At 38.6% G+C, this 57,671-nt stretch carries 42 protein-coding genes and 1 tRNA gene (2 of these 43 cut by a window edge); 22 read left to right on the forward strand and 21 right to left on the reverse strand.

Annotation, left to right across the window (positions count from 1 at the left end; translation table 11 throughout):
* A protein-coding gene (locus JMN32_RS21260) for a sensor histidine kinase (protein WP_202858400.1) crosses the window boundary here: on the reverse strand, positions 1–778 show its 5' end (the start). Its footprint begins 866 nt before the window's first position; the window shows 778 of its 1,644 coding nt (coding positions 1–778); its start codon is at positions 776–778; its stop codon lies off the left edge, out of view.
* 626 nt (positions 779–1,404) lie between these two features.
* On the opposite strand from JMN32_RS21260, the gene JMN32_RS21265 reads away from it, so the two are divergent.
* The 4 genes from JMN32_RS21265 to JMN32_RS21280 all read left to right on the forward strand — a co-directional run bounded on the left by JMN32_RS21265 (position 1,405) and on the right by JMN32_RS21280 (position 4,148).
* On the forward strand, positions 1,405–1,686 hold the full coding sequence (locus tag JMN32_RS21265; protein WP_202858401.1) for a hypothetical protein: 282 nt from the start codon (positions 1,405–1,407) through the stop codon (positions 1,684–1,686).
* A 251-nt stretch (positions 1,687–1,937) separates the two neighbouring features.
* The gene (locus JMN32_RS21270; protein ID WP_202858402.1) at positions 1,938–2,876 is read left to right on the forward strand and encodes a DnaJ C-terminal domain-containing protein; all 939 of its coding nucleotides are present in this window, start codon (positions 1,938–1,940) and stop codon (positions 2,874–2,876) included.
* A gap of 18 nt (positions 2,877–2,894) precedes the next feature.
* The gene (locus JMN32_RS21275; RefSeq protein WP_202858403.1) at positions 2,895–3,269 is read left to right on the forward strand and encodes a hypothetical protein; all 375 of its coding nucleotides are present in this window, start codon (positions 2,895–2,897) and stop codon (positions 3,267–3,269) included.
* Positions 3,270–3,317: 48 nt separating this feature from the next.
* Positions 3,318–4,148 (forward strand): universal stress protein, encoded by an 831-nt coding sequence (locus tag JMN32_RS21280; protein WP_202858404.1) that lies wholly within the window; start codon positions 3,318–3,320, stop codon positions 4,146–4,148.
* Between the two features lie 141 nt (positions 4,149–4,289).
* On the opposite strand, the gene JMN32_RS21285 is transcribed toward JMN32_RS21280, so the two are convergent.
* The 4 genes from JMN32_RS21285 to JMN32_RS21300 form a co-directional block, all read right to left on the reverse strand.
* Positions 4,290–4,697 (reverse strand): OmpA family protein, encoded by a 408-nt coding sequence (locus JMN32_RS21285; RefSeq protein ID WP_202858405.1) that lies wholly within the window; start codon positions 4,695–4,697, stop codon positions 4,290–4,292.
* A gap of 154 nt (positions 4,698–4,851) precedes the next feature.
* Positions 4,852–7,059 carry a S9 family peptidase gene (locus JMN32_RS21290; RefSeq protein WP_202858406.1) on the reverse strand — a complete coding sequence of 736 codons (2,208 nt, stop codon included), beginning with the start codon at positions 7,057–7,059 and terminating at the stop codon, positions 4,852–4,854.
* Between the two features lie 123 nt (positions 7,060–7,182).
* The gene (locus JMN32_RS21295) at positions 7,183–9,249 is read right to left on the reverse strand and encodes a carboxy terminal-processing peptidase (RefSeq protein ID WP_202858407.1); all 2,067 of its coding nucleotides are present in this window, start codon (positions 9,247–9,249) and stop codon (positions 7,183–7,185) included.
* Between the two features lie 150 nt (positions 9,250–9,399).
* Entirely contained in the window at positions 9,400–10,299 is a 900-nt protein-coding gene (locus JMN32_RS21300; RefSeq protein WP_238354577.1) for a hypothetical protein, read from the reverse strand.
* A gap of 410 nt (positions 10,300–10,709) precedes the next feature.
* Between JMN32_RS21300 and JMN32_RS21305 the strand changes: the two genes are divergently transcribed.
* The 3 genes from JMN32_RS21305 (at position 10,710) to JMN32_RS21315 (ending at position 12,118) form a co-directional block, all read left to right on the forward strand.
* Positions 10,710–10,955, forward strand: coding sequence for a hypothetical protein (locus tag JMN32_RS21305; RefSeq protein ID WP_202858408.1), 246 nt, complete (start codon positions 10,710–10,712; stop codon positions 10,953–10,955).
* A gap of 12 nt (positions 10,956–10,967) precedes the next feature.
* Positions 10,968–11,201 carry a hypothetical protein gene (locus JMN32_RS21310; RefSeq protein ID WP_202858409.1) on the forward strand — a complete coding sequence of 78 codons (234 nt, stop codon included), beginning with the start codon at positions 10,968–10,970 and terminating at the stop codon, positions 11,199–11,201.
* A 128-nt stretch (positions 11,202–11,329) separates the two neighbouring features.
* Positions 11,330–12,118, forward strand: coding sequence for a phosphatidylserine decarboxylase (locus JMN32_RS21315; protein ID WP_202858410.1), 789 nt, complete (start codon positions 11,330–11,332; stop codon positions 12,116–12,118).
* A 10-nt stretch (positions 12,119–12,128) separates the two neighbouring features.
* Here the strand turns inward: JMN32_RS21315 and JMN32_RS21320 are convergent, their stop codons facing one another.
* The 5 genes from JMN32_RS21320 to JMN32_RS21340 all read right to left on the reverse strand — a co-directional run bounded on the left by JMN32_RS21320 (position 12,129) and on the right by JMN32_RS21340 (position 19,761).
* Positions 12,129–13,274, reverse strand: coding sequence for a PAS domain-containing sensor histidine kinase (locus JMN32_RS21320; protein ID WP_202858411.1), 1,146 nt, complete (start codon positions 13,272–13,274; stop codon positions 12,129–12,131).
* A gap of 54 nt (positions 13,275–13,328) precedes the next feature.
* Complete coding sequence (locus JMN32_RS21325; RefSeq protein ID WP_202858412.1) at positions 13,329–13,796, reverse strand: pyrophosphohydrolase domain-containing protein; 468 nt, start codon at positions 13,794–13,796, stop codon at positions 13,329–13,331.
* Positions 13,797–13,977: 181 nt separating this feature from the next.
* Entirely contained in the window at positions 13,978–15,351 is a 1,374-nt protein-coding gene (locus JMN32_RS21330) for a TolC family protein (RefSeq protein WP_202858413.1), read from the reverse strand.
* 27 nt (positions 15,352–15,378) lie between these two features.
* On the reverse strand, positions 15,379–18,576 hold the full coding sequence (locus tag JMN32_RS21335; protein WP_202858414.1) for an efflux RND transporter permease subunit: 3,198 nt from the start codon (positions 18,574–18,576) through the stop codon (positions 15,379–15,381).
* Between the two features lie 6 nt (positions 18,577–18,582).
* A complete protein-coding gene (locus JMN32_RS21340; RefSeq protein ID WP_202858415.1) occupies positions 18,583–19,761 on the reverse strand; it encodes an efflux RND transporter periplasmic adaptor subunit in 1,179 nt (392 codons plus the stop codon).
* 313 nt (positions 19,762–20,074) lie between these two features.
* Here JMN32_RS21340 and tyrS point away from each other — a divergent pair, with 313 nt between their 5' ends.
* Positions 20,075–21,358 (forward strand): tyrosine--tRNA ligase, encoded by a 1,284-nt coding sequence (gene tyrS / locus JMN32_RS21345; protein WP_202858416.1) that lies wholly within the window; start codon positions 20,075–20,077, stop codon positions 21,356–21,358.
* Between the two features lie 81 nt (positions 21,359–21,439).
* Here tyrS and JMN32_RS21350 read toward each other — a convergent pair whose 3' ends face one another.
* The 3 genes from JMN32_RS21350 to JMN32_RS21360 all read right to left on the reverse strand — a co-directional run bounded on the left by JMN32_RS21350 (position 21,440) and on the right by JMN32_RS21360 (position 23,489).
* Positions 21,440–22,027: a porin family protein gene (locus JMN32_RS21350; RefSeq protein WP_202858417.1), complete on the reverse strand. Its 588-nt coding sequence runs from the start codon at positions 22,025–22,027 to the stop codon at positions 21,440–21,442.
* Positions 22,028–22,126: 99 nt separating this feature from the next.
* Positions 22,127–22,705 (reverse strand): porin family protein, encoded by a 579-nt coding sequence (locus JMN32_RS21355; protein WP_202858418.1) that lies wholly within the window; start codon positions 22,703–22,705, stop codon positions 22,127–22,129.
* 178 nt (positions 22,706–22,883) lie between these two features.
* Positions 22,884–23,489 carry a porin family protein gene (locus tag JMN32_RS21360; protein WP_202858419.1) on the reverse strand — a complete coding sequence of 202 codons (606 nt, stop codon included), beginning with the start codon at positions 23,487–23,489 and terminating at the stop codon, positions 22,884–22,886.
* A gap of 211 nt (positions 23,490–23,700) precedes the next feature.
* On the opposite strand from JMN32_RS21360, the gene JMN32_RS21365 reads away from it, so the two are divergent.
* A complete protein-coding gene (locus JMN32_RS21365; RefSeq protein ID WP_202858420.1) occupies positions 23,701–24,294 on the forward strand; it encodes an outer membrane beta-barrel protein in 594 nt (197 codons plus the stop codon).
* 91 nt (positions 24,295–24,385) lie between these two features.
* On the opposite strand, the gene JMN32_RS21370 is transcribed toward JMN32_RS21365, so the two are convergent.
* The 5 genes from JMN32_RS21370 to JMN32_RS21390 form a co-directional block, all read right to left on the reverse strand.
* Positions 24,386–24,976, reverse strand: coding sequence for an outer membrane beta-barrel protein (locus tag JMN32_RS21370; protein WP_202858421.1), 591 nt, complete (start codon positions 24,974–24,976; stop codon positions 24,386–24,388).
* A gap of 82 nt (positions 24,977–25,058) precedes the next feature.
* Positions 25,059–27,050, reverse strand: coding sequence for a urocanate hydratase (locus tag JMN32_RS21375; protein WP_202858422.1), 1,992 nt, complete (start codon positions 27,048–27,050; stop codon positions 25,059–25,061).
* Positions 27,047–27,814, reverse strand: coding sequence for a patatin-like phospholipase family protein (locus tag JMN32_RS21380; protein ID WP_202858423.1), 768 nt, complete (start codon positions 27,812–27,814; stop codon positions 27,047–27,049). The genes JMN32_RS21375 and JMN32_RS21380 overlap by 4 nt, the downstream gene beginning before the upstream one ends.
* Positions 27,814–28,656, reverse strand: a complete 843-nt coding sequence (locus JMN32_RS21385; protein WP_202858424.1) for an MBL fold metallo-hydrolase — start codon at positions 28,654–28,656, stop codon at positions 27,814–27,816. The genes JMN32_RS21380 and JMN32_RS21385 overlap by 1 nt, the downstream gene beginning before the upstream one ends.
* Positions 28,657–28,974: 318 nt before the next feature.
* Positions 28,975–29,922: an acetyl-CoA carboxylase carboxyltransferase subunit alpha gene (locus JMN32_RS21390; RefSeq protein ID WP_202858425.1), complete on the reverse strand. Its 948-nt coding sequence runs from the start codon at positions 29,920–29,922 to the stop codon at positions 28,975–28,977.
* Between the two features lie 178 nt (positions 29,923–30,100).
* On the opposite strand from JMN32_RS21390, the gene JMN32_RS21395 reads away from it, so the two are divergent.
* A tRNA-Asp gene (locus tag JMN32_RS21395) sits at positions 30,101–30,174 on the forward strand.
* A gap of 63 nt (positions 30,175–30,237) precedes the next feature.
* Here JMN32_RS21395 and JMN32_RS21400 read toward each other — a convergent pair.
* The 3 genes from JMN32_RS21400 to JMN32_RS21410 all read right to left on the reverse strand — a co-directional run bounded on the left by JMN32_RS21400 (position 30,238) and on the right by JMN32_RS21410 (position 35,479).
* A complete protein-coding gene (locus JMN32_RS21400) occupies positions 30,238–31,920 on the reverse strand; it encodes a DUF3892 domain-containing protein (RefSeq protein WP_202858426.1) in 1,683 nt (560 codons plus the stop codon).
* Between the two features lie 177 nt (positions 31,921–32,097).
* Positions 32,098–32,472 carry a response regulator gene (locus JMN32_RS21405; RefSeq protein ID WP_202858427.1) on the reverse strand — a complete coding sequence of 125 codons (375 nt, stop codon included), beginning with the start codon at positions 32,470–32,472 and terminating at the stop codon, positions 32,098–32,100.
* Between the two features lie 4 nt (positions 32,473–32,476).
* The gene (locus JMN32_RS21410; protein ID WP_202858428.1) at positions 32,477–35,479 is read right to left on the reverse strand and encodes a PAS domain S-box protein; all 3,003 of its coding nucleotides are present in this window, start codon (positions 35,477–35,479) and stop codon (positions 32,477–32,479) included.
* A gap of 878 nt (positions 35,480–36,357) precedes the next feature.
* Between JMN32_RS21410 and JMN32_RS21415 the strand changes: the two genes are divergently transcribed.
* From JMN32_RS21415 to JMN32_RS21470, 12 genes are all read left to right on the forward strand, one after another.
* Positions 36,358–36,753, forward strand: a complete 396-nt coding sequence (locus JMN32_RS21415; protein ID WP_202858429.1) for a response regulator — start codon at positions 36,358–36,360, stop codon at positions 36,751–36,753.
* Positions 36,754–36,756: 3 nt separating this feature from the next.
* A complete protein-coding gene (locus JMN32_RS21420; protein WP_202858430.1) occupies positions 36,757–37,905 on the forward strand; it encodes a sugar transferase in 1,149 nt (382 codons plus the stop codon).
* Between the two features lie 37 nt (positions 37,906–37,942).
* Entirely contained in the window at positions 37,943–39,127 is a 1,185-nt protein-coding gene (locus JMN32_RS21425; RefSeq protein WP_238354578.1) for a glycosyltransferase, read from the forward strand.
* Positions 39,124–40,029 (forward strand): glycosyltransferase family 2 protein, encoded by a 906-nt coding sequence (locus JMN32_RS21430; protein WP_238354579.1) that lies wholly within the window; start codon positions 39,124–39,126, stop codon positions 40,027–40,029. Before JMN32_RS21425 ends, JMN32_RS21430 begins: the two co-directional genes overlap by 4 nt.
* A gap of 9 nt (positions 40,030–40,038) precedes the next feature.
* Positions 40,039–41,925: an asparagine synthase (glutamine-hydrolyzing) gene (gene asnB / locus JMN32_RS21435; protein WP_202858431.1), complete on the forward strand. Its 1,887-nt coding sequence runs from the start codon at positions 40,039–40,041 to the stop codon at positions 41,923–41,925.
* Entirely contained in the window at positions 41,880–43,607 is a 1,728-nt protein-coding gene (locus tag JMN32_RS21440; RefSeq protein WP_202858432.1) for a hypothetical protein, read from the forward strand. The genes asnB and JMN32_RS21440 overlap by 46 nt, the downstream gene beginning before the upstream one ends.
* Before the next feature lie 120 nt (positions 43,608–43,727).
* Positions 43,728–49,019, forward strand: coding sequence for a PKD domain-containing protein (locus JMN32_RS21445; RefSeq protein WP_202858433.1), 5,292 nt, complete (start codon positions 43,728–43,730; stop codon positions 49,017–49,019).
* 17 nt (positions 49,020–49,036) lie between these two features.
* Positions 49,037–50,464 (forward strand): PorP/SprF family type IX secretion system membrane protein, encoded by a 1,428-nt coding sequence (locus JMN32_RS21450; RefSeq protein WP_202858434.1) that lies wholly within the window; start codon positions 49,037–49,039, stop codon positions 50,462–50,464.
* Positions 50,465–50,756: 292 nt separating this feature from the next.
* Positions 50,757–55,142, forward strand: a complete 4,386-nt coding sequence (locus JMN32_RS21455; RefSeq protein WP_202858435.1) for a fibronectin type III domain-containing protein — start codon at positions 50,757–50,759, stop codon at positions 55,140–55,142.
* A 1-nt stretch (position 55,143) separates the two neighbouring features.
* Positions 55,144–56,571: a GMC oxidoreductase gene (locus tag JMN32_RS21460; protein ID WP_202858436.1), complete on the forward strand. Its 1,428-nt coding sequence runs from the start codon at positions 55,144–55,146 to the stop codon at positions 56,569–56,571.
* Positions 56,568–57,035 (forward strand): hypothetical protein, encoded by a 468-nt coding sequence (locus JMN32_RS21465; RefSeq protein ID WP_202858437.1) that lies wholly within the window; start codon positions 56,568–56,570, stop codon positions 57,033–57,035. Before JMN32_RS21460 ends, JMN32_RS21465 begins: the two co-directional genes overlap by 4 nt.
* Positions 57,032–57,671, forward strand: the 5' portion of a protein-coding gene (locus JMN32_RS21470; protein WP_202858438.1) for an acyltransferase family protein. 413 nt of this gene lie beyond the right edge of the window; only the first 640 of its 1,053 coding nucleotides appear in the window; the start codon lies at positions 57,032–57,034; its stop codon lies beyond the right edge, outside the window. The genes JMN32_RS21465 and JMN32_RS21470 overlap by 4 nt, the downstream gene beginning before the upstream one ends.

A 57,671-nucleotide genomic window follows, 5' to 3' on the forward strand; every position in this document is an offset into this window, starting at 1 on the left:
CTATCTTCAGGTCATCGGGGTGAACCGTCTTGCGCCAACTTTCATCATCATTAGATTCCAAACCCGTGTATTCCTTCCAACGCCCATTTACATAGGTTGACTCTCCTAAGGGATCGGCACCCCAGGCTATTATTGGTAATGACTCTAATAGTAACCTCCCTTCTTTCTTGACAGCCTCTTTCTCACTAATCTCTTTTTCCAGGCTCTGATTGACACGCTTAAGCGCCTCAGTTCTTTCCTCCACTATTTTCTCAAGTTCTTGGGGGCTTCTGTATTGTATAACCCTGGGGGCAACCTTGATCAAAGCAAAAACGGTACCTATAGAAATAACAGCAGTTAAGAACCTAACCATTGCACTGAGTTTATAGACAGGTTGCCAAAATATAACAGCGTCAATCAGATGTGTGAGGCCACAAGATAGAATAAGTGCCATAAATAATAGCATAATACCCGAAAACGGAAGTCCTGTGCCATTCTTTTTATACAAGAAAAAGCCAAGTATAATGGGTATGGCAAAGTAAGCCAGCCAGATACCTATATCGGATAAAATATAGGTCCAGCCATGAACCGCACTCCATGAACCACACTGCCATCGTGGAGGCCACTTACTTGTGTCAAAGATACTTGCAAAAAAACCAGAATACTGCTCATTAGAAACTGAAGCTGGTATGCAAGAAATAACTTCACCTGTTGAATTGCAGCGAGCAATGGGCTCAGTATGCCCCTTAAATGTTATCAGTACTGTAAAGAAGAGTATAGTAATTGCTTTTGTTTTCATCTATATGGGGAGCTAACTATAATACAAAAACTAATTTCAAAAAATAAGAGCCAAATTGCCTATCCGTTTAGTACACAATACACAAAAGGCAATGTCTTGAGAATCATAAATATTTATAACCTGATGTACATATTTATGAGAAAGCTGCCATTTCAAGTCACCATATTTTCCTTTCAGAGTAAATGGCATATGCAATGGAAATATATTTCAAGATTCCCGGCCTCTTCGCTAGTCTATAGCACAACCTCAGTTTGCCTCTACTGCCTCCAGATTTGAAACAATAAATGACAGATCGTAAACTAAACCAAACCAGTACATATACATAGTGCTTCTACCCGACATTACATTTAACTTTAGAGTTACATTTTAGGCATTATTGTTACATTAATAAAATTAGACAATAATTTACAGCTAATCATTTAGAAACATGTAATATCTTACACCGTACGTTTTAATTGAATTTTAATTATTGGTAGTTGCAACGGCTATCAAATAGCAACTTTTAAGGCACCTTAAGTCACTGACCTTAAGCAGGTAAAAAAAACGTAAAATTATTCTCCAAAACAGGCATTATTTCTCTAATATTTTATTAAATTATATAGAACTAATCAGCTAATAACATATACATGAAATTAAATGATGAATACCACAATATTTTAAGGTATACACGCAGGTTAAAAGTGAAGTCGTATGACCTTCGTTCCAAGCTCACGGCTTTAGTATTGTTTACTGAAGAATCAGAGAATTTGACGCAGGAGCAAAAGAATTGCATTCTTCAAATTTGCGAAACAATAGGAAAGAAAAATGATGAGCTCATTTATTCCGAAAAGCAACTGGAAGAGGTGCTCGACCAGCTGTTTCCGGACAGTACCAGGGCTCCATATATTCATTCCGCATTAGAAGGCTAGTGATAGCTTGTGTGTTTCATCAATATAAGCATACTAATAGCTAAGTGCCCTGGATTAAAATTCAGGGCATTTTTATTGATAGCCTCAGGATTAATATAAGGAAGAAGCGACATACCACTTAACCCAATATGGGGATGATATAAGTCATGTTTCGCATTGACCGTCGTTATTGTCCGAAACAAGTGTTAGTAACTAAATTTAACTCATTCACTGTTTGGTTTGTTATTATTAAACAGACATTAAGGCTCAATATGGAATACAAAGACTATTATAAGATATTAGAAGTTGATAAAACTGCATCTGCAAATGATGTAAAAAAGGCTTATAGAAAACTGGCTGTTAAATATCATCCGGATAAAAACCCTGATAACAAGGTTGCTGAGGAAAAATTTAAAGAAATAGGCGAAGCTTATGAAGTTCTGAAAGATCCGGAAAAAAGAAAGAAGTATGACCAGCTCGGTAGTAACTGGAGGCATTTCCAGCAGTCCGGTGGGCATGATAGTGACTTCGACTGGTCTAGGTATGCCTCAGGTCAGCAAGGCCAGGGCTACTCATATTACCAGGGTGACCCTAATGACATATTTGGAAACACAGACTTCTCAGACTTCTTCGAAACCATTTTTGGTGGTAGTAGCAGGGCCACCGGTGGAAAAAGAAGACATAGAACTCCGGCAGGACAAGATTTGCATGCCGACCTTCATATCAGTCTGGAAGATGCATTTCATGGTGGTCCAAAAACATTCAGTATTAATAGTGAAAAGATAAGGATAAAACTTAAACCTGGTGTAAATGACGGTCAAACACTAAGGCTCAAGGGAAAAGGTGCTTCAATTGTCCCTAATGGTCCCCGAGGAGATCTCTACCTGAAAATAATTATTAACCCTCATCCATTGTATCAAAGAAAGGGTAATGATCTCTACCACGACCTTGCCGTTGACATTTATACTGCTATACTTGGTGGAAAAGCAACTGTACGGACTCTACATGGAGCAGTGAACATAACCATACCTGCCGGAACTGCCAACGGTAAAGTTCTTCGAATAAAAAGTAAAGGTATGCCTACCGGAAAGACGTACGGGGATTTGTATTTGACCATCAATGTACAGATTCCTACTCAACTATCAGAGGAAGAACAAGACCTTTTCAAAAGGTTGCGTGACATGCAAAAGCAAGATACTTATGTAAGCTAAAACAAACCCGTTAAAATCATGGAAATATCAATCACATCATTAGAGAGAGTACCAACTGAAAGTGCTGTTTTGCTACGTTTTCTGGAAGCATTGAATGATCATGAATTAAGATACTATGCTCAGGACTGGATGAAGTCTATTGGTTATGAAAATGTAGATGAGCTTAATAGTGCTATTTCGCCACTGATTGATGCTATGAACAGCGTGCATATGAGCACCTCTGAAAATATTAAACCGGTGTACATATGTAATAAAGGGAATGTCTATAGAGACTGGAAACTGTCACGTCTTGGGCTGACTTACCTTGCTTTAAACTCACCACACAAAACAAAGAAAATCAGTCAGTTACAACTTAAAATCTTATCAAAATATTTTAATAGTGAAGTACACTGATGCACTCTAAAAAATAAATAGCTAAAACTGATTAACCCCTTAAAAGTTATGCTCAAAATATTAATGCCAATTGACTTTTCTGAAAGCTCATTGAATGCCATGTCTTATGCAGCTCAAATGACCAAGGCCTTTCATGCCAAACTTATATTAATGCATGTTGTGGAACCAGTCGGTGGTGATGCCACCATGTTTGTGGATGACCATATCATTACGGAAGAAACGTCGGAGGCCAAAAAGAAATTAGAGAATCTTACCAATGAGCTTGATGATATCAACACTCCTTATATTGAAACATTAGTTTGCGTTGGTTTCCCTGTAGACAAAATATTGGCCACGGCAAAAGAACAGCAGGTTTCGCTAATAGTTATGGGTACAACCGGTACAACCAACAAGTTTGAGGATATTTTAGGCAGCAACACCTATAAAGTAGTAAAGAACACTAAATGTGCAGTGGTAACGATCCCCCTGGAATCAAAAAAATTCAATATCAAAAAAATTGCTTTGGCAGTGGATCTTCACAAAAAGGAAAACATCCACCTTCTCACTATTTTGAGACACTTTTTAAGGCATTTCAAAGCGCAAATCTTTTTTCTACACGTTTCAAAAGGTGAACACCCATCGCTGGCAGATGATGCTCATTCTGACGCTGTATTATGGCTTGCTGAAAAATTCAGAGAGTTTGAGCATAGTTTTGTAAACGTATCGTCTGAAAATGTTGCCGAAAGCATTAATGAGTACGCTTATCAGAATGACATCGATATGCTGGCCTTAAGCCCTGAAAGTCACAATATTTTTGGGCAGTTGTTTAAAGGGAGCACCACCCGAAATCTAGTACTACATAGCCATGTACCTCTATTAACCCTACCAGCCGATTACTGACGAATTTTATACATACTACATATACAATTGCTTTTCAAGCATATGCCCTTTATTTGTGTTCCTTTATCAGATCACTTAGAGTTCTGGAAACTTGTTGATAAAGCTTTCAAAATAACATACCAGGTGACCTGGTTACCTAGGTCAAAACACAACAGGCCAAAGTATGACATCAACCCTCCGGTTCATGATACGGCCGTTATGTGATGTATTAGTATAAAGTGGATTAGAAAGACCAAAATCCCGAATTTTGATCATCTCCCGAGGCACGTCTATTTCCATTAATTTCTCAATAACAGCCATACTGCGCATTCTGGATAACCAAAGATTATATTCGCGCCCCCCAATATTATCGGTATGACTAAAGATGATCACTTCATAATTCTCCAACCGTTCCACTCTCTGAATGAACTCCTGCAACTTTTCTACCTGTAAATCATCAATATAGTATCTTCCACCATCAAAATAAATACTCATCTTTATGAGTGAGTCCTGAGGTAGTACCTCGAAACAGGAGAAGATCAGGATGAGAAGTACAAGAAGCCTTTTCATATTGATGCGGTTATCCTTACAACATAGTTAACGACATGAAAACCATCATGGTTTATCTATGGATGGATTTACTCCTTTTTCTTAAATAAAAAATCCATTCATCTTCCATCGATGGAAAATGAATGGACTTTATCTTAAGTCTCAGGCTTAATGCCTATTTTAAATACTGATTCAGGTAATTAACATATTGTGAGTATAGCAAGACGTAACTTACACCATCATAAGCCACGCCATGAGCACCAGGAGGATAGATTCTAAGATCGGCATCCTTTCCATAGTCAATAAGCGCTTTTACCAATTGCATCGTATTTTGCATATGAACATTTTCGTCCATCGCAGAGTGTGCTATAAACATCTTCCCTTGTAGGTTACCGGCAGCCGTGGTAGAGGCGCTTCTTTTATAGCCACCTTCATTATCCGCCAACAGGTCCATATAGCGCTCAGCGTAAATACTATCGTATAAACGCCAGTCGGTAACAGGTGCCCCTACTAGAGATACCTTAAACACATTAGGGTGATTTAGCATGGTGTAACTTGACATATACCCTCCATAGCTATGTCCTCTTATGGCCATCCTTTCCCCATCAACCCAAGGCTGGGAGGCCAGATATTTGGCTGTTTCAACAAAATCTTTGCTTTCGATCTCACCCAGGTTCCGATATACAACTTTCTCAAATGAACTACCATAACCTCCAGAACCTCGGTTATTAACACTAGCAATCACATACCCTTCCTGAGCCAGGTATTGCTCCCAGCCATTAGAAGCAAACTCATTGTATACAGACTGAGCTCCTGGGCCTCCATAGATATTCAATACCAGTGGGTATTGTTTATTTGGATCAAAATCTTTTGGTTTAATTACATAGCCATCAAGCTTTTGCCCATCAGACGTAGTAAAGCTGATGAGTTCTTTAGGCGCATAGAAGTTGTCAGAAGTAAATGCTTTAACCTCATCATTACTTTCAAACTTTTTGAGCATTTTCCCCTTGATAGATAATAATTCTACCTGTAATGGTGTATTTGAATTAGAGTAAGAATCAATGTAATACTTACCATTTGGAGCAACGTTGAGGTGATGACGTCCCAGAGCTGTAGTCAGTTTCTTTTTATTTTTACCATTAAAGTCAATAGCATATAGATGTCTCTCAAGTGGAGATGCCTCTGTACTGGTATAATATATTACGTCACCTCTGGAATCAACTGCCTCAAAACGGGTTACTTCCCATTCACCTTGTGTAACCTGATTAAGCACCTTGCCTTTGTAATCATATCGGTAAATATGGCTCCACCCATCTCTGTCTGATATCCAAAGGAACTCTTCTTTATCTTCAGGAAAGAAAAAAAGATGCATAATACCTGCGAAAAAATCAAATACATCTACCCATACCTCAGATTCTTCTTCCATAATCAACTTTCCCACACCAGTATCAGCATCATTAAAGAAGAGCTTAAGGTGGTTTTGTTTTCTATTCAGGTGTACTATAGCTAGCGTACCTGGCTTCGAAGTCCAGTAAAGCCTGGGAATGTATCCTCCATCAAGCTTCACATCCATCCATTGGTTACTCTTTTTAGCTATATTGATCACCCCTATCCGTACTGAAGGGTTAGTGTCTCCAACCTTTGGGTAGGGAACATTAACATACTCAGCATGCTGCCCTGAATAGTCAGTCATCTGAAAAATGGGTACTTCTCTTTCATCCGACTGCCAAAAGGCAATATACTTGCTATCAGGTGACCATATCCATGCCTGTGCAAGTCCAAATTCCTCCTCATAGGCCCAACCAAAGCGCCCGTTGTAGAAATAGTCTTCTGCATCAAAGGTAAGTTGTGACTCTTTTTGTGAGGCAAAGTCAAAAATATAGAGATTTCCTCCCCTCTCATACCCCACTTTGGTACCATCTGGAGATATCTCTGCAGTCTGTGCATCCTTGGCTACTAGTTTAAGTGATTTGTCCTCTAGGGAATAGAAATAAAAATCAGAAATACCCGATCTTCTCCAAACCGGTCTAAAATTAGTTTGAAACAGAATGTACTTTGAGTCCTTTGACCACTGAAATGAAGTATACTCAAAGTCTTTCTCCTGTCCTGGGAATTTTACCCCTTCCGCCTTGAAGACAAGCTCATCGCTCTGCGTTTTAGGGTTAAAAGATCTTATTTCAGGTACTTCCGCCTCACTGGCTATATATGAAAAACGATCTCCACCATCTATCCAGTTGACGCTGCGAGGTCCAGCGTCTCCAGACAGGGTTCTTCCTGCATATATAGCCTCCTTCAGATTTTTATACTCTTTCTTATCTTGTGCAGAGCTTAAGCCGTAACACATGAAAAAGATAAGTAGTATACATAACTTTCGGTTTATCATAACTATTATAAAGTTTAGAATTTAGAACCCTTAAAAGTAATACTTTTTCGGCCCCCTCAGAAACAAAAAAGGGAGAGTAGCAATTACCACTCTCCCTTTTTTGTTTAATTTTACTTACAATTTTTACCCTATGTCGGAAATCATTTGTGTCAAAATGATAACCCCTTCTTTTAGGTATTGATCTTCTATATTAATTTCATCAGAACTGCCTTCCCCTTCCTTCTGTATTTGAGCCCCTGACAAGCTTACACGTTTTGCTTCACGCTTTTCTGCTTCATCAATCTCTTTTCTTCTTTTCTCTTCATTTAACGAGATTTGCGTTTTAGAGAGATTGAGTTTGAGTTCTTTGGTATCCTCTACCAACGCTTTTAATTCAGCACTGGTTTCAAGTCTCTTGGCGTATTCATCATTCAGTTTAAGTACCAACTGTGGTGATACTTCCTGGGTCATATTAAAAGTTGTGCTGTTGATCTGATCCCAAGGTAGAGCACTTTTGCTTGCGCTTTCTCCAAACTCTTCAGCATCAAAGGCAGAAGGAAGGTTAACATCAGGACTTACCCCTAAGTGCTGTGTGCTGCTACCTGTAACCCTGTAAAATTTCTGAAGTGTTAATTTCAACTGACCTACCTTTTCGCCCTCCGGCACCTGCAAATATCTCCCCAAGTCTATTACACTTTGAACAGTCCCTTTTCCAAAAGTTGGTTCTCCTATCACCACCCCCCTATGGTAATCCTGAATAGCTGCAGCAAAAATCTCGGAAGCAGAAGCACTAAATCTATTGATCATAACTGCCATCGGTCCATTATATATAATCTCAGGATCTTCATCTTCACCAACTTCCACTTTATTGGTAGAAGTTCTCACCTGAACCACAGGACCATTTTTTATAAACAATCCGGTCAAGTCTATAGCTTCAGCCAGCGATCCCCCTCCATTGTTTCTAAGATCCATCATCAGGCCATCAATACCCTTCTTTTCCAACTCTTCAACCAACCTTTTAACATCTCGGGTTGTACTGGTGTAATTTGGATCTCCTTGTTGATAGGCATCAAAATCCATATAAAAGCTCGGAAGTGTAATCACCCCGATCTTATATTCCTTACCATTCTTCATCAGAGGAATCACATCGGCCTTCGCCTGCATATCCTCAAGCTTAATTTTATCGCGTACAAGTGTGATCACCTGAGAGGGACCATTTACGCCGGTTTCGGCTGGTAATATTTCTAATCTTACTGTAGTACCTTTAGGCCCTTTGATGAGCTGCACCACATCATCTATTCTCCAACCTATAACATCAACGATCTCTCCATCTTCACCCTGTGCAACACCTGTAATGCGATCATTCTCATGCAACAGATTACTTTTTTCGGCAGGCCCTCCGGGTAATATCTGTACTACTTTAGTAAAATCAGCCTCGGTTTGCAACCTGGCACCTATACCTTCCAAAGAAAGGCTCATGTTTTGTTTGAAGCGGTCAGAAGTTCTAGGTGAAAAATAATTAGTATGCGGATCAAACGCCTCAGCCACGGCATTCATAAACACCTCAAAGACATCTTCCGAACGGTGCTGTTGAGCTGCCTTACTAAATCGCTCATAACGCTTCTTAATAGTTTCCTTTATACCTTCCTTGTCTTTTCCATTAAGTTTCAATGATAAAGTCTGACTCTTCACCATTTTCCTCCATAGATCATCAAGCTCCTTTTCTGATGTAGCCCATTCTCCCTTTGAGCGATCAGTATTATAATACTCATCTACCGAATAATCAAAGTCCATATTGATCATACTGTCTAATACAAAAGTCATACGGTTATCAAAACGCTCCTTAAACACATTGTAGATTTCATAGGCGGGATTGACGTTGCCTCCTTCCAGATAATCATCAATCTTAGTTCTGTATTTCTCAAATTTTTCAATATCAGATTTTAGAAAATACGACTTGTTGTTATCCAGTGTCTCAATATAATCAGTGAGTATAATTGATGACAGGGAATCGTTGAGCTTTATTTTTTTGTAATGATAGGTATCGAGAATTTGAGTAATAAGTTTGGCTTCATTGCCATAGTACGACTTAGGCGTAATTTTAGTAGAATCACTTAATGTAGTATTAAAATCTAGGACTGAGTTGGAGCTGTAGGTGATAAAACTTAAAAGTACCAGAATTGGTGCTATGAGTATCGCGATCTTCTTCATGCTTCTCTTCTTCTTATTTCAGTATTAAATATTTTGATGTATAACGTATATACAACGAAAAGGGTGCCAGATGTAAAAAAAACTTAGTTAAAACACAGAACGAACCACTGCAGTTCAAAGTCTACAATCGTTCATTTAATTAAAAAATGACTATCCAGCTTTCTCAAAATCAAATTCTTCCAGAAAACTTTTAGCTTGCTCCACGGTCTGAAAGGTATATGCTTTCCTTTCACCAGACGAACCGTGAATCTCTACTTTAACTACACTCACCAGAGCATTTTTCTTGAATTGGGACTTCTCAGGCTTAAACCCTTCATAACTCTCCTCTTTAGCTATATGGAACTGAGTAGCTCTAACCGAACCACAATACTTACACTCATAATGCTTTATGAGTTCGCCTTCCTTAGTTTCTGTAGGAGGCTCTATGATCTCCTCACGCACAACTTTAAGTGTATAAAAACCACAGTTACCACACTGTAAAGCCTCAAGGTGACCAGGGTATTTTTCGATTTTAGTATAACCAGTATCTTCATCAATCCACACATCATAGTCTACAGAAAAAACATTTTCTTCGGCTTTCATCCCTTCATCCAGATGGACATCTTCCTCATCCTCACTTAAAAGCCTCATCTTATTACCAGTCTCAGCATTTATTCGCGGCGTATAACGCCACTTTCTTAGCTTCTTATTGAGTTTGGTTGGGTAATAGTATTGTAAGACCAATGAAGCTATGTAACCTACTAGCGTACCCCCTGCTACTGAGATAAACGACCTGACAAAAAACCAAACAGGATCAAAAGTTAAAGAACCTTTGCCATAAGTATTGATCATCATTGCTACAGCTACAGCTATACAAATGAAGCTTATCTTATAGACCTTGATTTCATTGTTGCGTATGTAATCATATTTTTCCTTGAACCCGCTTATCATAGATATGCGTAACTGGTGGTAAATAAAGATAATAATGGATAATACAAAAAAGAAGATAGCCCCAATTATCATCGTTAAATGCCACGTTTCAAGAAAGCCTCCTGCCGTAGATTCTTCCATAGTCACTTTTCTGTTTTATAGTTTTACAATTCTTAAATATAATTAAATAGTTGATAATCCCCCGTTATAAGCATAGTCTAATTGAGTGCGCCGGCAAGAATAATATGAAGACTTCCATATACTTAACCAGGAACAGCTAATACTTTACTAACTGACACTAAAAATGTTCAACATACATTTCTGAAAACTACATTCACCTGAATAGTAAATTTCTTAGCTATAGACCTTAAATAAAAAAATCACAAAAAATCATTTAACAAACTCAAAATCAACTATTTAAATAGAACAACCTTAAATCACACTCAAAATTATCTTGTGCATTATTACACAATAATAATTTATATAAATTTGCTTATATAGCTTATATTATGTATTATTACATTTCAAACGTGTGCAAAATAACACATTAAATGAGCGAATTTGAGAAAAGGAAATTAGACGAACAATTTTCAAGTTTTGCCAGACGAAACTTTGAAAAGCCCAAAAGATGCAAAAACCTTGAACAAATCAGGTTTTACATTAAAGAGTTATCCTCTGAAGTAGAGAACCTTAAACTAAGGTTTAACTATGTGCCCAATTCGGCATATGCTCTTTTAGCACAATACAACTCTATTCAGAACAGTATGCTTTACTCTGACTTCAAGAATTCATATTAAAAGGAGATTTTTATGGGTAGTTTGAGATTTGTACCCTCCCCTATTCCTTTCAGATACAATTTTGTTTACAGTGCTACTGCAAATCAGTCCGGTCGTATGCAATACCACAAGATCAAACCGGGACAAAGCAAGGAACGTATTAGCCGGACTGAGTTTATCCATGTCTTTAACAACGCCAATATTCTAGCGGTACGCCCTCTACCACTAAGCACTTCGCCTGTATTCCAACTGGAATTTTACATCTAGAAACTATTTCATATTACATACGTTGCCATTGATCATTCATTGCATGTTGTTGGTCTAAATGGTCTCTACAATGTCATCTTTTCATCATTGAAGCTCGTAAAAACCTATAGGTTCAATAGACACACTCAATGACAACACTCTTATATCGCTTCATATCATTAAACATCTGGGGGCTTCTTCCTGCTTATTGGCAAAAGCAAGTATCTAAAATTTACTCCAAAGTCTACAACAAAACCTTCACTCGGTATATAATTCAGCCTTACTGTAAGTTTAATGGACTGGGTGACGACTACCTGGGTTTATTCCAATCAGAGAACGGACGCAAGGGATATAGAAATTTTCAGGATTTCTTTACAAGAAAGTATATAGAACCTCCCAAAATTAACTCTCCTTATATCTGGCCATGCGAGGGCCTGCTTTGCGACATCGGCCTGGTAAGCAGCATGCCTAAAATTAATGTCAAGGGTGACAAAAGGCACATTCGAGCTATTTTTGGCAGCTATGGAAGTAAAATACCCGATGACTACTACTTTTCCAATATATTCCTACATAACAATAATTACCACAGAATACATGCCCCTGTTAGTGGCACTGCTGTTGACTATGAGCGCATTCCTGGTGAACTGATACTTCTAAGGCCGTGGGTCTATAAAACAGACCCTTCACTACCAGCAATACGTAATGAACGGGTTAATGTAATACTTAGGGATGACGATGGTCTTTTTTGGTACCTTTCAATCGTCGGAGGACCGGCAGTCGGCACTATAGTGCTTAACAAAAACTTTAAACCTGGGACTTATCTATCTATTGGAGATGAAATAGGCATGTTTTTACTAGGGTCAACTTGTTGTATGGCAACTCCAATCGAAAGCACAGTGATAAAAGGAAGTAAAGTACAAATGGGGTCTACTTATTAGACATCAGCTTTTATTGCAGACTTGGCAGCCTAATCTCAAAACAAGTACCCTCTTTAACCTCTGAAGTACATTTTATCGTTCCACTTAACTTAAGTAAAGTTTCCTTAACAATGTATAATCCAAGACCCGAACCAGTCTTTACATCTGTAGCACGATAAAACATATTGAATATATTTTCAAAATGTTCTTTGGCTATCCCAATCCCGTTGTCCTCAACAGATATCACTACAGCACTACGATCTCTGGTTATCGATATTTTCATGTAACTTGTCTCCTTGTCCAAGTCACTGTAACGGATAGCATTTGAAACAAGGTTATTAAGAATAATAAATATTCTGTAACGGTCTGAGTAAAAATCATCAATGGGATCAATATTGATAATCTTTTTGATTTGTTGGTCTTCCGGCAAAAACTCGAAGTTATGAAACACTTCAATCAGTAGACGATTAAAGTTGACCCTTTCAACCTTAACCTCAGTTCTGGTATTCCTGGAATACTCCACAAGGTCATTCACAAAATCAGCTAATTTCTCTATGGCCAGCTTGATCCGTTCGAGATAATAGTCAGGATCAGTATCATGGTCAACCTCCATTAAGTTGAGTAGCCCCTTAACGGACAGAAGCGGAGCTTTTAAGTCATGTGAAGCACTATAAACAAATGCATCAAGAGTCGCATTGAGGTTTTTGAGTTCTTTATTATTTTTTAATAACTGATTCTCAACCGCTTTTCTTTCTGTGATATCGCGACCCGTTGCCACTATAACATCTCTACCAAAGTACCTGCCTTTTCTTAAAATCAGCTCTTTAAGGAAAATCCCCTGATCTCTTTTTATACTCCACCACTCAACTGACTGTGCGACTCCTCCCTCCCACACAATTTTGATCTTGCTTTCTACATCCTCTATGTCATTCATATTGGGGGCAGAAAACATAACTGGCGTATTGCCTATAACTTCTTCTTTGCTATAGCCATACTTATCCACCACCGCCTGATTAACATCAATAAATACACCATTCTCATCGTGTATATAAATCAAATCAGTGCTATTGTCAAATAAATCTTTGAATGTTTGATCCCCCCCAGATGATTTGTTTTGGTGGACCAACGCTTTTAACCGCTTTACTTCAGCCTTTAGATCTTCGATTTCCTTTGACATTTAAAATCCAGAATATTCTATAATTTAATAATTTCTGTGTTTAAACAGAAATTATTACTTAAGAATAGATTTTAAATCGGCAGGAGAATAGTTTATAGATTTGATAGTCTTGTTATCTGAAGTACGGAATACCAGGTACTTCCCATCAATTTCTTTGTAATAGCACGCTGTATCTTTCTCGGCTTTGTAATACTCAACTGTTGCCTGAGCATCTTCTTCAGTATCACAAGCTTTACTCATATTTGATCTTTGAACTTCATCAAACAGTTCTTTAAATTTTTCTCCAAGACCAAACTCTAACACTGCGCCTGACAACACGTATTGAATATCGCATAAAGCATCCGCAATTTCAATGATATCCTTGTCCTTAATAGCTTCTTCAAGCTCCTTAAGCTCTTCTGCAATTAAGGATACCCTTAAAGCACATCTCTTTTCATCGGGAATTGATGGATTATCCAGAATAGGATGTTGGAAAGTTTTGTGGAACTCTGCCACCTGCAAAAGAGAATCTGGTTGTTTCATATATATAAGGAATTAATACAAAGGTAAAATCAATGATAAGATAACTGGAAGACAATGACTTGCCAGTACTACTAATCAGTTGCAATTTTAAACATTAAATTGTAGTGGGAAAAGAAAACCCATGATAATCATGGGTTTTCTTTTAAAGTCATCATATCATAGTTTACAACCAGGCCGCGCTTTACTCGGAAAGATAAGTTTCTATTATACCTCCTGTCAGACGCATTAAGCTCACCTTTGAGTCTATAACATTATAAAGTGATTGTAATTCCTGAATAGCAGCAGTAAGGTTATCATTTTGAACGGTTCTATAGTCGAACGAATTGATTGTTCCATTTTTAAACTTCTCCTCTGAAATTTGAAGGTTTTTTTCAGTGGCCTGCATTCTCCTGTCACTGATCCTGTAAAGTCTCGTCCTGATTTCATATTCATCGTGAGCCTTGGCCAAGTCCCTGTACAATGTATTTTGGAGACGCTCAGTTCTGATATTTTCAATATCTTCAGTAATGAGAGTATTTTCAATTGCTCTGTTTATTTTACCACCATTAAACAGTGTAAACGAGAGTGTGAAGTTGCCAAAGTAAGTATCCGTTATCGCATTTAATGGATCAGAAGGGCCGGGGGTGCTTGTTCCATCACTAGAAGGAAAGGTTGCATTACTCAAATCTACCCTACTGCGATTGTGAGAGTATCCAGCGCTAAAACTTAATCGTGGATATTTATCAGCTCTACTTATAGCCACATCGTAGTCAAGGATACGTTGAGCAATATACTGCTTCTTTAAATCAACATTTTGCGCATTGAGCTTAGACATTAGATCGGCCATTTCATAAGTTTGGATTTCCACCTCCAGCTCATCTGTTAATACATAGGTTTTATCAACATCCTGCTCCGCTAATAGTACATTTAAATCCCTTATTGCGTTCCTGTAATTCAGCTCCTGATTGATAAAATTGGTCGAATCAGTTAGGTAATTAGTTTCTTCAAGCAGCAGATCTGTACTCACCGCACTTCCTATATCTGACTTTATTTTAGTATACTCATATTTGTCTCTTGAAAGATGCAACTGCTTTTGAAACTCTTCCAAGCGTTCCTTTTCTAATACAGCCTTATAATAACCTAAAATTATAGATTGGATCGCATTAGCTATAACAATCTCTGCATTGCCTTTAGACTGAGCCTGGAGTTGCTCCAGGCGATGTTTGCTCATATTGATCTTAAAGCCATTAAATAATGTCCAATCAAGATTAACTGATGGGTTTAAGCTATTGGAAATGGTCTGATCCTGAAGCTGAAAGGGACTAGCTGTCTTCACATTGTCCGTTAACGAGTTGTTTTGATTGAGGTTAAGTGTAATTGTAGGGTAGCGACCTGCTTGCCCCCAGCTATTATTATTTTCAGCAATCTCGACGTTCTTTTTTTCAATATTAATATCATAGTTCCTTTCCAGACCTAATTGTATGGCTTCAGAAAGAGATAATTCCTGTTGGCCAACAGCTTTTAGAGAAGCTGCCAAAAACATAAAAAGTATTAGTATTAAATAATTATATTTCATTCTTAGCTAAAGTTTCAAGAAGTTTTATCAGGCTGATTTCTTGTATTTTTCCAATCTATGCTCATCAATAAGCACTCTTTCAACGTCTTCACGAGTTGGCTTCTCTCCTGTCCAAAGCCACTTAGCATATCTCCTCACATCATTAAAAACGAGGATAATCACAGGGAAGAAAAGTAGGATAATAAATGTACCTATCAGTACACCGTAGGCTACGGCAATAGCCATAGGAATTAAGAACTGAGCCTGGAAACTCTTTTCTATAATGAGTGGCCATAAACCAACCACTGTAGTGATAGAAGTCAGCATAATAGCCCGGAACCTTGCAATACCAGCATTGTAGGCAGCTTGATACACAGATTGACCTTCGTCTTTAACCAGTGAATTATACTTTGACAAAAAGACAACGGCATCGTTAATGATCACTCCCGAAAGTGCTATCATACCCCAGGCACTCAGCAATGACACGGGGTGTCCTTCAATACCATGACCTATTGATGCACCTACCCAGCCTAAAGGGATCATCATAATGATCATTATTGCCTGATAAAAAGAGCGAAATGTGATCATGATAATAAAGAATATCAACAAGAATGCACCCCCAAAGAATAAGCCTATCTCCTGCCCTGCTCTGGCACTTTCTTTAGCCTGCCCTCCATAGTCAACTTTTACGGTAGGAAACTTAGCCTGCAGTTGTGGGATGATCTCATTTTGAACCTTATTTTGTATAGGAGGAACCTCTGCAAAAGGGTCAACAAGATCCGCTTCAACAGTTACTGCCCTGTTACTATTAAAGTGACGTATACCGGAAATACCTCTCTCCACTTTATACTCTGACAGCTGAGACAATGGGTACTGCTCACCACTAGATGTCTTGACTTTCATGTCCTCGATATGACCTATATTTAAGCGTCCAGAACTCGGGTACCTTACCCAAACTCTAACCTCATCGTCACCCTTTTGGAGCCTTTGAACTTCCTCACCAAAAAAGCCCTGCCTGATCTGCTGCGTGATATCATTATGTGTTAAGCCTAAGAAGTAAGCTTCAGGGGTCAGCTCAAAGAGCATTTCCCTCCTGCCTATCGCAACATTATCTTCAATATCCTTCAGGTCAGTAATTTTACCTAGCTCCTCTTTCAAAAACTCCTTAGCGGTCCGAAGTTCGTCATAGTTTTTTCCGAGTAGTTTTACCGACACTGGTTTACCCCATCTGTTTCCACCCCCTATGTTATACTTTTCAGCCTCAGGCACCTTGCCAATTTTTGCTTCAATTCTGTTGATCAGGTCAAAGCTATTAATACCATAGTCATCTAACTCCTTATAAAAGACATTGATATTTCCTGCATGTGAACCTGACTCTGAACCATCACTGGTGTTGCCAACTGACCCAAAAGTGTAATTAATAATATTGTCTTCTGTTTCAAGGTCATCCTTAAGGTCCTCATTGACTTCCCAAACTGCATTATCAAACCTATCCAGATAGGCCTCCACTTTTGTTTCTCTCTCTCCTGGTTTAAAAGCTATATTAATATTGAAGCTATTAAATGGGATTTGTGGAAAAAAGGTTGACTTGATAAAACCTCCCTGAAATAACCCAGCCGTAATTACAAACAAAGAAAGAATGAGACACATAGAAATAAACCTATACTTCATCGTATATTTCAATGCATTGCCATAGAGGTTAAATCTCATGAAATCAATTACTTTATTGATAGAGTTCCTGATCTTATAGCTCCGGGTATCTTCCTTTTTAACACTGAGAACACTTTTACTAGCCAGGTGAGCCGGAAGCACAAAAAATGCTTCAACTAAAGAAAACCCAAGACTGAAGATTACGACAAACGCCATATCACGAAGAAACTCAAACCCCCCGGTAAGCAGAAGCAAGGGAAGAAATGCTACAATGGTAGTTGTTACAGAAGTAAAAACAGCCGGAACTACCTCCATAGTCCCCTGAACTGCTGCCTTAATAGGATTCTTGGTCTTTTCAAAGTGGGAGTAAATATTTTCTGCAATTACAATCCCGTCATCCACCAAAATACCGATAACCAGTATCATTCCGAACAATGATATCATATTGATGGTAAGCCCTACAAATGATCCCAATATAAACATCCCCAGAAATGATGATGGAATACCCCAGGCAACCCAAAATGACAATCTCAGACTAAGGAAAGTACCTAGGGCTATGAGCACTAACAGCAAACCTATAACACCATTACTAGTCAGTAATTCCAATCGCTGATTCAGCATGGTCATGAAATCCCAAGTCAGATCAAGCTGTACTCCTGAATGTGTAGCATTGAAGTTTTCTACATAAGGCGTCACAAATTCCGAAATCTCTTGCAAATCCTCTTCTTCAAGCTTGCTAACCTGGATAAATACAGCTCGTTTCCCGTTCAACAATGCCTTATTGGGCTGATCGGCATATTGCTCTTTTATGCTGGCTACATCTTTTAAAAGTAAATTGCTACCATCAGAGTTTGAGCGGATTATAATTTCAGCAATAAGCGCAGCGTCGGTTTCTTTGGCTTTCGACCTGATCAATATCTCTTCACTTTGGGCTTTGATAGATCCTGCGGAAATATCCCGGTTATTTTGACGAACTGCCGTAGCCACCTGACCAAAGGTGAGTCCAAAACGGCTAAGGTCTGCTTCTGAAACTTCAATGGAAATCTCTCGTTCCGGAAGCCCGCTAATGCTGACTTGAGAGATTACCCCAGAAGCTAAGAGATCATCTTTGATTTCCTCTCCATATTGCTCCAATACACGCAAATTGACATCACCAGTTAATGCCAGCCATTGAGCTACAGACTGTTGCCTCTGCTTATAAATGATAGGCTTTTCAGCACTTACAGGAAAGGAATTTATACCATCAACTGCATTTTTAACATCCGTATAAACTTCATCAATATCATAATTTTCTAATGTCAAAACATTGATATTGGCGGAGTTTTCCGATGAGGTGGATGAAACCTCGTCTATCCCGGCAATGCTGGTTAAAGCCTCTTCTATTTTCAAAGTAACCCCCTCTTCCATCTCTTCAGGGGAAGCTCCGGGATATGTTACCTGGATAATTATATTCTTATCTTTCCTAGTGGGAAAAAATGATTTTTTGGTACCCAATAAACTAGCCAGACCTGCAAGTAATGTGATAGCAATAACTATATTGGCTAGTATAGGGTATTTAACAAAATACTCTACTAAATTCTGTATGCCTTTTACCATTGAGTTTTAATTTTTAACCAATTTGCTACCTGAGCCATCTTTCTTCTCCAGATCAATATCTTTTTCACTTTCCAGTTTATAGGCCCTCATATTATTGTGAGCATTGATCAATGGCTCTACAACCAAATCCGATTGTTCTTTAAGCCCTGAAAATATCGCAGTTTCTGCATTCATTTTATGAATGTCTATTTGCTCTACATTTAGCGTACTATCATTGAGTACGAATACTTCATTTCCATTAAAGATTGCACTACGAGGGATTATCATTCCATTTTCGACCACTTTACCCGGTATAATGGTTTTTAAATATTCACCATCGTACATTCTATTTTTCCCTGCAACAATGCTGATAAAAACATCAATAGATTGGGTTTGCTGATTAACGAACTCTCCTATTCGTGTTACCATACCTGACCATTCGTGGCCACTTTCAGAAACTACTCTCGCCGGAGACCCAATTTCTATCCAGTCAATATCTGAAGTAGCCACATCAACGCGTAGCTCGAGCTTATCAGACCTCAAGAGTTTACCAATATTATTGCCAGGGTTAACATAGGAACCTGACTGTAAATTAACTATTGAAATAGTACCATTAAATGGCGCGTAGAATCTATACTTCCTTAAATGAGCTTCCGCACTTTTTATACTGTAAAAGCTGCTAAAAATATTCTTCGTAGCAAGAAAAGTCTTCTCCTTATTACTTTTGTATTCAGGAAGTTTCGGCAACGATTTGTTAAGATCAATAGAGTTAAAGTAGTTTTCCCAAGCACTATAATTATCGCTAAAGTCAATTTTAATGTCAGGCAAAATAGCTGCTAAATCCTTTAGGAAAGTACTCTTTTGTGATTGAAGATTTAGTCTTGTTTCTGTATCATCAATTTTATATAAAAGCGTTCCTTTTTTAAAGCTTTGCCCTTCTTTTAAAGGCACTGCCCCTCCTGACATTCTCCCTGATACCTCTGCTATCATATCTAAAGACTCGGCCGTTCGAACCCTACCGAAGGCCTCTATCTCTGTTTTGATCGATTTATATGCAACGGGTTCGGTTTTAACATATTTTTTCACTTCAACAGGTGTCTCTACTTTAGGAGGATCTTTCATACCACCTAAAATACCACTCAATAGAAAAGAACCGATAAGTAAAAACAAACCTATCCCAATAATAACGACTTGCCGTAATTTCATAATTAATTAAATATATCTAACAATAGAGACTGATATAATATCATTAAGTTTCATTTCGAAGACAAAAAATGCTGCCCCTGTTGTTTTTATTACTTAAGCGGACAAAAAAGATGGTGAATGATCGCTAAAACATGCCTTTTCGCATGCCTGATACCATTTCAAACAAATATAGCGACTGTTAGTTTTCCTTGCACCAGACAAGTTCAAAATATTATTTCTTATGGCAATAAAGGCTTCTGAAACTCTTATTTGATACAGCTGATTTTCTATATTTGCAGCCTATATATCACCTAATTTTCAACAAACAATAGAAATGACAGATTTTGTAGACGAACTTAGATGGAGGGGCATGATCCATGACATTATGCCAGGTACTGAAGACCAACTAAAAAAAGAAATGACTTCCGCTTATATTGGCTTCGATCCTACTGCCGATTCGTTGCACATTGGAAATCTGGTTCAGATCATGACACTGGTTCATTTTCAAAGGTCTGGACATAAGCCCTTTGCACTTGTTGGAGGAGCCACTGGCATGGTTGGTGACCCATCTGGTAAGTCCGCTGAAAGAAACCTGCTATCCGAAGATACCCTAAATCATAACCTGGCCTGTGTTAAGGCACAACTTGAAAAATTTCTTGATTTCGATTGTGGAGACAACTCAGCTGAAGTTGTTAACAATTATGATTGGTTCAAAGATTTCAAGTTCCTGGATTTTATTCGTGATGTGGGCAAGCACATTACCATTAATTACATGATGGCTAAAGATTCAGTAAAAAACAGGTTGGAAGGTGGTATGTCCTTCACTGAATTTAGCTACCAACTGGTACAAGGCTACGATTTTTATCACCTATTCTCTAATAAAAACTGTAAACTGCAACTGGGTGGTTCGGACCAATGGGGCAATATTGTTACAGGTACCGAATTGATTAGAAGAAAAGCTCAGGGCGAAGCATTTGCTATAACCACTCCACTAATTAAAAAAGCGGATGGTACGAAATTCGGAAAAACTGAAGAAGGTACAGTATGGCTGGACCGTGAGAAGACTTCTCCGTATAAATTCTACCAGTATTGGATGAATGCGTCGGATGAAGATGCAGCAAACTTTATCAGAATATTCACACTTTTTGAAAGGGAGTATGTTGAGGCTATTGAAAAAGAACACGCTGAGGCTCCGCATGAGAGAAAGTTACAACAGGCTTTAGCCAAAGACATAACTACAAGAGTACACTCAGAAGCTGACTATGAAATGGCGGTAAAGGCATCTGAGATTCTTTTTGGAAAGTCTACAACTGAAGACCTAGCCTCTTTAGATGAAAACACTTTGCTTTCCGTTTTTGAAGGGGTTCCACAAACTGAAATTAGCAAAGAGGCTTTGCTGCAAACTGCCAATGTAACTGATCTCCTTTCTGAGAACACCAATGGTATCATTTTTTCTTCCAAAGGAGAAGCCAGAAAAATGATCAAAGGTGGCGGAGTAAGTATCAATAAGTCAAAAGTAAATGACCCCAACGGTATCATTAATTTTGATTTATTGCAAGGCAAATACCTTTTAGCTCAAAAGGGAAAAAAGAATTACTTTTTGATCCATGTAGTATAAATTCTGTTAAACTACATTATGCACAAAAAGGCCTCACCAAGAGATAATAGTGAGGCCTTTTAATTTTAGAAGGATACTAATTTAATTTCCTAACTCAAAAAGCCTGTAACCTACTGATACCTGAAATACTTGATTTTTAGCCTCTGCTGATGAATCTCCTGTATCATTGATATCCGACAACCCTAAGTTGTAGCGAGCATCCACCGTAAGACCAAAAGGTAAATCCCATCCGGCACCAAGCCCCAGACTTACCTCAGAGCCTTTAAGTTGCTTTTTTACATCTTCTTCAACGCCATCATAAACTTGTTCTGCCGAAGCAAGAAAACCAAATTGTGGTCCAAGTTGCAGGTTTAAACCTCCCAGAAGGTATAACTTGGCAATAACAGGAATGTTGATGTAAGAGTAGTTAGACTCCAATTCACTTCCATTAATATCTAACTTAGCACCTTGCTTAGAGAAGATCACCTCTGGTTGTACTGCCAGTTTGGTAAACTTCAACGTAGCAAACACACCTGCATGATAGCCAGTCTTAGCATCTGTATCAAAGTCTGAGTTGAAATTGGCAAAATTCAACCCTCCTTTGATCCCTAATCGAAGCCCAGCCTGAGCGTTAGATTCTACAACATAGCCAAATAGACAAATTGCTGTAATCAGTAGTATTTTTTTCATTTCACAAATTAAGTATGGTTAAAATTTCAAAAGAAAAGCCTCAATTAACTTGAGGCTCTTTCAAAAAAACGAAAACAAATCTCTTTATGTTATACTGAATTACATAAATTTCCATCCAACAAAAAGCTGGAAAGTTCTATTTTTAACTTCAGTGTTAGAAGTAGAAACATCATTAATGTCAGAAAGACCAAGAACATACCTTGCTCCACCTACAAAGCCAAGGGGTAACTCAACCTGACTACCTACAGCCAAGCTTAAATCTGAACCTTTAAGGTTGTCCTTTATATCTGTACCATCCTGCTCAGCAGACGCTAGTATACCAAACTGAGGACCGGCATGTACACTTAATATTTCAATAGGCTGAAATCTTAGCAAAATTGGAATCTCTAAATAACTTAAGTCCGTTTCGGTTGACCCAAGCGCTCCCAGGTCAAACTCAGAACCTTTAGTAGAATATAATATTTCAGGCTGTAAACCCAATTTGTCTGAAAACATCAAGGAAGCAAAGGCTCCAAAATGGAAGCCTGTTTTTCCATCTGGAGAGACAGATAAACCATCGGCCTCAAAATCCTGATTGGCAAAGTTAACACCTGCCTTTACTCCCAGGCCAATGCCCTGAGCATGCAGACCTATAATAGAGATTATACTAAAAATCGCTAATAAAGTAATTTTTTTCATATTGTTGTTTTTTTGTTTTTGGTTTGTTGCAATATAAAAAACAAACTGCTAATTGGCTTATTATATTGAGTAATACTTTAAGTCAAGACTATGCTGTATCTTATAAATTGATCTGGTTTTACAAAAAAGCCTGACAAATTTGCCAGACTTATCCTTTATCTATATAATATAATAACTCTTAATTATCCAAAATCTTAAACCCAACGTTTACTTGAATAACCGCATTTTTTGCATCGCCTTCAACTCCATTTACATCCTCCGCTATATTAGCTAACCCCAGTTGATATCTCATACCAAAGTTGAATTTCCCGGCATTCGCACCAAAACCAAGCATAGCACCAAAATCAGTACTTTTAAAAGCATCTTTATTGTCTCCACCTAATACACCGAGTGATCCTGAAATATTGGCCTCTGCATTTGTTAAGAAACCAATGTATGGTCCACCTTGCAAATAAAAGTTCTCGCCTAAGTAAACATTAGCTAAAACAGGAACATTAACATAGCTAAGTTTTTGCTTAAGTTCAATTGAAGTTCCTGAACCATCATCAAAATCATATTTTGCTCCTTGTCCAGAAAGTATTAATTCAGGTTGTAAGCCCAGTTTGTCAGAAAGCATAAATTCAGCAAAAACACCAAACGTAAAGTTGAATTTAGAGTCAGAATTATCGAAAGAATCCCCATTGAGGTTAGCTATATTAGCACCCACTTTAACTCCAAAATCCTGCGCGTTTGTAGCTGCTACAAATGCGATCACTGCGAAAGCAGAAAGTAAAACTTTTTTCATAATTATTGTTTATAGATTAAAAAGCGATCAGATAATTTTTATCTGATTTGTTTAACATTTAACTGCTCCATACCAAAAGCATGCCAACCTATCCAGCGTAAGCAAAATTCTTAACCCCTCTTTAAAAATTTCGCTTTTCCCATTGGATTTCATATTTTGGCGCAACTTATTTCGCAAGCGAAATAGATTTTTTTTAACCAAACTTTATTCTATGAACAGATTTCTATTATCCATTACGCTACTTCTCATAGGGGCAGTAGCCGTTAACGCACAAGAGTACAAGCCTTTTAAATTAGGTTTAGGACTAGGGTATGCATCACCTAGTGACGGTGGTGGTGGCGTTCTTTTTGAAGTTGAACCTGCTTACAGGCTTAGTGATGAAATTGCCATTGGCCTGAGACTGGGCTCTGCAGCTATGGCAAGAGCCATTGGAGCAACAGAAGGAAGTGTTTCAGGAAATGCCTCTTATACAGTTAATGGCCAGTATTACTTAAGTAATGAAAAATTCAGACCCTATGTAGGAGTTGGTGTTGGTGTTTTCTCTTTAGCTTCAGTTTCATCATCAGTTACTATTGGAGGTACTACCGCTACCGCTGCAGCATCTAGTGAATCTAAAATTGGATTCTACCCAAGAGTTGGGTTTGATCTAGGTCACTTCAATGTCAATATCGACTATAACATCATTGGAGCAAGCTCCCCTGATGTTGTTGTAACCGGTGGTACAGGTACTGTAGAAGTTGATGATATCAAAAATAGCTACCTGGGAGTCAGAATTGGTGCATTTTTCTTTGGTGGCAGGAACTAGATAGTTTATAAGTCAAAAGCCCTCAAAACTGAGGGCTTTTTCTCATATTTTACGTTATAAACTAGTAGCCAACTGAGGCTACTATAGAGTATTATAGAAAGATCTGAAAACCAACACTTATCCTTAAGCTATTGTCTATAGTCTTAACCTCTGGGTCAGAATCTTTATTAGTAAAGTTGTATGAACCATATGATAGCATAGGCTCCAGTGAAACATTATCATTTAAAAACAAAGCGTATCCTGCTCCAAGCCTCCATGTAAATACACCAAATTTGGTTTCATCTGTTCCTCCAGCATCTTCATCCACTTCTTTAGCTGAGCCAACACCAAACCTTCCTAATCCAAAAAGGCCACTGCTATGATAATATTTCACAAAAGGGCCGAAATTAAACGTAGAAAACTTGGTCTCAAAATCTGTTTGATCTTCCGTAAAAGTTGACGAAGATATTTCCAACTCAAGGCCTCCTGCCAATCCGTCCATAAAGAAATACCCCACATTAGGGTTAAAAGATACAGAAAAGGTATTCCCTCTATCCACAGTAGTACTTCCTGCCTCTAGTTTATTGTTTTCAAAATCCATAGATACACTACCACCTGCTAAAATACCACCCTGCTCTGTTTGCGCTTGGGCAAAGCATGCACCAGCTATCATAATAATTCCAGTAAGTAAAGTTTTTTTCATTATTTCGGTTTGTTTAGTTAGTTATGACGCAAAGTTATTTTTTATTTATATCTTATCAATCATATTTCCACCCAAAAGTTTCTTAGCCCTTCAAAAGAGACTCATCCACAAGGTTAGGCACAGTCACCTTTAAACGACTGTTTCTTTCCATTTCCCTTTTAATGGCAAACATGGCTTCGTCATTCCTTGCCCAACTTCTGCGTGCAATACCATTATTGACATCATAAAACAACATGCTCTCCAGTTTTCGCTGAGCGTCAGAGGTTCCATCGAGTAGCATACCGAAGCCACCATTAATCACCTCTCCCCAGCCAACGCCACCACCATTGTGTATAGACACCCAGGTTGCCCCTCTAAAGGAGTCTCCTATAACATTGTGGATAGCCATATCCGCAGTGAACTTTGAGCCATCATAGATATTTGATGTCTCTCTATATGGACTATCTGTCCCGGAAACATCATGATGATCCCTTCCTAATACTACCTCTCCTACTTCCCCTTTTCTTATTGCTTCATTAAAGGCTGAAGCTATTTTCATCCTACCTTCTGCATCTGCATATAAAATTCTTGCCTGCGAACCTACAACCAGTTTATTCTCCCCGGCTGCCTTTATCCATTTGATATTATCAGCCATTTGCTGCTGTATACGCTCTGGGGAGTCTTTCATAATTTCTTCCAACACTTTTGAAGCTATCTCATCAGTTTTTTCGAGATCTTCTGGTTTTCCACTTGCACAAACCCAACGGAACGGTCCAAAGCCATAATCGAAGCACATTGGTCCCATAATATCCTGAACATACGAAGGATATTTAAAATCAATACCGTTATCAGCCATAATATCGGCCCCTGCTCTCGATGCTTCCAGCAGAAAGGCATTTCCATAATCAAAAAAGTATGTTCCTTTTCCTGCATGTTTGTTGATGGCAGCCGCTTGTCTTCTTAGGGATTCCTGAACGTGCCCTTTAAACTTCTCAGGCTCATCAGCCATCATTTGATTAGCTTCCTCAAAGGTCAACGTCACTGGGTAGTACCCTCCTGCCCATGGGTTATGCAATGATGTTTGATCTGACCCCAGATCAATAAACAAGTCTTGTTTATAAAACTTCTCCCATATCTCAACCACATTACCCTGGTAGGCTATAGATACAACTTCTTTATTTTCCTTGGCTTGCTTAACTCTTTGCACAAGCTCATCCATACTATCAATCACCTCGTCCACCCAGCCTTGGGAATGTCTGGTATGAGTAGCTTTTGGATTTACTTCAGCCACGACAGAAACACAACCTGCAATATTACCCGCCTTAGGTTGAGCACCACTCATTCCCCCAAGGCCTGAAGAAACAAATAATTTACCTGAAAGGCCTTCACCCGATTTTGATATTTTCCTTCCTGCATTCAATACAGTAATTGTAGTACCGTGCACTATCCCTTGAGGGCCGATATACATGTATGACCCTGCAGTCATTTGTCCATATTGGGTAACTCCAAGCGCATTGAATTTCTCCCAATCATCCTGCTTTGAATAATTAGGTATCATCATACCATTAGTAACAACCACTCTGGGAGCCTCTTTTGAGGAAGGGAATAATCCCATTGGGTGTCCGGAATACATATGCAAAGTCTGTTCATCAGTCATTGTGGCAAGATATTGCATAGTAAGTAGATACTGTGCCCAGTTTTGAAATACAGCTCCATTTCCACCATATGTAATCAACTCATGAGGATGCTGAGCCACAGCAGGATCAAGATTGTTTTGGATCATCATCATGATAGCAGCCGCCTGCTTTGATTGATGAGGATACTCTTCAATAGGTCGCGCATACATATCGTAGTCAGGGCGTAACCTATGCATATATATTCTACCATACAGATCTAACTCTTCTCTAAATTCATCAATGAGCACTTTATGATGACGCGGATCAAAATACCTCAGAGCATTCCTTAAGGCCAACTCTTTCTCGATTTCACTTAAGATCTCTTTTCTTTTAGGCGCATGATTAACATCTTTATCATACTCTTTTTTTGAGGGTAATTCATAGGGGATACCTTGAAGTATCAGTTCTCTAAAATTCATACTTTACAGGTTTCTGTTATTTTTTGTTCTTCTATCTGCTTTATGGCTTGTTCATACCCTATTCTATAGATATCATCAATATTTGTCAGGTCAAGCACTTTGTAAGTTTCAAGTCCCAAAGGTTCTATAAAAAAATCACATTGACTACTTCTATTATAGACATTGCAACCAATTGCTAGCAACAAGGCTCTTTCCATTACCAGTCTCGCATTTTTCGGCTCAAAATTATGATCAATAGGGTTTGAGTGCGAACCTATAAGAACATCGCAACTCTTTCTTAAAGGTTCATAAGGTAAATTATTTAATATCCCGCCATCTATATATAGCTCTCCTTCGAATTCAATAGGGTCAAACAATACCGGTATACATGATGAGGCGCACACTGCCCCAATAAGCTTCCCTGAACTAAAGTATTCAGTCATGCCAGTTCTCAAGTTTGTCGCAGCAACGTGCAAAGGGATTTTTAGTGCCTCAAAACTATTGTGAGGCATAAGTTGCTCTAAAAATTTATGCATCACGTCCATTTTAAGTATTCCACGCCAACTCATGGCTGGTTGCAGAAAACGAAAAGCCTTAACTTCTTTTACAATACTGAGAATGTCGTCAGTACTATAGCCATGCGAGTAAAGAGCTCCAATAATAGAGCCTGCACTGGTTCCTGATATCTCAGAAAAATTAATTCCTGCCTCCTGAAGCGCTTTTATCACACCAAGGTGAGCAATACCACGAGCCCCTCCTCCAGATAAGACCAATCCAATTTTCATTAAAGCACCTCCTTTAAAGAAAAAGTTTTATCAAGCCTCACTCCTTTTTCAGTATGCTTAACTGTACAGCATTCATTAACTGGGTCATGCTCCAAAAAAAGTATGTACCCATTATCTGCCGCTTCCTTTAGGAAAACTTCTTTTTCGGACAATGTAAGTAGCGGCCGGGTATCATATCCCATGACATAAGGCAACGGGATATGGCCTGTAGAAGGCAGTAAGTCAGCGGCAAATACGATTACTTTATCCTTATATTTGATCTTAGGAATCATTTGCTTATCTGTATGCCCATCGACTGTTAATATATCAAACTGGGAAAAGGGCGAACCTCCATCCAACGGCACGAAATTCAAATGTCCACTTTCCTGTATGGGCAAAATGTTCTCCTTTAAAAAACTAGCTTTCTCTCTGGCATTAGGCTCTGTAGCCCATTGCCAATGATCTTGATTGGACCAATATTTCGCATTTTTAAAAACCAGTTCTAAATTACCCTCTCCAACATACTTTACTCCTCCTCCACAATGATCAAAATGCAAATGAGTAAGAAACATATCTGTGACGTCATCATGACTAAAACCTGCCTGATTCAATGAAGCCTCAAGGCTGGCATCGCCATGTAAATAATAATGACTAAAAAACTTTTCACTTTGCTTATTTCCTATACCATTGTCAATTAATATGAGCTGGCCTCCATCCTCTATTAACAGACATCGCATTGCCCAATTACACATATTATTTTCATCTGCTGGGTTTGTTCTTGACCATAGGGTTTTGGGCACAACACCAAACATTGCACCTCCGTCAAGCTTGAAAAAGCCTGTATTAATTACGTGTAGGTTCATAGACTATAAATTATTCTGTTTTCATTTGTTTCAGCACCTCTTTCGCTCTCACCAAAAAAAGACAACCTCTTCCCCTGCACACCCCATAAAAGCCAACCTTGGTTAAAAAATTAGTTTTCAAACGGGTCAAAAAATACTATCTTCCAATAGCAGAGAATCCAAACCCTGAACGCCTTTCTATCTGAGGTCATCAGTTTTCAAATAAGTTTCCTGAAGGTGGTTTTTCCCTGCGGCTATCATTTCAAATATGCACTGGCACCAATTAAAAAGCCACAAGAAAATTCCTGTGGCTTAAATTTATAAAGATTTTTAATGAGCTTACTCCTTTACAACTCCCATTTGACAGAATTTATCTATCCTCTTTTCAATCATTTCCTCAACTGGCATCGACTGCAACTCCTTGGTGTGTTCAATAATCACCTTCTTCATCTCTTTAGACATAGCCTTGAGGTCTGTATGTGCTCCACCTAAAGGCTCGTTAATGATACCATCTATAAGCTGCAAGTCTAACATATCATGCGCAGTAACACGCATGGCCTCCGCTGCCTGTTCTTTATAATCCCAGCTTCTCCAGAGAATAGTGGAACAATTTTCAGGAGATATTACAGAATACCAGGTATTCTCTAACATAAATACCTTATCTCCGATGGCTATGCCCAAGGCTCCCCCTGAAGCTCCTTCTCCTATTACGATACAGATAACAGGAACCTTCAGCATAAACATTTCTTTGAGGTTACGGGCAATGGCTTCACCCTGACCTCTTTCCTCGGCTTCGAGTCCAGGAAAAGCTCCAGGAGTATCTATCAGCGTAATAATAGGTTTATTGAACTTTTCAGCCATCTTCATTAAACGAAGCGCCTTTCTATAACCTTCAGGATTAGCCATTCCAAAATTGCGCAACTGCCTCTGCTTGGTGTTACGTCCCTTTTGCTGACCTATAACCATAAAAGTTTGGTCATTAATCGTAGCAAATCCTCCCACTATGGCCTTATCATCCTTTACGGTCCTATCTCCATGAAGTTCAACAAAGTCATCCGACATCTCGTATATATAATCAAGCGTATACGGCCTTTCAGGATGTCTAGACAGTTGAACCCTCTGCCATCGTGTGAGATTACTAAATGTTTCCTTCTTCAGATTCTTAATCTTAGTTTCCAGAGATTTTACAGCATCTTTGACATCTACATCGCTCTCCTGAGCAATTTTCTTCATGTCATCTAACTTAGCTTCTAGCTCTGCAATGGGTTTTTCGAAATCCAATAGCATGTCTGTTTAGTTAAGGGTACAAAAATATAACTAATATTCACTTTTGGTAAGCATATGAGTTATTTTAAAGGGGTGTGAAAAAAAAATAAATAAATTCCATCCAGGTGTTGCATTTAAAAAAAGGTAGATATACATTTGCATCACCTTAAACGAAAGGGCTAAAAACATAATTTAGAATGGTCTGGTAGTTCAGCTGGTTAGAATGCCTGCCTGTCACGCAGGAGGTCGCGGGTTCGAGTCCCGTCCAGACCGCAAAACAATGTAAACCGTTTAAAACAGAGTTTTAAACGGTTTTTTTATGCCAAATTCTAGGCATTATGGGTTCATCATCACTAACTCTTCTGAATCATTAAAAGCATATTTTTTCGAAGTATCCTCAGGCTCAAAATGATCTGCATTTTCTAGAGATGTACTATGAATACTGAAAGTGGGCTTTTCACTTAAGTTATCAGCTTTCCTTTTATCTGGGATATCCTTTAAAAAGTACTTCGCCCCTCTTCTTCCCACCATAACCCCAGGAATATAAATTTTCTTCCTGGTCCACAATTCAATGGTCCTTGCCTTTGAGAGATAAAACTCATTTTCAAAACCGTAACTTCTAATTGTTCCGGAAGGTCTGTAAACCGCATCTAAATTAAGCTTCCTTAACTCGTACTTTATACCTCCAAATCCAGGTCCACCAATCATAAGGCCCTCTTTTTTAATTACAATAGTATTAGGCGTACCCCATGGCACTGCACTCTCCCTGGTCATAAACATATTTTTACCAAATAATTCCATTCCCGAAGGGAAGGCTCCCAACAATGCTCTGTTCAATGTATTGGCTACGGTTTTTGTAGCGCCGCCTCTCGCTTCATTTTCAGAATCTTCATAAAATCCTGTCCACCCAAACTCAGCAAAACCGAGAGTCAACACATCAGTAAGCCCTCTAATGAAATCAAGCCACGCAGGTAAGTCCACATCAAGGTCCTTCCCATCACCTTTCAACTTACTGTCTACACCATCAACTTCGAAGTCAAAACGGATTGGTCCTTCAATACAAATTGTCGCATCAGGTACAATTCCCCGACCATGAACAGTAATCTTCGTATCCAAATCAACATGCCCATTTCCAAGTTTAAGTTTCACATGGTGCAGGGTCTCCCATCGCTCGTCATCCCAATTGTATGACTTCTCTGGCAGATTGGAACTAAAGTTCTCAACTTTTTCTTCAAATAGTGATTTTGACACACTAATCGTCACCCCATCACCACCATCAAGCAAAGGCAATAACTGTTCAGCTCCAGCCGTCCCTCCCAACCCAATAGATAAGGTAGCCGGCTGAATTTCATTAAAATGAGGGAACAACTTCATTGCCCGAACAGAAAGTCCATCTATATCAGGCAATTGAAACTTTGCCTTTTCTATTAGTTCAATTATCTTGGGGTAAAACTTATTTAGAAGTCCCGGCCTTATAACATTATCATTAATAATTTTAATATTTGAAGGCCCCGTTGAGGTAATTTCAAGATTAAAATCATACCTGATAACTCCTACACCCACTGAAGGCGAAAAATACGGCAAAGCTACCATGATCAGGGTACCAGTAATTTCCTCTACATCCACAGAAGCCAAATCAGCATTGTTAGTTTGCAAATGAAAAGGTACCTGTATTTCAAACAAGACATCCTGCTGCTCCCTATCCACTGGAGGGTCCACATCCTCAAGAGGAATTTCGTTACCATTCTCATCTTTGATTGTCAGCCCCTCAGGGACCGGAACAATTTCCTGATCTTCCAATAAGACTAATTCAATAACTGGTGGAGAGAGCAATATTTCGTTTTTTTCCACCCATATAGTGCCATCGTCATTTTCATGATCAATCTTATCCACAATTAATGGATCGACAATTCCCTTCAGCATGGCCTGCCTTAGCGTCTCTATAATAATATTAAAATCGAAATGAGCAGTAGCTTTAAAGTCTTCCGCCAGCAATGATTCAAAGTTTTCTTTTGACATGTTTAGGTTGATTTTCAGTTAATTTATACGATTACTACTAGTTAAGATACTTTTTATAGCCTATTGAAATATGCTAATGAAATACTGTCTTGTTTGATAATATTACGAAATGAAAACCCGGAGGCAATTAAATAAACTAATTTTCCAGGCCCACATTAAGGTGAAGACCCGTTTGATTTACAGATTCTGGACCCACTCCATAGTTAATGGCTTTGAGATAAAACCTTTTACAGAAGAGTAAGTAAATGCCTTTTCTTTATCTTCCGAGGCTATTGATGAGGTAAGCATAAATAGTCGACAATTATTATTAGAAGCAAATTCAATTTTCTGGTATTCATCCAGAAATCCCCACCCATCCATTTCGGGCATATTAATATCCAGCATAATAATATCAGGAATATCACCCAGACTCGAATTGGCAGACTCTAGATACTCAAGAGCTTCTTTTGGGTTAGTATAAGCATTTACAACATATCCCCTGATTTCGAATAATTCCCGATTAATCATATTAGCAATGGGGTCGTCATCGATGAGCAAAACTTTCCTATCCATTTAATTACTTTAACTTTTTATAGTTTAAAGGTAAGTATACCTTGAAAATCGAACCTTCATTAATATCACTTACAACCTCCACATACCCACCCAAAGCACCAGTCATTGTTTTAACCATGTTTACTCCACCTTTTGCATTACCACCACTATGAAACCGTTGATACAACCCGAAAATTTTATCTCCATACTTTTGCAGATCTATTCCGCACCCATTGTCTTCAACTGACAGACGGATAAAAGCTCCATCATAGACTGTTTTTACCTTGATTTTAGGCTCGCGCTGAGGGTACCTATACATAATAGCATTTGTCAAAAGGTATAACAAGATGTTTCTAATGTAGTTTTTTAATGTGTCAATATGAGCAACCTTAAGATCTTCTAAAATAGAGGCCGAGGAAGCTTCAATATCTACTGACAACTGACCAACTACCCAATCCAGTTCCTCCTTAAATGAAACAGTCTCCATTTTCTCTGCAACCATCTCCCTCACTGAGACAACCGAATTCATATCCCTTACTACCTGATCAAGGCGACTGGCTTCGTCTGCCATTGCCTGAACACAAATTTTATCAACTGTCTCACTTTCATTAATAACCCCCGCAAGACCTAAAATATTAGCAAGAGGTGCCCTTAAATCATGAGACACAATATACGAGAACTGCTGAAGGTTTCTGTTTTTTTCCTTAAGGTTATTGATCAGGTTCAGAATCTCCTGCTCGGCCTTTTTCTTCTCAGATATATCTCGAAAAAACACAGTAAGTCCGTCTTCTGAAGGGTAAGCTTTTGCTGAAAACCATAACTGCAATGAAGAGTAATACCCTTCTGTTTCCATAACTTCCATGGCTTGCATCGCTTGTTTTAACATTTTATAGACAGGCCCACCTTCCAACTCAGGATGTACTTCAAGAAACTCCTTTCCAATAGTCTTGTCTTTACCTAACGGATGCATTCGCAAGGCTGCATCGTTCAAGAATGTATATTCCCACGAGTTGTTAAGAGAAATTACAGAATCATTTATCCTGTTTAAAACAGTTTCCTTTTCTCTGTATTCTGCAAGAGCCTTTTTCTCGGCCTCTAACCTCTGAGTGATGTCAATACCCATACCTATAAGGTATTCTCGCCCTTCGATACAAATACTACATCCCGAGAAATAATAAGGAATTTTCCTTTCAGATTTTGTATAGAAGTAAGATTCTATATCGTCTTTACCTTTTATAAATACAGATTCAATTTTCTCACGCATCACCTCCTTATCCCCCTCATCAAAAAAATCAAGCGGATGCATTTGACTCACCTCTTCGGAAGTATACTCGGATATTTTTTCAAAATTTTTATTCCACCGATAAAATCTCCCGTACCGATCATACAAGTAGAATATACCGGGCAAACTATTTATAATAGAGTCAGACAAGTATTTCTCATAACTGATGGCCTGCTGGGTTTTGACTCTTTCCGTAACATCATAATAATTATAAACTATGGCACCAATGTTAACATCTTCAAGCAAATTGATATAATACCCCTCTAACCAAATGTACCTACCACTTTTATGTTTAAACCTATACTCCGTATGAAATACCCTTCCTGGAGATTGCAACACTTTTTCAAACAATCGCACAACAGCATCTCGATCATCAGGGTGTACCAGGCCAACACCATCTAGTTCCAACATATCAGAAAGTGAATATCCACTTATTCTAATAGTAGAAGGGCTTTGATACCTTACACCCCCATTGGCATCCATTAAAACGATGGCATTGGCACTGTTTTCAATCAGTGCCCTAAAGTACTTTTCACTACTAGCCAGCCGCTCTTTAGCCGTTTTCTGTTCTGTAATATCACGAATGAATATAGATACCCCATCAACAGACGGATAAAAATGACTTTCTAGCCATTTACTTTTTTCAGAGAAGAAGAATTCAACGGATACGTATTCTTGTAAATCCATTGCCTTTTCAAAAGCATCATACCATGGACTTCCCGATAATTCAGGAAACTTAGCCCTGATATTCATCCCTATAACCTGCCCGGATTTCAATCCAAAAAGCTTTGTCGCGCGTTGATTGATATAGGTACATCGCCAATCATTATCAAATGAAACAAAAGCATCACTTATACGGTCCAGGGTGGTTTTTGAATTTTCCTGAGTTGCCAGGAGTTGTGAAGTCATCTCTTTTACAAGTTTTTTGAGCTTTTCCGGTTTTTCCACCCATTGGAATACAAATACGCCCAGTATAAAGGAAAACAATATACCTCCCAAAACAAAGCCATAAACGCTATAATAGATTATTGAACCAGAGGCGCTACTCACATAAAGCATCCATGCTCCGTCCGGCACTTCAATAAAAACTGAAGCTTCTTCCTGAGCGTTAATTTCATCCTTCAGAAAGAACTCCTGTTGCCTGGTAACCGGATTTATTTTTGATAATTGGTATTTAAAATTATGATTTTGGTTTTGCATACCAAAAGCATCAAGGAGTGTGGATAGCTTGATGATTACGACTGAAAAACCAAAAAACTCGCCATCCTTAAATATGGGCAATCTGCCCACAACTCCTTTACCCCCTTGCTTGAGATTAAGTGGCCCTGCAAAAAAAAGCTCTTTTCTTTCAATAGCTTTCATTGCTTCTCCACTAACAGATGAGTCTCTAAGTACATCAAAGCCCAGAGCTGGTTCATTTCCCTGTACGGGGTACACATGCGTAATCACCCCTTTACGGGTAAGCTGTAATGCATCAATATACTTATGAGAATCAAGGATATCATAAGCTACACTGTCAAAGTCTTCAGGCACACCATACTTTTCTACCAAATAACCCAATATACGGGTTGCAGACATACTATATTTTAACATTGCCTCTACCCTGTCACTTAATGAGTAGAGTTCATGCTTCACCTTTTTAGTTTCATTTTCTTTAACAATGAGATATTGCTGATAGGCAAGGTACTGTGTTAAAGACAAAGTCAACAGAAAAGCAAAAAAGCCAATTACACGAGATCTTTTCATTGCATATGGTAAAAGAAACTTGCCAAACTCATTACCAAAACCCAGGATACGTAAGGAAGATATTAAAATTATAGCGAGAATCCAATGCCTAGACTAACATCAAAGCTGACAAGGGTGAATTTCCCCTTTACACTTACTCCACAAATCACTAACTTGCTTATTAATAGATTTTTATAAAAAAATCATATTTATATCAAAGTTAGAGGTTACCTTTTCACTACCTTGTGTAATTACTATAACAACCTCTCCACTAACTGTTTAATTAAAATTATAAAATGATAATTTACAAAACAGGAATGTATCTGTCAGGAATGTTTCTATTATCATTCCCTTTTTATAATATTAACAATTTAGTAATTAACAGGTCAATTTCATAAAAGGCATGCGCTATTAACTTTGTGTTATAGTCAACCAACATTTGCTATCTGGGATGGCTGTATAGCCCAGAGCCTGTTGTTTGTTAGTATTTAAATGATGGAGTCATCAACATCAAAACAAAAAACATTGATACAAATTACATGTTATGACTTACATCATTGAATATCCAACGAAATTATGGTAAATATCCATTGGATAGATTTATAATGAATATTATGTATGAAAAAATTAAAAAAAGTACTTTAATCGTTCATATGTAACTTTTTGAAAAGATCTAACCAGTATAATATTTGGAAAATTAAAATTGTTTAAAAATAAATTTGAATTGTAAAATAAAATTAAACTACTTTTGTCTTTCTAAAAGTCCTTAATTTTTATTATAATTGATGTTCTCAGTTTTGTAAATAGATGGTTGGCTTAATAATCTTAAAGGTTGAATCCATACGGGAGTACAATCGGATAAGTGGCGAGCATCTTAGTGTAAGTTTAAGAAAATTGCGATGAAGAAAAAGATATTGGTAATTGACGATGATGAGGCCATGAGATGGCTCATTAAAAAGATGCTTGAGAAGGACTATATTGTTGATGTGTTTAGTAATGTAGCACATGCATTGAAACATATGAATCAATTTGGCCACCCTGATGTTATTGTAACTGATATCCACTTACCAGTTATTGATGGAAAGGACTTTCTGACTAATCTAAAAACTAACGGTCTATATTCCGGGATACCTGTAATTGTCATCTCATCTTTCCGAGATGATAAAACTAAGAATTACTGTTTGGAAGCAGGTGCTGACGAATACATAGTAAAGCCATTTAATCCCGAAAAACTAATTGAACTGCTCAACAACCTAATTACCAATAAACGAAAGGAGAACTCTCTAATCAATTAAGATATGAAAGATGGTTATGTTTTGGATTTTCAGTCTCTCAAGCATGATAGCTCATTAATGGGAGAAACACCTAAAGTTGAGCATAAGAAGAAGGGGAATGTATTTTTCATTGGAGAATATGGCGATTTATGCCTGGACCTGAAGCTTGAGAGTTATGACGTACATAACGTTAAGGATATCAGTGAAGGGGTTGAAATTTTACTTCATAATGCAAATTCTTCCACAGATAAACTTCCCGACGTTATTATTATCAGCCAGAAAATAACGCCTGACTCCGTAGAAACAATAAAATCGTTAAAGAAAAGTAAAAGTTTAATAGAGATTCCGGTAATTATCATAGCCGAAAAATTTGATGAAGAAGAACGCGATCTGGCCATCAAAGTTGGAGCGGAAGATTATTATACGGATAACATTAGTGCAAAATATCTTACACTTCGCATTGAATTCCTGACCAGGTTGAAAACCTTATCCAACAACCAGGAACAGGAAGTTGGTATCAAACCTAAACCATCTCTTCATAATGGTGATTCTTTCAAAATGTGGTCACTTAAGCGCGCCTTTGACATCGCCATATCAGCCTCATTATTATTAATGGTCAGTCCCATATTATTGATTATAGCCATAGCTATTAAAATCGACTCTAAGGGGCCCATATTCTACATCTCTAAGAGAGCAGGGAAAGGATATCAGATTTTTAATTTCTATAAATTCAGATCCATGAGACAGGATGCTGATCAGGTTGTTAATGACCTCAAACATTTGAATCAGTATAGCAATGGTGATGATGCTTTATTCTTCAAAGTAAAAAATGACCCAAGAATAACCAAGTTGGGTTCATTCCTAAGAAAGACAAGTCTTGATGAATTACCTCAATTATTCAACGTACTAAAAGGTGACATGTCGTTAGTTGGCAATAGGCCATTACCACTATACGAAGCTGAAAAACTCACACAAGATCAATGGGCTCTTAGGTTCCTTGCCCCAGCAGGCATTACAGGACTGTGGCAAATAACCAAAAGAGGGAAAGAGGAAATGTCTGAAGCTGAAAGAGTTGCCTTAGATATGGAATATGCCCAGAAAAACTCCTTCTGGTATGATCTGAAAATTATGCTAAAAACACCAGCCGCACTTCTGCAATCAGAAGACGTATAGTATAATAGTGTTTTAAAACTTAAACCCAACTTAGACCTTGAATATAGTCTTTTTTATTATTGAGATAGTCTTACTATCCTATTTTGCCTATGTAGCTCTGTACAACCTTACTCTTTCTGTAGCAGGACTTTTTTATCAAAAACCTCCCCTTGCTAAAGTAACCCGTAAAAATAAGTTTGCAGTACTGATTCCTGCATACAAGGAAGATGGCGTTATATTCCATGTGGCAAAAGAAGCACTTAATCAAACATATCCTAAGGATAGATATGAGGTGGTTGTGATTGCAGACTCCCTTCAGCCGGAAACCATTAGCAAGCTAAAAACATTACCCATTAATACATGTGAAGTGTCCTTTGAAAAAAGCACAAAGGTGAAAGCCATGAATGAAGCCATGAAACGAATTGGCGATGATTATGACTTTGTTGTGATTCTGGATGCGGATAATATCATGGAACCTGATTTCCTTGAAACCATGAACAATCTCCATGAACAGGGATTTCTGGCAATACAAGGTCGCAGAGCAGCAAAAAATGAAAACAACTCACTATCTTACCTCGATGGACTTAGTGAAGAAATAAATAACCATGTTTATGGTCGTGGAGGAACAGCACTCCACCTTTCAGCTGCTCTTAAGGGTTCCGGCATGTCATTCCGCTATGCTATATTGAAAGATATGCTCAAGCAAATGGCTTCAATTGGAGGCTTTGACAGGGAACTTGAGCTAAGGTTGGTAAATGAAGGTATAAAGGTGAAATATGCTTCCAATGCAATAATTTATGATGAAAAGGTTGAGAAGTCCCATGTTTTTGAAAACCAAAGAAAGAGATGGATATCGAGCCAGTACTTTTATCTAAAACAATACTTTTTATCAGGAATTGTAAACCTTTTTAAAGGAAGAATAACTTATTTTAATAGTACCGTCCTTCGTAATGTGCAATTACCACGCTTGATTAACCTTGGACTTATCACTGGTGTTACTTTTACTCTTTTCTTTCTTCAGTCAGTCATAACCATTCCATTCAATATATGGTTTATGACCTGGAGTGCAACCATATTAGGAATTCTTCTGGCAATTCCCAAGAGCTATTATGGTCCAAGACTAATAAAATCTGTATTTAGGCTACCGGCTATATTCTGGAAAATGTTCCTGCTGCTGTTTAAGCTCAAAGGAGCAAACAAGAAATTTATTCATACACCCCATAGTTCCCCTAGTCAAAAATGAAACCTATAATCAAACCGCTGGTTTCTATAGTTAGCATAAATTATAACAGCACTGTTCAGACCAAAGAGTTATTACTGTCCCTCAGAAAAGTTAACTATGAAAATCTGGAAATAATAATTGTTGATAATGGTTCTGCCAACAGGGATATAGAAGATATTGTCGATGAATTCCCTGAAGTGAACTTTATCATGAATTCTGACAATTTAGGTTTTGCGGGAGGAAACAACGTAGCGATAAAAGAAGCTAAAGGCGAATATGTCTTTTTAGTAAACAATGATGCAGAACTGACCCCTGATTGTATCCCCCCCCTTTTGGATACATTTAAGCAGTTCGAAGATGTAGGGGCTGTGAGTCCTAAGTTTCATTATTTCAATAAGCCCGGAATAATTGAATATGCAGGATATTCCTCCATTAGCGCTCTTACAGGAAGAAACGAAACAATCGGTGCCGATGAAAAAGACCAAGGACAATATGACCAGGTATCAGTAACTCATTATACCCATGGTGGTGGCATGATGGTTCCCAAAAGTATTATTGAGAAAGTTGGACCAATGCCCGAAGATTACTTTCTCTACTATGAAGAGTTTGACTGGTGTGAAATGATAAAAAAGGCAGGCTATAAAATATATTATCAGCCAAAAGCGCTTGTATGTCATAAGGTTTCTGCTTCTATAGGTCAGGACAGTACACTTAAAACATACTACCTAACAAGAAACCGCATTCTTTTCATGCGAAGAAATAAAAGTAGCGTCTCATATGCCATTTTTCTAACGTTTCTCCTGTTCTTTACAATACCCAAAAACGTATTATCCTTTATTAGCAAAGGCAAATACAAACACTTATCTGTCTTCTGGAAAGCAATAACCTGGAATTTTGGAATTAAAGAAGTACCACAGTTTTAATAGTAATTTATGTGCGGCATAGCTGGTTTTATAGATTTTAATAAGCATTCGTCCGAAGAGATATTGAGGGCGATGACTGATGAATTGATCCATCGCGGACCTGACGATAGTGGTATTCATTTTGAAGATAATGAATACGCTCAGATCGGATTAGGACATAGAAGACTTTCTATTCTTGACCTGAGTATGCTGGGTCATCAACCCATGCAATTCCAACAATATACAGTTGTTTTTAATGGAGAGATCTATAATTTCAAAGAGATTGCTGAGCTCCTTTCTCAAAAGGGATATAAGTTCAAATCCCACTCCGATACTGAAGTACTTCTCAAAGCTTTTGATTGCTGGGGTACCAAAGCAGTAGATCATTTTATTGGCATGTTTGCTTTTGTACTCTACGACAAAAACAATGACGAGGTACTTTTCTTTAGAGATAGGGCTGGAGTAAAGCCCCTATATTATTATTTTAAAGACGGATGTCTACTATTTGCATCAGAACTAAAAAGCTTTCATAAACATAGTTCTTTTAGGAAAGAAATAGATCATGATAATCTTGCTCTCTTTCTTCAGTATAACTATTTACCCGCTCCCTACTCTATATTCAAACATAGCTTTAAATTAGAACCTGGTCATTTTCTAAGACTCGACTTAAAAAATAAGGATCTCAAGAAGCATAAATATTGGGATGTTGTGGATCATTACAACAAACCAAAGCTGGACATATCTTATGACGAGGCTGTTGAAGAAACTGAGAAACTGCTTATGAGCGCATTCTCATATCGAATGGTCTCCGACGTACCAGTAGGATTGTTTTTAAGTGGTGGCTATGATAGCACTGCAGTTACGGCTCTGCTTCAGTCTCAAAGCACCGAAAAGATCAAAACATTTACCATTGGGTACGAAGAACAGGCCTTCAACGAAGCCCCCGAGGCTAAAAAAGTCGCTGATTACCTGGGAACCGACCATACGGAAAAGTATTGTACTGCTAAGGATACAGCAGATATCCTCCATAAGCTTCCTCAAATTTATGATGAGCCATTTGCAGATAATTCAGTGGTACCTACATTTCTTGTAAGTCAACTGGCACGTACTAAAGTAAAAGTAGCGCTTTCCGGTGATGCAGGCGACGAAATATTTGCCGGGTATGACAAGTTTAACAGAGCAGTTAATTTCACTAAGCTTCCAGGAGTAGCTCAAAGCCTCATGAGTAGTGCCATGGGATTGATATCTCCGGAAAACATCCCTGTATTCAATAAAAAATACAACTTCTCGACAAGGTATGAGAAGATGAGAGAAATATGGAAGTATAAATCTCCATCTCACGCCATGAAAGTGATCTCTCAATTCATTACAGAGCAAGAGGCTAGAAAATATCTCACAAAAGACTTTCAAAATAAGAAGACATATTTCGACATTGAATCTGAATTGAATAATGGTAATGACCCTCTGAACAAGCTTCTTGCCATTGATTACAAAACGTTTCTTTTAGATAACAACCTCACCAAAGTAGATAGGGCTACCATGGCAGTGGGCTTGGAAGGCAGAGAGCCTATACTGGATCACCGAATAGTTGAATTCGTAAGTCAGCTCCCTTCAAGTTATAAGATAAAGGATGGCGTCAACAAAAGTATATTGAAAACGATAGTTCATAAATATGTACCCAAAGCTATCATGGATCGTCCTAAAAAGCCATTCCTTGCACCCCTTACGGTTTGGTTTAAAGATGAGTTAAAAGACTATTACCTTGAGTATTTGGATGAGACTAGATTAAAAAATGATGGTATTTTTACTAAAAGTGTAATAGAACTTAGAAATGCGTATCTTTCAGGAAAAGAAATAAACCATCAAAAGCTGTGGAATATCTTGATTTTCCAACTGTGGAAAGAAAAATGGATGTAAAAAGAAACAAATACCTGCTAATTTTACTTAGCGGGTGCCTGTTTTTCTTTTCCCATTCAAGTGGCCAAACTTTAACACCCAAGCAAACAAGTACCATTTCCAATATAAAGTTTTGGGAATATTTACCTACTGATTACCAAGCTCACAGTAGTAAAAGTCCTGTAATATTTTTTCTGCATGGTAAAGGCGAACGTGGTGATGGTTCCGACTCTTCTATGCAGGCAGTTTTAAAACATGGGCCCCTAAAACATATTCAAAATGGAGATTTCGGAAAGTTTAAATCATATGGAAAGAATTACTCTTTTATAGTTCTTGCCCCGCAACTGGATAAACCAAATACTTTTTGGGAGCCAGGATATGTTGACGAATTCATCAATTATGCTCTTTCGGAATATAATATAGATCCGGGAAGAATTTACCTTACAGGCTTAAGTATGGGCGGAAATGGTACCTGGAATTATGCATACAGCAGCTATAACGCGGAAAATAAGCTCGCAGCAATTGCTCCAATCGCAGGCTGGGGCAGTACCAATAAGGTATGTATTGTCAAAGAGCGGAATATCCCTGTTTGGGTCTTTCATGGTGTAGATGATAAAACAGTATCATTTGCCAGAGGCAAGGCCATGTTTGATAAAATTGATTCGTGCAAAAGTGGTTTTGAAAAAGATTATAAATTCACCGCATATAAAAATACAGGTCATAACTCATGGCAAAAAGCTTATGATTTAACCCATAAATGGAATAGCCCCAACATCTACGAATGGTTTTTATCACACCAACTGAACCAGGATCAATCCACTGTACTTTATGAGGGCATTGGTCTCAAGGATAATACTGCAGCATCTTTAGCGAGTGAAAATAACGCGAAACTCAAAGTAGTTTGTACCCTTCCTCAGTCACTAAATGAAATCTCCGGGTTAATTAAAGATAGTAAAGGTGTATTATGGGCACACAATGACAGTTATAATGGGCCATACATTATGCAATTAGATACCTCCGGTACAATAAATCAGTTTAAAAAAGTAATTTTCTCTTCAAATTTTGATTGGGAAGACCTTGCCATAGACCATAAAGACAACATATACATTGGTGACATTGGAAATAACGAAAATAATCGAAAAAAACTTTACATCTACAAATTCTCGGCAAACGATACTTCGAAGCGAGTTAAATCAGAAACCATAAGCTTCAATTATCCAGACCAAAAAAACTTCCCTCCTTCTACTAAGGAAATGAATTATGACTCTGAGGCCATGATTCATTATAACAACTCTCTTTATACCTTCTCAAAAAATCGCGCTAATCCATTTACAGGTGTTGTTAAAATATATAAAATACCCACTACTCCCGGAGACTATGAGGCAGAGTTGATTGACAGCTTGAAGCTTGAGTCCGGATCTATGCATGACAACTGGATAACAGGAGCTGACATCAGCCCTGATGGAAAAACCATAGCACTACTCTCCCATAGAAAAATATGGGTACTTAGTTGTTTTGAAGGAAAGAAATTCTCCGAAGGAAAAATCACAAAAATTATTCTCGACAGTTTTACACAAAAAGAAGCCATTACATTTATTGACAATGAAACCTTATATATAGCTGATGAGAGGTTTAAGAAGATGCTTGGAGGCCATTTATACAAAATCAACATTAAAGACTGGATATCAAAGAATTGCGATTAAGCCCAATTAGTACTAAACAGGTAGAATTCAATTTTAAATTATTTTTTTAATAAATTAATTTCTTTTTTTGTACCTTGTATTGATATAGCTACCGGTATATATCAAATAGTTTTTGGCCCCATGAACACCAAACCTAATTTTCTGCTTTGGGCGATTGTATTTTTACTTTCTCCAACAATTGGTCTGTCTCAGTTTACCCCTAGAATGACTCCAGCAGGAACAGGTTATCTGGAGTATTTACCTCCTGATTATGCCACAAATTCCACAAAAAAATATCCTTTGATGATGTTTTTGCATGGTGCCGGTGAAAAAGGTAGTGGTTCCCCTTCTGACCTTGAAAAAGTAAAGGCACATGGCCCCCCAAAAGAGATTCAAAATGGCCACAATATGTGCTTTACTGTAGATGGAGTGGAAAAATGTTTTATTGTCATTGCACCTCAATTACCAGGGGATAAGCCTTCTTGGGGCGTTTCTCTGATCGATGAAGTTTTTAGATATATACTTAATGGTTCATTAAACTATAGAGTTGATCTTAACCAAATACACCTGACAGGACTAAGCCTGGGTTCAAATGGTGTATACAAATATTCTTACATGTCAGTGAATGACCCTAACAAACTGGCATCCATATCTCCCATAGCAGCATGGGCAGACACTAACAAGGGATGTGTGATCTCTGAAAGGGAAATACCACTCTGGGCATTTCATGGTGATCAAGACAAAACTGTTGGCTACGCCAGTGGGCTTGCCATGTTTAATTCTGTAAAAGACTGTACAACTCCGGTACCTACTGCAGAATTGATATTCACCACCTATGAAGGCATTGGGCATAACTCATGGACCAGAGCATACAATACAGGGCATACATACCACAACCCCAATTTATATGAGTGGATGCTCTCTAAATCTCTATCAGGAAACCCAACAGCGAATGCAGGACCTGATCAATCTATTACACTACCTACGAACAGTATAACCATTAGCGGGTCTGGAAGTGACCCTGATGGCACAATTACATCATATCAATGGAAGCGAATATCAGGTCCATCAGCTAGTTTGGCTAATAATAACACTGCAACGCTCACTGCAAACAACCTACTGGAGGGAATTTACACCTTTAGACTTACAGTAACAGATAATAGCGGAAATACAGCAACTGATGATGTTAACGTTACAGTAAACCCTGCCGCTGTAAACGTGTCCCCTACTGTTAATATTGATGCAGATATAACTTTGATACTACCTACCAGCAGTACCAACATTACAGGTACGGCGAGTGATGCGGATGGTAATATAGTAACCTATGCATGGACTCAACAATCCGGACCATCCACTGCAACAACCACTGGTGCCGCCAGCGCTACCATAACAGTAAGTAACCTAATCGAAGGTACCTATAAATTTCGAATTACAGTTACTGATGATGATGGAGCTACAGCTTTTGATGAAGTTAATGTGATTGTAAACCCTGCAACTATAAACTCTCCTCCTACCGCAAATGCGGGTTCGGATAAAACTATTAATTTACCTACGAACAGTACTACACTTACAGGTAGTGGTAGCGATAGTGATGGATCAATAGTTTCTTATGCATGGGCGCAGCTAAGTGGCCCTACAGTAACTTTAGCTAACCAAAACACAACTACATTAGGTTTATCTGACCTAATCGAAGGAAGCTATGAATTCAAAATAACTATTACTGATGATGATGGGGCTACAGGATCTGATAATGTTTTGGTAACGGTAATTGCAGCTAACCAAAATCCTAACGCCAATGCCGGTGCGGATATTAACCTGACGCTCCCCACCAATGCGACAAACCTTAGTGGAAGCGCAACAGATGCTGATGGTACTGTTACAGCGTACCTATGGCAACAAATAAGTGGCCCTGCGGCATCTACAATGGTCAATGCCAGCACTGCTACAGCCAGTATATCAAATCTTGTAGAAGGCACATACGAGTTTCAACTTACTGTCACAGACGATGATGGTGCAGAAGATACGGATATTGTACAGGTTACAGTAATATCATTACCTCCAAATATTGCTCCTGTTGCCAATGCAGGTTCAGACAAAAATATAACCCTCCCAGTAAATTCTGTTATGTTGAATGGGTCAGGCTCTGATTCTGACGGCACCATTGCCAGTTATTCCTGGACTAAAACTTCTGGCCCCTCTACCTTTTCACTTTCGGGCCAAAACACTGCAACACTAACTGCAAACAACCTGGTGGCAGGAACATATATATTCAGGCTTACAGTAACAGATGATGACGGAGCAACTCATTTCGATGAAGCTACTGTGAGTGTCGCTCCAGAAACAGTTAACCAGTCTCCGGTAGCAGATGCAGGCACAAATATTAGCATCACATTACCAACGAATTCCGTTGTGATAAATGGCTCAGGAACCGACGCGGATGGTACAATAGCCAGCTATGGATGGACTCAAGTATCGGGTCCTTCAACGGCAACATTATCTGGAGAAACAACGGCTGATCTGAGTGCAAACAATCTCATTGAAGGTGTTTATACATTCCAACTTACTGTTACCGATGACCAGGGAGCCTCTGGCTCAGACAATGTAAACGTAACTATCACTGCATTAAACACCCCTCCTGTTGTTAATACCGGGGCGGATGTCAACCTTGTACTTCCTACAGATAACGTAGATATAACTGGTACAGCAACCGATAATGATGGAACGATAGCATCTACTCAATGGACTCAGATAAGTGGTCCGGCAGCCTCATTTACAGTAAGCGGCAATATAATATCAATAACTGGCCTTACGGCAGGAACATACATTTTCAGATTCTCAGCCACTGATAACGATGGTGATTCTGCTCAAGATGATGTAGAAATTGTAGTAACAGCATCTAATGTGCTACCTACTGTAAATGCCGGCCCTGATAAAAATGTAACACTTCCCACGAACAGCATTAACCTTACAGGTACAGCAAGTGATAGCGATGGCTCCATTGTATCATACTCATGGAGTATAATAAGTGGCCCTATAGCCACTTTGGCTAATCAAAATACTACGACAGTAACAGTAAGCGACCTCACCGAAGGGTCATTTACCCTGCGATTTACTGCAACTGATAATGATGGGGGCTCTAAATCTGACCAAGCTATAATAACTGTAAATCCAGCAGCTACAAATCAGGTTCCTACCGCAGAAGCAGGCTCCAACTTATCCATTACACTACCTACTAACTTTGTTACCATTTCTGGAAGCGGGTCTGACACTGATGGTTCCATAGCCTCATATAACTGGACAAAAAAAAGTGGTCCATCAGCAGGAACTTTATCAAATAATACCACTCCTACACTTACTGTTTCAGGTTTGATAGAGGGTACTTACGTATTTACTTTGATGGTAACGGATGATGACGGGGCTACTGACATGGATGATGTTACAGTTACTGTAAACCCGGAAGCTGTAAATCAGTCTCCTACATCAAAAGCAGGTAGTGATATAACATTGGTATTGCCTACAAACAGCACAAACATAGTAGGTGCGGGCAGTGATCCTGATGGTACTATTGTCAGTTATTCCTGGAGTCAGGCAAGCGGACCAACTGCGGCCACCTTATCAGGAGCCTCAAACCCTACAGTAACAGTAAACGATTTAGTCGAAGGTACATATACCTTTAGCTTAACCGTTCAAGATGATGACGGAGCAAGTGATGATGATTATGTCAATGTCATTGTTCAACCTGAAACTGTCAATCAAAAACCTACGGCTAATGCTGGTTTGGATAAAACTTTAGTGCTACCAACCAATACAATTAATATTGTAGGTTCAGGTAGTGATGTAGATGGTTCCATTACAAATTATTTATGGACTAGAATCAGTGGTCCCGCAGCCGATCTGACTAATACGTCCACTCCTACGATGACCGCAAGTAATTTACTGGAGGGGCAATATAAATTTAGACTTACTGTAACTGACGATGACGGTGACACCGGATCCGATGAAGTTATAATAACAGTGCAACCAACTACGGTGAACCAATCCCCACTAGCCAGTGCAGGTGCTGACTTCACCTTGGTATTACCTACCAACTCAGCAATAATCTATGGATCTGGCAGTGACCCTGATGGCACAGTTTTAACCTACAATTGGAGTCAACTCAGCGGACCTTCGGCCACTTTAACCAATCAAAATACGCCACAACTCACCGTAACCGATATGCTGGAGGGCGTCTATATATTTCGCCTTATCGTAACTGATGAAGATGGCGCTCAAGACTCCGATGATGTTCAGATAACCATCCTGCCACTAAATACTAACCTTGCTCCAACAGCTTTTGCCGGAGCGGACCAAGTAATAAAACTCCCCACGAATACTGCCGTACTAAACGGTTCAGGAAATGATGTTGATGGTACCATAGTCTCATATCTGTGGGAAAAGGTTAGTGGTCCCAATGGAACTTCTAGCGACCAGACTCAGGCCACACTTAACCTTTCTGACCTTTTAGAAGGTATTTACATCTTCAGCCTCACGGTAACCGATGACGATGGAGCTCAGGGGGCCGACGAAGTACAAATCAGCATTCTCCCTTCTTCTTTCAATCTGACACCAGTAGCCAACGCAGGAGAAGACCTGTTTCTGGAACTTCCAACAAGCAGCATTGTGATCAATGGATCAGGTCAGGACCCAGACGGTATAATAGACACTTATCACTGGTTTATGGCAAGTGGTTCAAATACACCTAGCCTTTCTGGAGAAAACACTTCAGACCTTTCCATTTCCGGTTTAATAGAGGGTGTCTACATCTTTACGCTTGAAGTAACCGATGATGGAGGACTGGCAGATTCTGATGATGTAAAAGTTGTAGTGACATCGCCTGATGTAAACGAAAATCAACCTCCCTTAGTTGATGCGGGACGGGACCAAATCATTATTCTTCCTGAAAACAACGCACTGCTAACAGGCAAAATGATAACCCCCGGCTTAATTGAATCTTACGCTTGGACGCAAATAGCAGGTGCAACAGCTCAACTAAGTGGAGTGGATTCTGATTCTCTGGTTGTAACCGGACTTGATGAGGGAGACTATACCTTTGAATTAACTATTACCAACAACCAGGGGCTTTCAGGTAGTGACAGGGTTAATATAGAAGTTATTTCTCAATTTACCGACCTCCAATTTCCTATGAAAATGTTTAGCCCCAATCGTGATGGGGAAAATGATACATGGATACTCGATCCTGATTTGAGTAAGTATGAGAATTGCCATCTCTACATTTATAATAGACGAGGTTCTCAGGTGTATGAGTCAATATCATACCAAAACAACTGGGAAGCTCAGCTAAATGGTCAGGAGTTACCAGATGGAGTTTATTTTTACATTTTAAAATGTGATAACAAAACATCGTCATCAGGAAGTATAACAGTAATAAGATAGCAAGAAGTAAACCCAACATGCGAAAAATAACTTCACTAATTGCCTTACTTATACTTGTGACCATGAACGCATTTGGTCAACAAGTACCGTCATATAATCAATTCTTTTTTAACCCGGCGCTATATAATCCATCTTTCATTGGTCAATCAGGTTATACAGAAGCAAACATTAATCACCGTCAACAGTGGGTTGGAATAGAGGGTGCTCCAGTAACTACCAATGTCAATATTCAGACTCCTCTTTCAGAAAGACTTGCCTTCGGTTTAGTATTATATAGCGACAAACTTGGATTAATAACCACCTATGAAACAACCGCTGGGTTTAGTTACAATATCAATCTTGGTCCCACGAGTCGCTTATCTTTTGGACTAACCGCTGGTGTAGGTAGAAACGAGATCGAATTTGTCAACAATGATCCTGCTTATGCCAATGCCTTGGATAGGAGCTTTTATTTTTCCGGACAGTTTGGAGTCAATTTTACTTTGAACAGATTAACGGTAGGTTTTGCTCTACCTCAATTGATGGAATCTCAGTTTGCCCAGGAAAAGAATTTTGAAGAAATAGGGCTTGAAGCAACTAAACTTACTTTTTCATCTGTTTCCTATAAGTTTGATTTAGGGCAAAAACTGACCCTTGAGCCGACCATTTTTTATCAGAGTGACGAAAAGTCGATTGATCAGCTAGGAGGTTTAGCTGCTATTACTTACAATGACCTTTTTTGGGTTGGTGGAGGATACAGAGAAGAACAAGGAGCTAATGGTTTTGCAGGCTTCACTATCAATGAATTTATCAAGGTGGGTTATGCCTATGAATTTGCTCCTGCCGCCATATCATCTGAACTTGGTGATGGCACCCATGAGTTTCAGGTTAGCATAAAACTAGGCAAGAACAAAAGACAAAAAAATAAGACTATAGTAAGCAATGAAGTAATTCCCACAAGAAAAACTGACAATATCGGTAAACGCAGCGAAGTAATAGATAAAGAAGAGGCAGAGGAAACTGCAGGTATTCAACCAATAACCAAAGAAGGACTCATCCATACTGATGAGGCAAATAAAGCTATAAATAACAAGGAAGTGGCACCTGAAGAAAAAGAAGAAGATGTTCCGGTGATCCAAAAGAAATATGTTACCGAACTTGAAGAACGCTTATATGACGAGGATGAGGCGGCAAAAAAAGAGAAAGTCATCAAACCAGGGGAGCTTGCACCAGGTTTCTATGTAATAGTAGGTACATATCAAAGCAAACAAAATGCTGAATCATATGCTGCCCAGGTAAGAGCATCCGGTTACTATGTCTCTGTAGGATTTAACCCGGCAACAAGCCTTAACTATGTTTACATTAAGCATTCTGAGGATTTCGATTCCGCATCAGAAGTAAGGAATCAAATCAGGAAAATATATGAATTTGAATTCCAAGAAGCGTGGATTTTAAACATAAAATAATACATTATTATTCGGTCTTTATTATATCGGAACATACTTAAACAAAATGAAGTTGCCTACCATTTTATTCTGAAATTCAAAACCTAACAAAGGGCAACACAAATTCGACGAATGACAGGAAGTTATTGGTGTAAAAATTTAAGTATTAGAAGAAATTGTTTAATTTTACAATCTATAAAAGTATAAATACTAAAATAGAGCTTTATTAAAAGGGTTTAAAAAGGGTTTTAAATATTACATCCATTTGTGATTTTAATATTTGTCTCATTAGGTTGTCTAAACGGCGTTAAAAATGAAAAGAAATTTCACTACCGTATTTATTCTGCTGCTGGCGACAATAACCTTGTCGGCACAAGTCCCTAAAGATTATTATTATATTGTTCCTGGTACCATGAGCTATCGAATGGATGGTTCGGGTAACCCACAACTCAAGCCAGACACCTTGGTCAGAGGAACTTATTATGGGTCAGACTATGGTGGTGCCATGACAGGTTTTAATTCATCTCAGTATAAAGACTTTACGTTATTTCGTCACCCCACCGACCCAAACTGGATAACCGACCCACATCAAGTAGATTTACTTCCTAAAACCGGAAACGGTGGATATAACCAAGGAAATAATAAATGGTTAATCAATTATAGAATTGCCTACCCCACTGACTTTGACTCCTTAGGCAGCGACTTAAAACCTATGGTAGTCTTTATGCACGGCGCCGGAGAAAGAGCAGATTGCTGGGGAGGAAACTGTTATGGAGAAAACGACCCCAGGATGTGGAACAATGACCATAATCTGCAACATGGAGGACGCCAACACCTAGAAGCCATTAACAGAGACCCTTCAGACACACGGCATTGGCCAGGATTTGTGTTGTTCCCACAAAACAAAAATGGTTACAATCCAGGGCCAGGGCTAGAGACCTATACAGGGCGGGTTATTGCTCTGGTAGAACAACTCATAAAGCACTACCCCATTGACCCAAACAAAATCTATATACATGGACTTTCTGAAGGAGCTCAGGGTACATGGATGCTTATTAACTCAAGACCGGATCTATTTGCAGCAGCAGCTCCGATGTCAGGTCACAGAGACCATGGTGCATTTGACACTAACGTAGTATCTCCGGATACTACGATGATCCACCTGCCGGTATGGCAATTTCAAGGGGGAAGGGATACCAGACCCAAACCTTCTGCTACAGAGCAAAAACTTAATAAAATCAGAAACCTTGGAGGTACGCCAAGGTATACCCTATACCCTACACTGGGGCACGGTGTTTGGAATACAGCCTATGCTGAGCCCGACTTCTTTTCATGGTTTTTACAATATAGCAAATTAACCATCCACGGCTACTATGGAGTTAAATCCGTTTGCGAGGGAGACGAAGTCAATGTTAGGCTTGGTATTTCTAAAGGGTTTGACGAATACGAATGGAGAAAGATAAAGGATGGTGTTATTACTGCAATGCCCCCTTCGCCGGAAAGAGATAATGAAACAATAGCTGATGATTTCGCCAGTTATCAAGTTAGATTTAGAAGAGGAGCTGTATGGACAGCATGGTCAGAGCCTTATATAATTACTAAGAAGCCGCGACCAATGGCACACATATTCGCTGAGGGAAGTACTGCTTTACCCGGTTTAGATGGTAGCACAGAAGTAAACTTATCTACTGATGAACCTGGTATCTATTATGAATGGTATAAAGATGGTGTTTTATATGCTGATGACTCTACATTAAATACCATAACAGTTTCAACTCCTGGAGCTTATTCATTGATTGTAAAAGACGAAGGACTTTGCAGAGGTTTTGAATCCAATAAAATATACGTATCCAATCAACCTTATTCAGGCTCACTACCTGCAGCTCCTGATAACATCTATGCTTCAGCAAGTTCTGCTACCTCAATAAATGTTTATTGGCAGGACAAGTCTGATGATGAACTTGGCTTTGAAGTTTACAGAAGTACAGATGGGGTCAATTTCACCTGGGTAACTACCACTGCCCCCAACAAATTGCTTTATGCCGATACCGCTTTAAATAGTGTTACAACCTACTATTACAAAGTAAGGGCATATAACGCCAATGGTCCCTCTGCCCCAACAGAGATTGCATCAGCAACAACACTCGCTGACAGTCAAAAGCCAACAGCACCTGGCGACTTTAAGTTCGAAAATTTTGCCTATACAGAGCATAGGGTCAATACAACAATTGATAATTTGGCCGATGAATACTTCACTGTTCATACTGATCAGGCAGTGCTTTCCTGGTTGCCTTCAACTGACAATGTTGGAGTTACTGAATATAAAGTTTACTTCCTGGACGGAACTTTAGCAGCCACAACAGCAAATACAACGGCAACAATCACCGGACTGGAAAAAGAAAAAACATACAGTTTTTATGTGGTTGCATATGACAATGCAGGAAATGCTTCAAGTCCCAGTAACGCTGTTTCAGTAACCACTGTTCTTGAAGGACTGTACTTTAACCTTTTTGCGGGAGGCACTTGGGATGAAATTAGGGACTTCTCAGATTGGGCATTGCACGCTAAGGGTGCCCATCCCAACTTCAAAATTTCGGTGCGAGAAGATTATACCGAAGACGATGACTATTTTGCCTTCGACTTCTTTGGTTACATTTACATCAATACACCTGGTACATACACTTTCTATACCGTATCAGATGATGGTAGCCAGTTATGGATTGGAGACGAAGAAATTGTTGATAATGACGGACTTCATGGTAACAGGGAAAGAAGTGGCTCAATTTATTTGACTACCGGAGCTCACCCAATAACTGTCAAGTACTTTGAAAGGTCAGGAGGTAACAACTTACAAGTTTACTACAAAGGGCCTTCTGGTAGCGGAATATACAAACAACAAATTCCAGATATTGCTTTGAAAAGTGGTTTTATGCCAGCGTTGAATCTTCCTAACACGCCAACTAACTTGACGGCTAATGCAAATGCAACAGAATTTAGTATCAATCTGAATTGGGATTATGAATCAACAGATATAGTAGTATTGGGTTCATCAACAGCCAATGGTGCTGAAGTCTCTTCCAGTGATAGCTGGGTCGCAAGACTGGACAGTACTATGACTGCCAACAATGCCAACTACACCTTGACTAATCTTGCCGCCAATGGCTTGAATACCTATAATGTAAGGGAAACAGGAACTAACGGAGAGGGTTTCTTTGCTGACCCGGCTCATAACATAACTGCGGCCCTGGCTCTCAATCCAGATATTATTATTGTCAATCTTCCTTCAAACAATGTTGCTGAAAATATAGATGCAGCAACAACGGTAGTACACTACAATGAACTTCTAAGCTTGGCCTTGGCTCAAGATGTAGAAATTTTCTTCACCACCACTCAGCCTAGGAACTTCAACAATAACTCGAATAAGAGACATCTGTTGGAAACCGAAGCCAATGCTGTAAGAGCTTCTTTGAGTAATAGGGTTATCGATATTTATAATTATCTGACAGATTTTGGTAATGACAATCGAATAAAGGGTCAATTTGATTCAGGGGACGGAATCCACGTAAATGCCCCAGGCCACTATTACATATTCACACAGGTACTACAAAAAGTAGGTCCTTATATACCAAAATTTGAAGTTTATGCCTCAACCGCTGGTTCGGACTTTGAAATAGTGCATACTACAGGTTATGGAGAAACTTCTTATAACCATACAGACTTAGTCCCTAATCTCAATTATGCTTACAAGGTCAAAGCAGTAAACACCTATGGATCATCTGATTTCTCAAACACTGCCAACACAGCAACGCCTTCAGACGTGGTTCCCCCATCTATTCCCCAAAACTTATGGGTCAGAGCCAAAACTGATACCCAGGTCGCGCTGTCATGGGATAATTCAGTGGACAACGTAGGAGTTACTGGGTATATTGTAACTTATGCACTTGCCTCAGAAGCCAGCGGGTCTAGAAAAAACTCTTCTGCACGTACTCAGGCTGAGACGGTTTTCTCAAGCAGCAATGGTGTTACTATTGAAGGACTAACTCCCGAAACTTTGTATACTTTCTCCGTAGCAGCGCAAGATGGTGCTAATAATACGTCAATAGATAGCGATCCTATTACAGTTGAAACGCTTAGTGGCAGTCCACTCCCTGTTGAGTTTACAGATTTCTCTTACTCCATCAGTGGTGGCAATGTAATCTTGAATTGGATTACAGGTAGCGAAATCAATAATGAATATTTCTCAATAGAGAGAGCAAGAAATATTAAAGATTTCTCTGAAATCGGCAGAGTTAATGGCTCTGGTACTACTACAAATGCTTCAAGCTATGAATATACGGATTCCAAACCTTTGAATTTAGCTTATTACCGAATTAAACAGGTTGACTTTGATGGCAATTTTAGTTACTCAAATGTTATTAGAATTACGCTCAAAAACAGTTTTGATGAACTTTCGGTATACCCTAATCCAACTAGTCCCAATAACATTAACATTAAGGGATATGTAGAATCAGAGTCTGACAGGGTAAGCATTAACTTCTACGATGTAATGGGTAAAAGCTCACTGTTAATAGAAACAGATCCTAATAGTTTATTAGAGGGACTATCAATTGACGCCAGAAACAATTTGCACAAAGGAATTTATATTGTAGTTATTTCTGACGGAAATAATAAATCACAGAAACGCGTTATTATTAGATAATATGACAGACCGTTATGATCTGATCATAGTTGGAACCGGCTTTGCCTCGTCTTTTTTCCTAAAATCTTATTTGGAAAAAGCCGGTACCAATAAAAAAGTATTGGTTCTTGAAAGAGGCAAATTCCACCCCTATACTGAAAGATTAGCCTTAAAACGAGGTCAAAAAAGGTTTCAAATAAAAAAAGCAGGTCAGACATACTCCTCTGATGTTGACAAAATTTGGGTCTTTGATCCCAACTTCGGTGGTAGCTCCAATTGTTGGACAGGCTGCACCCCTAGGTTTCTTCCTAATGACTTCAAAATCAAATCACTATATGGTGTAGGTCAGGACTGGCCCATATCCTATGATGATATTGAACCTTATTACAATGAGGTAGAAAACATAATGGCAATTTCAGGGCCTGAACAAACACCATTTCCTAAGAAAGGCCCCTATCCCCTTCCTGCTCATCAGCTCAGCACCGTTGATCGTTTATTACAATCTAAATATGGAGATAAGTACATTAGTCAACCTACGGCAAGAGCCAGTAGAACTGTCGGTGAACGTGGAGCATGTTGTTCCAGTTCTGTTTGTGATCTATGTCCGGTAAACTCCAAGTTCACTATTGAAAATGGACTAGGCTACATCTACGAAGACCCTCGTGTAACAGTTAAATACGAAGCCCAGGTAATAGGTCTCGATACCCAAGAAAACCTGGCAAAATCTGTTCATTATGTTCAGGAAAACACTGAAAAAAAAGCTGATGGGGAAACCATTGTATTAGGAGCTAATGCAGTTTTTAACGCACATATTCTGTTAAACTCAGGAGATTCAAACCTCAATACCGGAACCGGAATATGTGAGCAGGTTGGAGTATTTGCTCGGCTGTATTACAATGACCTTGATAATGTTGGGGGCAGCTCAATCATATCAGCAAATGGATATATGATGTATGATGGTGAGCATAGGAAAAATTATGCAGGCTGTATTATTGAAAGCTTTAATACCCCATTTGTGAGAAATGAAGCCGGAAAATGGAGAAAGCTTTCCATCTTTAAATTCATTTATGAAGACCTCCCTCAACAAGAAAACAAAATAGTACTCTCTGATGATGAAAGAAAGCCGAAAGTTGTTTATAACTCGCATTCCGATTATGCACAAAGAGGTATAGCCCGACTTCCAGAAGACATCAATAAGTATTTTGGATTCTTACCAATTGAAAAAGTGGAAATTGATGATTATAGTCAAAAAACTGAATTCCATGTTTGCTCCACAACAAAGATGGGGCTAACTTCAGATGACAGTGTTATTGACAAAAACATGGTTCATCATAAATATAGAAATGTTCTGGTTTTAGGGAGCAGCTCATATCCTTCGATCACTCCGGCTAACCCTACACTGACTTTATCCGCCCTTTCTTTAAGGGCTGCAGAAAAGTATTTAGCATGACAGGTAAAACTGGAAAAATATCGAGGCGCAAGTTTCTATGGATAGCTTTACTTACCGTTATAGCAGCAGTAATAGGCACTGTTGCCATACTGGATTTTAATACCGTGGTTATCAAAATGCTAAAACATGATCTTGCTCACTTAAAGGTGGACGAAACCAGCTATGAAACCTTTGTAAGAGAAGCAGAGCAAAAACAACATTGGCAAGGTAAATTTTTTGATTGGAAGAAAAGACAATTGGTCCGCTTTAGCTATATGGTAGATGCCATACTCCCAAGCTTCCCCTATAAATACAAGTACTTACAGTACCGTAGTGATATCGTTGGGGATTTTTTACTCTCTACAGATTTCTTTATTAACAAAATGGATCGTGACAAAACAGTAACCTACATCGGTCTGTATAACCCATACTTGCGTCCTTGTTCTAACCCTTTTTCCAATTTATACTATCCGCAGAAGGTATGAATAAAAAAGAAGGCTACCTCAATTACATTCACTTGTTCAGAGGGTTCGCGATTTTAGTTATTGTTGGTATACACTGCCGTATTTCTTTCAGATGGTCCGAAAACTCCCTATTCAAGGATATTTTTATTACGCTATTGGATAATGGCACCGTTCTGTTTGTATTCATTGCAGGTTTCTTGTTTCAGTATCTTCAAAGTAAATTTGAATATTTCTCTTACTTAAAAAGAAAGGCTAAATATGTAATACTCCCTTACATAATAGCTTCTACTCCAGCTATCATTTTAGACTTGTACTCGGATATACCACCCGTTTGGATGCCGGAAAGTATCGTTGATCAGTCAAAAATAATTCATGCTCTTTATATGCTGGCCACAGGAAAACACCTGGGTCCCTTCTGGTTCATACCAATGATTGTCATTTTTTATTTGATATCCCCATTATTGTTAAAGATGGACCGTCCCTTCTTTTACAAGTTTATATTTCCTGCCGTGTTTACAGCAGGTTTGTTTACATATAGATTTGGATTCTTTTCTAATACCATAGACTCGTTCATTCATTACTTACCTGTTTACATCTATGGAATGGGAGCTGCAAGATACCGCAAAGAACTCATTAATCTAAAATCCTCATGGGCGG

The sequence above is a fragment of the Fulvivirga marina genome (assembly GCF_016775155.1).
GTDB classification, from domain to species: domain Bacteria; phylum Bacteroidota; class Bacteroidia; order Cytophagales; family Cyclobacteriaceae; genus Fulvivirga; species Fulvivirga marina.

Bases quoted from the DNA above. Each gene is read 5' to 3' on its own strand.
- JMN32_RS21265 (WP_202858401.1), top strand. From the start codon at position 1,405: ATGAAATTAAATGATGAATACCACAATATTTTAAGGTATACACGCAGG.
- JMN32_RS21270 (WP_202858402.1), top strand. From the start codon at position 1,938: ATGGAATACAAAGACTATTATAAGATATTAGAAGTTGATAAAACTGCA.
- JMN32_RS21275 (WP_202858403.1), top strand. From the start codon at position 2,895: ATGGAAATATCAATCACATCATTAGAGAGAGTACCAACTGAAAGTGCT.
- JMN32_RS21280 (WP_202858404.1), top strand. From the start codon at position 3,318: ATGCTCAAAATATTAATGCCAATTGACTTTTCTGAAAGCTCATTGAAT.
- JMN32_RS21285 (WP_202858405.1), bottom strand. From the start codon at position 4,697: ATGAAAAGGCTTCTTGTACTTCTCATCCTGATCTTCTCCTGTTTCGAG.
- JMN32_RS21290 (WP_202858406.1), bottom strand. From the start codon at position 7,059: ATGATAAACCGAAAGTTATGTATACTACTTATCTTTTTCATGTGTTAC.
- JMN32_RS21295 (WP_202858407.1), bottom strand. From the start codon at position 9,249: ATGAAGAAGATCGCGATACTCATAGCACCAATTCTGGTACTTTTAAGT.
- JMN32_RS21300 (WP_238354577.1), bottom strand. From the start codon at position 10,299: ATGGAAGAATCTACGGCAGGAGGCTTTCTTGAAACGTGGCATTTAACG.
- JMN32_RS21305 (WP_202858408.1), top strand. From the start codon at position 10,710: ATGAGCGAATTTGAGAAAAGGAAATTAGACGAACAATTTTCAAGTTTT.
- JMN32_RS21310 (WP_202858409.1), top strand. From the start codon at position 10,968: ATGGGTAGTTTGAGATTTGTACCCTCCCCTATTCCTTTCAGATACAAT.
- JMN32_RS21315 (WP_202858410.1), top strand. From the start codon at position 11,330: ATGACAACACTCTTATATCGCTTCATATCATTAAACATCTGGGGGCTT.
- JMN32_RS21320 (WP_202858411.1), bottom strand. From the start codon at position 13,274: ATGTCAAAGGAAATCGAAGATCTAAAGGCTGAAGTAAAGCGGTTAAAA.
- JMN32_RS21325 (WP_202858412.1), bottom strand. From the start codon at position 13,796: ATGAAACAACCAGATTCTCTTTTGCAGGTGGCAGAGTTCCACAAAACT.
- JMN32_RS21330 (WP_202858413.1), bottom strand. From the start codon at position 15,351: ATGAAATATAATTATTTAATACTAATACTTTTTATGTTTTTGGCAGCT.
- JMN32_RS21335 (WP_202858414.1), bottom strand. From the start codon at position 18,576: ATGGTAAAAGGCATACAGAATTTAGTAGAGTATTTTGTTAAATACCCT.
- JMN32_RS21340 (WP_202858415.1), bottom strand. From the start codon at position 19,761: ATGAAATTACGGCAAGTCGTTATTATTGGGATAGGTTTGTTTTTACTT.
- tyrS (WP_202858416.1), top strand. From the start codon at position 20,075: ATGACAGATTTTGTAGACGAACTTAGATGGAGGGGCATGATCCATGAC.
- JMN32_RS21350 (WP_202858417.1), bottom strand. From the start codon at position 22,027: ATGAAAAAAATACTACTGATTACAGCAATTTGTCTATTTGGCTATGTT.
- JMN32_RS21355 (WP_202858418.1), bottom strand. From the start codon at position 22,705: ATGAAAAAAATTACTTTATTAGCGATTTTTAGTATAATCTCTATTATA.
- JMN32_RS21360 (WP_202858419.1), bottom strand. From the start codon at position 23,489: ATGAAAAAAGTTTTACTTTCTGCTTTCGCAGTGATCGCATTTGTAGCA.
- JMN32_RS21365 (WP_202858420.1), top strand. From the start codon at position 23,701: ATGAACAGATTTCTATTATCCATTACGCTACTTCTCATAGGGGCAGTA.
- JMN32_RS21370 (WP_202858421.1), bottom strand. From the start codon at position 24,976: ATGAAAAAAACTTTACTTACTGGAATTATTATGATAGCTGGTGCATGC.
- JMN32_RS21375 (WP_202858422.1), bottom strand. From the start codon at position 27,050: ATGAATTTTAGAGAACTGATACTTCAAGGTATCCCCTATGAATTACCC.
- JMN32_RS21380 (WP_202858423.1), bottom strand. From the start codon at position 27,814: ATGAAAATTGGATTGGTCTTATCTGGAGGAGGGGCTCGTGGTATTGCT.
- JMN32_RS21385 (WP_202858424.1), bottom strand. From the start codon at position 28,656: ATGAACCTACACGTAATTAATACAGGCTTTTTCAAGCTTGACGGAGGT.
- JMN32_RS21390 (WP_202858425.1), bottom strand. From the start codon at position 29,922: ATGCTATTGGATTTCGAAAAACCCATTGCAGAGCTAGAAGCTAAGTTA.
- JMN32_RS21400 (WP_202858426.1), bottom strand. From the start codon at position 31,920: ATGTCAAAAGAAAACTTTGAATCATTGCTGGCGGAAGACTTTAAAGCT.
- JMN32_RS21405 (WP_202858427.1), bottom strand. From the start codon at position 32,472: ATGGATAGGAAAGTTTTGCTCATCGATGACGACCCCATTGCTAATATG.
- JMN32_RS21410 (WP_202858428.1), bottom strand. From the start codon at position 35,479: ATGAAAAGATCTCGTGTAATTGGCTTTTTTGCTTTTCTGTTGACTTTG.
- JMN32_RS21415 (WP_202858429.1), top strand. From the start codon at position 36,358: ATGAAGAAAAAGATATTGGTAATTGACGATGATGAGGCCATGAGATGG.
- JMN32_RS21420 (WP_202858430.1), top strand. From the start codon at position 36,757: ATGAAAGATGGTTATGTTTTGGATTTTCAGTCTCTCAAGCATGATAGC.
- JMN32_RS21430 (WP_238354579.1), top strand. From the start codon at position 39,124: ATGAAACCTATAATCAAACCGCTGGTTTCTATAGTTAGCATAAATTAT.
- asnB (WP_202858431.1), top strand. From the start codon at position 40,039: ATGTGCGGCATAGCTGGTTTTATAGATTTTAATAAGCATTCGTCCGAA.
- JMN32_RS21445 (WP_202858433.1), top strand. From the start codon at position 43,728: ATGAACACCAAACCTAATTTTCTGCTTTGGGCGATTGTATTTTTACTT.
- JMN32_RS21450 (WP_202858434.1), top strand. From the start codon at position 49,037: ATGCGAAAAATAACTTCACTAATTGCCTTACTTATACTTGTGACCATG.
- JMN32_RS21455 (WP_202858435.1), top strand. From the start codon at position 50,757: ATGAAAAGAAATTTCACTACCGTATTTATTCTGCTGCTGGCGACAATA.
- JMN32_RS21460 (WP_202858436.1), top strand. From the start codon at position 55,144: ATGACAGACCGTTATGATCTGATCATAGTTGGAACCGGCTTTGCCTCG.
- JMN32_RS21465 (WP_202858437.1), top strand. From the start codon at position 56,568: ATGACAGGTAAAACTGGAAAAATATCGAGGCGCAAGTTTCTATGGATA.